This is a genomic window from Micromonospora sp. NPDC048868 (assembly GCF_043198195.1).
In the GTDB taxonomy this organism is placed as follows: domain Bacteria; phylum Actinomycetota; class Actinomycetes; order Mycobacteriales; family Micromonosporaceae; genus Micromonospora; species Micromonospora reichwaldensis.
Window position 1 is genome coordinate 54116 of the sequence record NZ_JBICUN010000007.1, and the last position, 57671, is coordinate 111786.

The following is a 57671-nucleotide window of genomic DNA, read 5'->3' on the forward strand; positions in this document are numbered from 1 at the left end:
CGGCCCAGCCAGCGCCGCCCACCGGCGTTGCGGTGGTAGGTGGCGGGGCGGCCCGCCGCGGTGAGCGCGTCGGCGAGCCGGTGCGCCTGGGTGGTCTTGCCCGAGCCGTCGATGCCGATCAGGGCGACGGCGCGCAATCGGGCCCTGCCGCGCCGCGCCCCCGGTGATCTGGACACTCTGCACAGGCTATCCGACCCGCGCTCGCGTACCCGGAGATTTGTGCCGTGTCCTCCCGGTTGACCCCGACCGTGCCACCTGCCAGGTGTGGCCCGCCGGGATGCCGGGTACCGGAGTTGGATCAGCCGCCCACCACCACCGACGGGAGACGCCAATGGCAGAGCGCGGGGACGAGAGCCTGGTGCACACGTTGAAGAAGGTCGCCGCCGTGCTCAAGCAGGAAGAGATTCCCTTCGCGCTCGGGGGCAGCTTCGCGGTGTACGCCCACGGCGGTCACTCCAGCGACCACGACGTCGACTTCCTGATCCGGGAGGTCGACGTGGAACGGTCCCTCGAGGCGCTGGTCGCGGCGGGCTTCACCGCCGAGCGGCCGCCCGAGGACTGGCTGGTCAAGGTGTTCGACGACGGTCGCATGGTGGACCTGATCCACCGGCCGATCGAGACGCCGGTGACGGAGGAGACGTTCGCCGACACGGTCGTGCGGCCGGTCGACGCGATCCACATGCCGGTGCTCTCGGCCAGCCAGCTCATGGTGCACAAGCTGCTGAGCTTCTCGCAGCACTACTGCGACTTCGCCCGGGGCCTGCCGCTGGCCCGTTCCCTGCGGGAGCAGATCGACTGGGAACGGGTACGCAAGGAGACGCAGCACTCCCCGTACGCGGAGGCGTTCCTGGTGCTGCTGGACCGGCTGGAAGTGGTGCCGCACTCCGGCACCGGCGAGGGAGAGGGGACACCGTGACCGAGCACCGCGACGTCGCCACCGGACCGCCCGACGAGTACGTCGAGGCGGAGATCCACCGGCTGCTCGCCGAGGACCCGGACGTGGCCGAGCAGGGGATCACCGTGGTCCGCCGGGAGCGCGGCCTCGTGCTCTACGGCGAGGTCGAGAGCCCGCACCGGCGCGAGGAGATCCTGCGCCGGGTGGCCGAACGCTTCCCCGACGTGCCGGTCACCAGCGACATCGGGGTGATCCGCGCGCAGGCGCCCACGGAGATCGAGCAACTGCCCTGAGGAGGTTCCATGGTGATCCGGATCGCCGCCGTGGGCGACGTGCATCTGGACGAGGACGTGGTCGGCCGGTTCCGGCCGGCACTGGACGAGCTGCCCGAGCACGCCGACGTGCTGTTGCTCGCCGGCGACCTGACGCGGCACGGGACGGAGTCGGAGGCCCGGTGCGTGGCCACCGAGTTCGGCGGGCTGGGCGTGCCGGTGGTGACCGTGCTGGGCAATCACGACCACCAGTGCGACCAGGTGCCGCAGGTGGTCAAGGTGCTCGAGGACGCCGGGATCACCGTGCTGGAGGGCAACGGCGTCGTGTTGGACTGCGCCGGTGGCCGACTGGGTGTGGCCGGGGTGAAGGGGTTCGGCGGGGGGTTCGCCGGCCGCTGCGCCAGCGACTTCGGCGAGCCGGAGATGAAGGCGTTCGTCCGGACCACCACCCAGAGCGCGGACGCCCTGTCCGCCGCGCTGCGGGGACTGGAGTGCGACGTGCTGGTGGCGCTGACCCACTACGCGCCGGTGCCCGACACGCTCGCCGGTGAGCCGCTGGAGATCTACCCGTTCCTGGGCTCGTACCAGCTCGGGCAGGCGATCGACTCGGCGCCGACCGCGCTGGCCCTGCACGGGCACGCGCACGCCGGCTCCGAGCGGGGCACCACGCCCGGCGGGGTACGCGTCCGCAACGTCGCCCACCCCGTGATCAAGCAGGCGTACAGCGTCTTCCACCTGGGCGACCACCTCGATCACGCGCAGGTTTCCGGCGTCGGTGGGTCGGGTATTCAGCAATCATGGAGCTGATTCTCTGGATTCTCGCAGTCGTACTCGTGGTCGCCGGCATCCTCGCGCTGTTCCGGCGGCAGATCCTGTGGGGCATCGTCCTCATCGTGGTCGGCCTGCTCGTCGGGCCGGGTGGTGTGAGCATCTTCAATTGACGAGGCGGCTACAGGCCGCCGTTCAGGACCCACCGGGGTCGTCGTGACCGGAACTCCGTCCTCCCGACAGGAGCATCCGGACACGACGACCCCGGTGTCATGTCTGCCGGAGGGTGACCGCGGGTTTACCGTGCACCCCCAGCGGACATATCCCCACCATGGAGATGTCGAGGAGCGCTGAACGGATCGGCGGCGCCCGGCAGTGGTGGGCGCTGCTCGGCTTCGGGGCGGCGGTGTTCGTCGCCGCGGCGATCGGCGGGCTGGGTGTGCAGGGCACCTCGGCCGAGTACGCGAGCCTCGAACAGCCCGCCTGGGCTCCCCCGTCCTGGCTCTTCGGACCGGTCTGGAGCCTTCTCTACGCGATGATCGCGGTGGCCGGCTGGCTGGTCTGGCGGCGGGTCGGCTTCGGCCCGGCCCTCTGGGCGTGGATCGCCCAGCTGGTGCTCAACGCCGTCTGGACGCCGCTCTTCTTCGGCGCCGGCCGCTACGGGCTGGCGTTCGCCGAGATCCTGCTGATGTGGGTGGCGATCGGCGTGACGGTCGCGCTCTTCCGCAGGGCGTCCCGCCCGGCGACTTTGCTGATGCTGCCCTACTGGGCGTGGGTCACCTTCGCCGCCGCCCTCAACTTCGCCATCTGGCGCCTGAACGGCTGAGCGCCATCTGGCGCCTGAACGGCTGAGCCGGGCGGCGGTGGGCACGACGACGGAACGGGGCCCCGGCGTGCAGCCGGGGCCCCGTCACCCGTTCAGCAGCGCGGTAGGCCGGGGATGTAGCCGTCGTAGCCCGTGTAGACGTACGCGTCGGCGATGAAGCGGCCGGAGCCGATCCGGTCCCAGATGGTGCTGGTGCCGTAGGTGCCGGTGACGCTGGTGCCGCTCGTCTGGCACTGGATGGTCACCCGGGTGCCGTCGGCGACGGTGCCCACCGCGGCGTAACCGGTGCCCGGGCCGGAGCGGACGGTCAGCGCAGTGCCGCTGGTGTTGACCGTGCCGGAGCCGGAGCTGCTGCTGCAGCCGTTGTCGCTGGAGTAGCTCTTGGTGCCCCAGTACAGGGCGAGCGCACCGTTGAACCGCACCTGGATGTCGGCGCCGTTGAGCCGCTGCTCGTAGTGCAGGTGCGGGCCGGTCGAGCCGCCGGTGCTGCCGACCCAGCCGATCACCTTGCCGTAGCCGACCGCCTGGCCCACGGAGACGTTGAAGCCGTTGAGGTGGGCGTAGTAGGTGTGGTAGCCGCCCGCGTGGCTGATCCGCACGTACTTTCCGTAACTGGTGCCGCCGAGGTCGGTGACCCGGTCGACGGTGCCCGGCGCGCTCGCCACCACCGGGTCGCCCAGGTCGTCGGTCCGGTTGAAGTCGATCGAGTACGCCGGGCTGTGGTTCGTCCGGGTCTGCCCGGACCAGGACTGCCCGCACGGGAACGGGACCTTGAACGTGGGGGCCGCCATCGCCGGGGCCGCCGGGACGACCAGCGCGCCCACAGCCAGCAGACCGGCCGCCAACAGGCCCAACCATCGCTTGCCCATCCAACACCTCCTATGTCGAAATCCTTCGATCACCGACCTCCAGAGTGTCAGAAAATGACATCGATGAAAAGGGGGCGGATTCCCGTGTGGGAGCGCGCCCAACAGGGGGTTTACGGGTTTCCGGATTGTTACTCGCTCGTGTCCGGATAGGGGTGGACCAGGCCAGATGCAAGCGCTTACATGTGGTGACGCCCATCGGACCGGCGCGGGTTCGATCCCTGACGCGCCGGCAAGGAAGGAGAACGGCATGGCGTTTGCCAGATCACGCCGGGCCATCGCGATCGCCGGCGCGCTGGGGCTGGCGCTGAGCGCCACCGCCTGCGGCACCGGCAGCGACAAGAAGAGTGACACCGCGGGCTCCGCGGAGTGTGCCGCATACGAGAAGTACGGCGACCTCGACGGCAAGAAGGTCAAGATCTACTCCTCCATCCGGGAGATCGAGGCCGACCGCCTCGCGGAGTCCTGGAAGCAGTTCGAGGACTGCACCGGCATCAAGATCGACCACGAGGGCAGCGGCGAGTTCGAGGCGCAGCTCAACGTCCTGGTCGACGGCGGCAACGCCCCCGACCTCGCGTTCATCCCGCAACCGGGTCTGCTCAAGCGGTTCGTCGACTCGGGCAAGCTCAAGCCGGTCGGCGCCGAGACGAAGAAGATGGCCGAGGAGAACTACCCGGCCGACTGGCTGAAGTACAGCACCGTCAACGGCCAGTTCTACGGCGCCCCGCTCGGCTCCAACGTGAAGTCCTTCGTGTGGTACTCGCCGAAGACCTTCAAGGAGAAGGGCTGGACGGTCCCGACCAGCTGGGACGAGCTGATCAAGCTCAGCGACCAGATCGCCGCCACCGGCACCAAGCCGTGGTGCGCCGGCATCGAGTCGGGTGAGGCCACCGGCTGGCCGGCCACCGACTGGATCGAGGACCTGATGCTGCGGACGCAGACCCCCGAGGTCTACGACCAGTGGGTCAGCCACGGCATCCCGTTCAACGACCCGAAGGTCGCCGAGGCCCTCGACAAGGCCGGCACCATCCTCAAGAACGAGAAGTACGTCAACGGCGGCTTCGGCGGCGTGAAGAGCATCGCCACCACCTCCTTCCAGGAGGCCGGCGTGCCGATCACCACGGGCAAGTGCGCGCTGCACCGCCAGGCGTCCTTCTACGCCAACAACTGGCCGGAGGGCACCAAGGTGGCCGAGGACGGCGACGTCTTCGCCTTCTACTTCCCGGCGATCGACGCCAGCAAGGGCAAGCCCGTGCTGGGCGGCGGCGAGTTCGTCGCGGCCTTCAACGACCGCCCCGAGGTCCAGGCCGTGCAGACCTACCTCGCCTCGGGTGAGTACACCAACAGCCGCGCCAAGATCGGCGACTGGGTGTCGGCCAACAACAAGCTCGACCTGGCCAACGTCCCCAACCCCGTCGACAAGCTCTCCGTGCAGATCCTCCAGGACAAGTCCAGCGTCTTCCGCTTCGACGGCTCGGACCTGATGCCGGCGGCCGTCGGCTCCGGGACGTTCTGGAAGGCCATGGTGCAGTGGATCAACGGCAAGGACACCGCGACCGTGCTCCGGGACGTGGAGAACGGCTGGAAGTGATCTGACCGGTGGGCCGGTCCGCGGGGACGCGGGCCGGCCCACCGGCCGGTCAAGGACCTGGGAGGGTCGATGGAGTTCGACTTCGCTGCGGAACAGCCGAAGTTCCTCATGCTGATGTACGGGCTGGTCGCCTTCGTCGCGGTGGTGGGCGGTCTGCTCCTGCTCCTCGACGTGGTGCCGGCCTGGTTCGCCCGCCGCCGGGAGGCGCAGCTCGTCGCTGCCGTCGCGAGCGGCGCCCCGATCCCCCGCCGGCGCAAGCCGCGCGAGGGTGTCTTCGCGATCTTCTTCCTGCTGCCCACGCTGCTGCTGCTCGCCATCGGGCTGGTGGTCCCGGCCGTCCGCACCGTGCTGCTGTCGTTCATGGACCAGGGCAGCGACAACTGGGTAGGGCTGCGCAACTACGGCTGGATGTTCTCCGAGGACTCCATCGTCCGGGTGTTGCTCAACACCCTGATCTGGGTGCTCCTCGTCCCGCTGGTGGCCACCACGTTCGGCCTGGTCTACGCCGTGCTGGTGGACAAGGCCCGGTTCGAGGCGGTCGCCAAGTCGCTGATCTTCCTGCCGATGGCGATCTCCTTCGTCGGCGCCAGCATCATCTGGAAGTTCGTCTACGCCTACCGGGGCGACGGGCAGGAGCAGATCGGTCTGCTCAACCAGATCGTGGTCAGCCTCGGTGGCGAGCCGAAGCAGTGGCTGCTCGACTCACCGCTGAACACGCTGCTGCTGATCGTGATCATGGTCTGGATCCAGGCCGGTTTCGCGATGGTGGTGCTCTCCGCCGCGATCAAGGCGATCCCCGCCGACATCGTGGAGGCCGCCCGGCTTGACGGGGTCACCCCGTGGCAGATGTTCTGGCAGATCACCATGCCGAGCATCCGGCCGGCGCTGATCGTGGTCGTGGTGACGCTGTCGATCGCCACCCTCAAGGTCTTCGACATCGTCCGGACGTCCACCAACGGCAACTACGACACCAGCGTGATCGCCAACGAGATGTACAACCAGGCGTTCCGCTACGGCGAGAACGGGCAGGGCTCGGCCCTGGCGGTCTTCCTGTTCGTCCTGGTGATCCCGATCGTGATCTACCAGATCCGCAACATCCGTCAGCAGCGGGAGGGCTGAGATGACCACCGCGACGCCCACCGTCGCCGCCGGCACCCAGAAGACCGGCGGCCGGGGCACCAGCACCGCCGGGCGGGTCCGCAGGCGGCTGAACAGCCGTACCGCGACCGTCGTCTCGATCGTCATCGCGGTGTTCTGGACCATCCCCACCTTCGGCCTGTTCGTCTCCTCGATCCGGCCGGAGGACGAGATCAAGAGCAGCGGATGGTGGAACTTCTTCACCAGCCCGTCGTTCACCCTCGAGAACTACCAGGAGGTGCTGTTCGGGCGCTCCTCGTCGTCCGGGCAGCTCGCCAGCTACTTCATCAACTCGCTGGCGATCACCATCCCGTCGGTGCTCTTCCCGATCGCCTTCGCGGCCCTGGCCGCGTACGCGCTCGCCTGGATCAACTTCCGGGGCCGGGACTGGCTCTACATCGCGATCTTCGCGCTGCAGATCGTGCCGCTGCAGATGGCCCTGGTGCCGCTGCTGAAGTTCTTCTCCACCGGGGTCACCGTCGGCGGGGTCACCGTCATGCCGGCCTGGGACCTGGTCGACGAACAGAAGTTCGCGCAGGTGTGGTTCGCGCACACCTGCTTCGCGCTGCCGTTCGCCGTCTTCCTGCTGCACAACTTCATGTCGCAGCTGCCCGGAGAGCTGATGGAGTCGGCCCGGGTCGACGGGGCCACCCACCCGAAGATCTTCCGTAGCATCGTGCTGCCGCTGATCACCCCGGCGCTGGCCGCGATCGGCATCTTCCAGTTCCTCTGGGTCTGGAACGACCTGCTGGTCGCGCTGATCTTCGCCGGTGGCGGCGACGAGACCGCCCCGCTCACCGTCCGGCTGGCCGAGATGGCCGGCACCCGGGGCAACGAGTGGCAGCGGCTCACCGCCGGCGCGTTCGTCTCGATCGTCGTACCGCTGATCGTCTTCCTGTCCCTCCAGCGCTACTTCGTGCGCGGCCTGCTCGCCGGCAGCGTCAAGGGCTGAGACGTCTCCGCCGCCGCCGGTGACCCGGCGGCGGCGGAGCTGCGCGGAGCGGGGGTAGCGTGACGAGGATCGATGATGTCGCACGCCTGGCCGGGGTCTCCACCGCCACCGTGTCCCGGGCGCTGCGAGGGCTGCCGACGGTCTCGGCCGCAACCCGGCGCCGGGTGCTCGCGGCGGCCGAGCAACTGGAGTACGCCGTCTCGCCGAGCGCCTCGCGGCTGGCCGGCGGGCGCACCGGCACGGTCGCCGTCGTGGTCCCCCGCATCACCCGGTGGTTCTTCGGCACCGTCGTCGAGGCGGTCGAGGACATCCTCCAGCAGGCGGGCTACGACCTGCTGCTCTACAACCTCGGCGGGCGGGAGCAGATCCGTCAGCGGGTGCTGCGCACCGCCAACCTGCACAAGCGCGTCGACGCGATCATGCTGGTCGCCACGCCGCTGCGACCCGCCGACCTGACCGCCCTGACGAAGCTGAAGCTGCCCGGGGTGACCATCAGCTCCGGCACGGTGGTGCCCGGCTGGCCCTGCGTACGCATCGACGACGTGGGCGTCGCGCGGACCGCCACCCGGCACCTGCTCGACCTGGGGCACCGGCGGATCGCCCACATCTCCGGCGACCCGGACGACGAACTGGCGTACACCACGCACCTCGACCGGCGGCGCGGCTACCGGGAGGCGCTGCGCGACGCCGGGATGGTCCCCGATCCCGGCCTCGACGTGGAGTCGCAGTTCACCATCAGCGGCGGCACGCGGGCCACCGAGGAACTGCTCCGACGCGGCGACCCGCCGACGGCCATCTTCGCCGCCTGCGACGAGATGGCGATGGGGGCGATGACCGCGCTGCGCGACGCCGGCCTGCGGGTGCCGCAGGACGTCAGCGTGATCGGCGTCGACGACCACGACCTGGCCAGCGTCCTCGGGCTGAGCACGATCGCCCAGCCGGCGGCGGAGCAGGGCCGGCTCGCCACGCGGATTCTGCTCGACCCGCTGCACGGCCGGGCCCTGCCGCCGGGGAGCACCCCCTATCTCGACACGCCGGGATCACCGGTGATCCTGCCCACTCGGCTGATCGTGCGTGAATCGACCGCACCACCCCGGGCACACTAACGGGAACCGGCGACGCCCGGCAGCATCCGACCGTCCGGCTCGACACACGGGAGAAGGCCCTGAACAGCAACCCGACGCACCAGGACACGCCCGCCGGCCCGGCCACCGGTTGGTGGACCAGGGCCACCATCTACCAGGTCTACCCGCGCTCCTTCGCAGACTCCGACGGCGACGGGATCGGCGACCTGCCCGGCATCACCGCCCGCCTGGACCACCTCGTGGAACTGGGCGTGGACGCGCTCTGGCTGTCGCCGTTCTACCCGTCGCCGCAGGCCGACGCCGGGTACGACGTGGCCGACTACCGGGACGTGGACCCGCTCTTCGGCACCCTCGCCGACGCCGACCGGCTGATCGCCGGGGCGCACTCGCGCGGGCTGCGCGTCATCGTCGACCTGGTGCCCAACCACACGTCGTCGGCGCACGAGTGGTTCGCCGCGGCGCTCGCCGCCGCCCCCGGCAGCCCGGAGCGCGACCGCTACGTCTTCCGCGACGGCCGGGGACCGGACGGCGCACAGCCCCCGAACGACTGGCAGAGCGTCTTCGGCGGGCCGGCCTGGACCCGCGTCACCGGGGCCGACGGCCGCCCCGGCCAGTGGTACCTGCACCTGTTCGACTCCGGTCAGCCCGACCTCAACTGGGACAACCCGGAGGTCCGGGAGGAGTTCCTGGAGGTGCTCCGGTTCTGGCTGGACCGCGGCGTCGACGGCTTCCGCGTCGACGTGGCGCACGGCCTGATCAAGCAGGCCGACCTGGCGGACTGGCAGGAGCCGCAGGAGATCCTCTCCGGTCAGGAGATCGACAAGCCGCGCCCGCCGATGTGGGACCAGGAGGGCGTGCACGAGATCTACCGGGAGTGGCGGCGCGTGCTGGACGGCTACCCGGACGAGCGGATCCTGGTCGCCGAGGCGTGGGTCGAGCCGGCCGAGCGACTGGCCCGCTACGTCCGCCCGGACGAGATGCACCAGGCGTTCAACTTCGAGTACCTGCTGGCCGCGTGGACCGCCCCGGCCCAGTACGCGGTGATCACCCGCTCGCTGGAGGCCACCGACGCCGTCGGCGCCCCGACCACCTGGGTGCTCTCCAACCACGACGTGGTCCGGCACGCCTCCCGGCTGGGGCTGCCGATCGGCGGCAAACGGCCCAACGGCATCGGCATCGGCGACCCGCAGCCGGACGCCGCGCTCGGCCTGCGCCGGGCCCGGGCGGCCACCCTGCTGATGCTCGCCCTGCCCGGCTCGGCCTACCTCTACCAGGGCGAGGAACTGGGCCTGCCGGAGCACACCACGATGCCCGACGAGGCCCGGCAGGACCCGACCTGGGCGCGCAGCGGGCACACCGAGCGGGGGCGCGACGGCTGCCGGGTGCCGATCCCGTGGGAGGCCGACGCCCCCTCGTACGGCTTCGGGCCGACCGACGCGAGCTGGCTGCCGCAGCCGTCGCTCTGGGCCGAGTACGCCCTGGACCGGCAGCGGGACACGCCCGGCTCGACGTACGAGCTGTACCGGACGGCCCTGCGGCTGCGCCGCGAGCACCGGCTCGGCGAGGGCCCGCTGGAGTGGCTCGCCTCCGGCGACGAGGTGCTCTCGTTCCGCAACGGGGGGCTGACCGTGCTGACCAACTTCGGCGACGCCGCCGTGCCGCTGCCCGCCGGGTCCGAGCTGGTGCACGCCAGCGCCCCCCTGGACGCCGACGGCGCCGTGCCCACCGACGTGACGGTCTGGGTCCGCCCGGCCTGACGTGTAAGGAAGGGCACCTTCCCAACGAATAGCGTTGGGAAGGTGCCCTTCCTTACAGCCGTTCGGCGCGGTCGTGCAGCAGGTCCCGGACGTCGTCGATGTCGCCCGGCGAGGTCCGCGAGGCCAGCCAGTACATGATGCCCGTCGGGATGAAGAAGAGCTGGAAGGCCGCCAGCCCGACGGCGTAGTTCAGCGGCGGCGGGAAGGCCGCACGCAGGCCGTGGAAGGCCACCCCCACCAGCCCGTTTCCGGCCGCCCGGCCGACGCCGTTGACCAGGTTGCCGAGGCTGTAGACGGTGCCCCGGTGCTCCGGCGGGTTGACGTCGGCGATCAGGGCGAACCAGTTCGGCGAGTTCGCCGAGGTGAGCGCCAGCGCCACGACGGCGGTGAGCAGGCTCAGCCCGACCGTCGGCTCCGTGAACACGCTGGTCAGCACCGCCCGCACCACCGCGCCCGCGCCGGCGCCGTCCGGCACGTCGATGCGTACCGGCACGAAGAAGAGGACCAGGTAGAACGGCAGCGCCGCGAGGATGCCGACCGCCGCGACCAGGGCCCGGCCCCGGGGCGTACGCCGTTGCAGCGCGTCGCCGACCAGCCCGCCCACGATGGAGAGCACCCCGCCGAGCTGGAACAGGGTGGCGAAGACGCTGCCCACGATCACGGCGGTGGCGGCGGAGTAGCCCTGGTCCTCGGCCCGCTGGGCGAAGAGCACCGGCAGCCACACCAGCGACCCGAAGGCCGCCTGCGCGGTGAGGCCCTGGAGGATCAGCCAGCGGTTCGTCCGCCGGCCGAGGATCCTCGGCAGGTCCGCCCGGCTGATCCGGTAGTCGTACTCGGCGCCGGTGGCGAGCGCGTCGGCCAACTCCGGCTCGCTCTGCCCGCGCCGGATGTCGTAGGTGAACAGGTAGGCGACGGTCGCCGCGACGCCGACCACTGTCAGCAGCAGGAAGGGGCGTCGCCAGTCGGCGGCCCCGAGCAGCCCGCCGACCAGCGTGCCGGCGAGCGTGCCGACGCCCTGCGACAGCCCCCAGAAGCTCATCACCAGCCCCCGGCGGCGGGGCGAGATCAGGTCGGTGACGACCGAGAAGCCGACCGATCCGACCGCGCCCAGCCCGACCGCCGCCAGGATCTGCGCCGCCAGGAAGGCGGGATAGTTCGCCGCGACCGCGCTGCCGCCCGTGCCCAGCGCCCAGATGAGGGTGCCGACCATCAGCAGCGGCTTGCGGTTCGCGCGGTCGCCCACGTACGCCCAGCCCACCGCGGCGACCGCGCTGGCCAGGAAGCTCACGGCGGTGACCAGGCCGAGCAGCCGCTGCGGCACGTCGAAGGCGGCGGAGATGGGCCCGTACAGCGGGGGCACCAGACCGATCGCCACGTTGTCCAGCGAGGCGAGCAGCACGAAGACCACGACGCTGTAGAACCGGTGCGCGGGCGTCCCGCCCCGGGCCCGCGCTGGCCCGCCCCTGGTCAAGGTCATGTGCGGCAGCCAACCAGGATCAGGTCACGAGCGGGTGACGACGCGCGGGCGCGCCGGGGCGCTCAGAGATAGCCGCCGATCGCGGGCGGGGCGGCGGGCGCGGCCGGCGTGCCAGCCCGCAGCGCGTACAGCTCGGCGAGGGTCGCGCCCTGGGGCGGCACCCCCGCCGCCGTGCCCAGCCACCCGGTCGCCTCCTCGTACGACAGCGGACCCACCTCGATGCGGGCCAGGCAGCGCCCCGGGCGGACCACCGCCGGGTGCAGCCGGGACAGGTCCTCGTTCGTGGTGATCGCGACGAGCACGTCGCGCCCTTGGCCGAGCAGCCCGTCGGTCAGGTTGAGCAGCCGGGACAGGGCCTGCCCGGCGGCCTGCTTCGCCTCGCCCCGGATCAGCTCGTCGCAGTCCTCCAGGATGAGCAGCCGCCACCGGCGGCCCGTCCCCTGCTCGCCGTCCTCGTCCCCGACCGCCACCTCGGACAGGTACGCCGTGTCCGCGAAGAGCACGTCCGGGTCGAGCACGGCGTCGACCTGGCACCAGTCGCGCCACTGGCGGGCGAGGGCGCGCAGCGCGGTGGTCTTTCCCGTCCCGGGCGCCCCGTGCAGCAGCACGAGCCGACCGGAGAGGCGCTCCGGGGTGGTCGCCATCAGCTCGTCGAGCGCGTCGCGTGCCGCGGCGGCGTAGTTCGGCCGGATCGCCGCCCACTCCGGCGCGGCGATGGAGCGTACGTCGCGCTGGCTGCCCCGGCGGGGGTTCTGGTGCCAGAAGCCGATCCGGCCGGCGCCCGGATCCTCCGGTTCGGCGGCACCGTCGACGATCCGGTCCAGGGCCGGCCGGCCCACCTCCTCGGAGACCGCCGTGACCGTCACCTCCGCGCCGCGCCCCTTCCAGGTGACCACCCGGGCCGTCCAGCCGTCGCCGGCCAGCAGGCGGGACAGCTGGCGGTTCTCCACGGCCGTGCGGAGCAGTCGCCCGTCCGGGGCGGTCAGCGGCGCGTCGGGACGCACCCGGGAGAGCCGGACGGTGTGCGACCACGGGTGGCGGCCGGTGACGAAGTCCGCCAGGACCAGCGCGTCGATGACGTCGCAGGGGGTGTCCGCGTCGTCGTACTGGAGCATCGAGGGAATGCCGGTGCCGGGCGCCTCGTCCGCTTCGGGGGTGGTTCGCATCCGTCGATGATCGCGAGCCGGGGCGCGCCCGTACAGTCGTTTACCGTTACCTTTCAGTGCGCTTTAGTGAGCACACGATCGATAGTCCTGCCTTGCGGTAGGACGGTCCCGGTCTGACCGACTGGCGTCGTGCCGGGTTCACGCTTCACGGCCATCTGCCCGCATGTGCGGGTCTTCTGATCGGCTCCACGTGCTGCCACCGGGCCACTCCCGGCGGTGTCGTACTCAGCCGCCAGGGCGGCCAGGTTCAGAGCGGCGTTGCGGTCCCGGTCGATAACCAGGCCGCATGCCTCGCAAGTGTATTTGCGCTCGTGCAGGGCGAGCTTGGTTCTCACCGCGCCGCAGCCCGAGCAGGTCTTGCTGGACGGATACCAGCGGTCGGCCAGCAGCAGCCGGCCGCCGTTCCATCCGGTCTTATACGCCAACTGGCGGCGGATCTCCGCGAATCCGGCGTCGGCGATGTGCCGGGCGAGCCGCCGATTGCGCAGCATCCCGGTCACGTTGAGATCTTCGACCATGATCGTGCCGTACGTCGTGGCGAGTTGGGTGGTGAGTTTGTGCAGGCCGTCACGGCGCAGGTTCGCCACCCGGGTATGCGCCCGGCCGAGTCGGGCCGCCGCTCGTTCCCACCGCTTCGACGGCCGCCGTCCGGTGCGCCGGTCCGGGCCAGTCTTGCGCGACAGGGATCGGCCCAGCGAGCGCATCCGCTGCTGCGCGTTTACCAGGTGGCGCGGATTCGGTACGAGTTCGCCGGTGGACAGCACCGCAAGGTGCGTGATCCCGACGTCCACGCCGACCACCGTGTTCGGCCGGGCCGGGATGCGTTTGGCACGTTCGATCTCGACGGTGAACGACACGTGCCACCGGCCGGCATCACGGCGCACTGTGGCGGACATGATCCGCGCGGTGCCGTTGTCCAAGCGGCGGGCCAGCTTACGGGCGGATTCGTGCAGCTTCAACCGCCCCAGCCGGGGCAGCACCACGTGCGTCCGGTCAGGCTCGACCCGAATCGCACCGGTGGTGAACCGCACCGACGGGGTGGTGCGGCGCCGAGACTTGAACCGGGGAAACCCGACCGGGCGTCCGGCCCGCGTGCCCTTGCGGGAGTCAGACCAGTTCTTCAGGCCGCGGGCAAGGGCATCGAGGCCGGTGTTGAACGCCTCCTTGGACACCTCGCCCCACCAGGGCGCGACGTCGGGCTTGGCCACGTTCCACGCCTTGCGCAGCCCAGCGAGGGACCACGACGGCGACGGGGTCAACTGCTCGTCCGACACGCCGTAGGAACGCTCGGCCACGCGCTGGTCCATGACCGCCTTCACCCGGGCCAGTGCCCAGTTGTGCGCGACCCGAGCGGCCCCGGCGTGCGCGAAGACGTCGCGCTCCTGACCGGGGGTGAGGTCGAGCGCGAACCGGTACGCCTGGACGGCCTTCACGCCGGGTCCTCAGTCACGGCCTCGACCGCGTGGCGGGCACGATTAGCCGCCGCGCGGCGACCGTAGAGGCGCGCGCACAACATGGTCAGGATCTCAGTCACATCGCGGACCAAGTCGTCATCGACCTCGGCCGGGTCGACCACGATCGTCGTCACCTGAGAGTGACGGAGCAGAGCGAGGAACTCCTTACGGTGCCCGTTCAACACGGAGCCGACCTCGGTCACCACGCAGTCCACGCTGAGCCTCTGACCGGTTGCCCAGGTGGCGACCCGGGCGACCTGGCGATCCAGGTCCGCTTCCTGGTCGGCTGACGACACCCGGGCGTACACCACCGTCTGCCCGACCTCGACCATCGCGCCGGTTAGCGGTTCCCCGACCATGATCAGGCGGCCCAGCCGGTACGAAGGAACAGGCAGCGTGCCGGACTCGTAGCGCCGACGCGCGGTCGCGTACGAGATACCCGGTGGCAGCCGCCCGCTCCTTCAGGTTCACACCGCCAACCATATTCAATTAGTGAGCATTAAAGACGACTGACGCGCCAGCAGTTGCTACCTCGCGTCGACCCGGTCGAGGAAGTGCTCGCGGGCGGCGGCGTACCGCTGCCGGATGGCGGGGACGGGGGCGGCGGCGTACTCCTCGGTGCCCTGGACGGACCACGTGGGGGGCGCCGCGCCGCCCAGGGCGACCCAGGCGGCCTGGCGGGCGGCGCCGTCGGCCACGTACTCGCCGGGCGGCGGGACGACCACCGGCACGCCGAGGACCTGCGGCGCGATGCGGCGCACCGCCGCCGAGCGGGCGCCCCCGCCGACCAGGATCACCCGGCGCACGGCGGCGCCCTGGGCGGTGAGCGCGTCGAGGCCGTCGGCGAGGGCGCAGAGCAGCCCCTCGACGGCGGCGCGCGCCAGGTGGGCGGCCGTCGAGGTGCGCAGGGTCAGCCCGTGCACGGCCCCGGACGCCAGCGGCCGGTCGGGCGTCCGCTCGCCCTCCAGGTAGGGCACCATGACCAGCCCGTCCGCGCCGGCGGGGGCGGAGAGCGCCAGCCGGGCCAGCTCGTCCAGGTCGACCCGGAGCATCGCCGCCGCGGCGTCGAGCACCCGCGCGGCGTTGAGCGTGCAGACCAGGGGCAGGAAGCGGCCGGTGGCGTCGGCGAAGCCGGCGACCGTGCCGCCCGGGTCGGCCGCCGGGGCGTCGGCGACGCTGAACACGGTGCCCGAGGTGCCGATCGAGACGACCACGTCGCCCGGGCCCGCGCCGACGCCGAGCGCGGCGGCGGCGTTATCCCCCGTGCCGGGGCCGAGCACCGCCCCGCCAGCGGGCAGGCCCGGCAGAGCGTCGGGGCGTACGGCGCCGGCCGGTTCCGCCGGGCCGAGCACGGTCGGCACGTGCGGCCGCCGGCCGAGCGCCCGTTCCAGCAGGTCGAGGCGGTAGTCGCCGGTGGCCGGGGACCAGTAGCCGGTGCCGCTGGCGTCGCCCCGGTCGGTGTGCAGCGCGGCCAGCCCCGGCGCGCCCGCCAGCCGCCAGGTCAGCCAGTCGTGCGGCAGGCAGACCGCCGCCACCCGGGCCGCGCGCTCCGGCTCGTGCCGGGCCAGCCAGCGCAGCTTGGTGACGGTGAAGCTGGCGACCGGCACGCTGCCCACCGCCTCGGCCCAGAAGCGGCGGCCGGCCTCCCCGCCGCCGGCCTCCCCGACCAGCTCGGCGGCGGCCCCGGCGGAACGGGTGTCGTTCCACAGCAGCGCCGGCCGGACCACGTCACCCGCCTCGTCGAGGCACACCATGCCGTGCTGCTGGCCGGCGACGGAGACCGCCGCCACGTCGGCCAGCCCGCCGGCGGCGTCGACCGCCGCGCCCAGCGCGGACCACCACGCCGCCGGGTCGACCTCGGTGCCGTCCGGGTGCGGCGCCCGGCCCTGCCGGAGCAGGGCGCCGGTCTCCGCGTCCCGGACGACGACCTTGCAGGACTGGGTCGAGGAGTCGACCCCCGCGACGATCGGCATCGCCGGCGGCCTCAGCGGGCGCCGAGCAGGTGCTCGACGGCGAGCTGGTTGAGCCGGACGAAGCCGAAGCCCTTCGCGGCGGCCCCGTCGACGTCGAACTCCTCGAACGCGGAACGGTCGGCGAGCAGGTCGGCGTAGCCCTCGCCCGGCGCCAGCGTCGGCGTGCCAAGGTCGGCGACCCGGCTCGCGGCCAGCGCCTCGGCGACCTCCGGGTCCGCCCGGAACGCCGCCGCCCGCTCCTTGAGCAGCAGGTAGGTGCGCATGTTCGCCTCCGCCGACGCCCAGACGCCTGTCATGTCCTCGGTGCGCGAGGGCTTGTAGTCGAAGTGCCGGGGGCCGTCGTAGGCGGGCCCGCCGCCGGGGCCGCCGTGCTCCAGCAGGTCGACAAGGGCGAACGCGTTCAGCAGGTCGCCGTGGCCGAAGACGAGGTCCTGGTCGTACTTGACGCCGCGCTGGCCGTTGAGGTCGATGTGGAACAGCTTGCCCTGCCAGAGCGCCTGGGCGATGCCGTGGGCGAAGTTCAGGCCGGCCATCTGCTCGTGCCCCACCTCCGGGTTGAGCCCGACCAGCTCGGGGCGGGCCAGGGTGGAGATGAAGGCCAGGGCGTGCCCGACGGTGGGCAGGAGGATGTCGCCGCGCGGCTCGTTCGGCTTGGGCTCGATGGCGAAGCGCAGGTCGTAGCCGGAGTCGACCACGTACTGGCAGAGCAGGTCGACGGCCTCCCGGTAGCGGTCCAGGGCGGCCCGGACGTCCTTGGCGAGGTCGTACTCGGCGCCCTCCCGGCCGCCCCACATCACGAAGGTGCGGGCGCCCAGCTCCGCGGCGAGGTCGACGTTGCGCAGCACCTTGCGCAACGCGTAGCGCCGGACGTCGCGGTCGTTGCTGGTGAAGCCGCCGTCCTTGAAGACCGGGTGGGTGAAGAGGTTGGTGGTCACCATCGGGACCACCAGGCCGGTCTCGTCGAGCGCCTTGCGGAAGCGGGCCACGTGCTGGTCGCGGGTGGCGGCGTCCGCGCCGAAGGGCACCAGGTCGTCGTCGTGGAACGTGATCCCGTACGCCCCGAGTTCGGCGAGCCGGTGCACCGCCTCGACCGGGTCCAGCTCGGGGCGGGTGGCGTCGCCGAACGGATCGCGGGCCTGCCAGCCCACCGTCCAGAGGCCGAAGGAGAACTTGTCGGCGGGGGTGGGACGGGGTGCCATGGCAGACCTCCGAGGTGTCGTCCGCTATTTGTTCAGTGGTTGAATTATTTGGCGGGCCTGTGGCACTGTCAAGGGGTGAGCCGACCCGACGCCCCGCCCGGGGCCGTACGCCAGGGCAGCCTGCGCGAGTGGAACCTCGCCGTGGTGCTCGGCCGGATCGCCGGTGCCGACCGCCCGCCGTCCCGGGCCGAGCTGGCTGCCGGCACCGGCCTCACCCGGGCCACCGTCTCGGCCGTGGTGGAGGACCTGCTCGCCGGCCGGTTGGTCGCCGAGTCGGAGCCGACGCCCCGGACCGGCGCGGGACGGCCCTCGCGGGGCCTGGTGCTCGCCACGGACGGCCCGGCCGGGCTCGGCCTGGAGGTCAACGTCGACTACCTGGCCGCCTGCGTGGTCGACCTCGCCGGCCGGGTCCGCCACCACACCGTGCACCGCGCCGACCTGCGGCCCCTCTCCCCCGCCGAGGCGCTCGCCCGGCTGGCCGACCTGGCCGCCCGGGCCCGCGCCGACGCCGCCCGAGAGGGGCTCACCCTGGCCGGCGCGGCCCTCGCGGTGCCCGGCCTGGTCGACGACGCCGGCCTGGTCCGCCTCGCCCCGAACCTCGGCTGGCGCGACGTGCCCGTCCCCGCGCTGCTCGCCGAGGGGCCGCCGCTGACCGCGCACGTCGACGGCGTACCGCCGCTGGTGGTCGACAACGAGGCCAACCTCGCCGCGCTGGGCGAGCTGCACGCCGGGCCGGCGGGCCGGGCCAGCTTCCTGCACATCTCCGGCGAGGTCGGCATCGGCGCCGGGATCGTGCTCGACGGATCCCTGTTCCGGGGCGCGCGCGGCTGGAGCGGGGAGATCGGTCACCTCCCGATCCGGCCCGACGGCCCGCCCTGCCGGTGCGGCGGGCGGGGCTGCCTGGAGACGTACACCGGTCAGGAGGCGATCCTCGCCGCGGCCGGCCTCGCCGGCGCGGACCTGCGGGCGGACACCGCGACGACCCGGCTGGCCGAGCTGGCCGGGGCCGGCGACCCGGGCGCGCTGCGGGCCCTGGCCGAGGCCGGGACCGCCCTGGGGGTCGCCGTCGCCGGCGTGGTGAACCTGCTGGACCTGGACACCGTGGTGCTCGGCGGCGGGTACGCCCCGCTGGCGCCGTGGCTGCGCCCGCCGGTGCTCGCCGAGATCTCCCGGCGGGTGCTCACCGCGGCCTGGTCGCCGGTCACCGTCCGCCCGGCGTCCCTCGGCGCCGCCGCCGCGGCCGTCGGCGGGGCCGGTTCGGTGGTACGCCGGATCCTGGCGCGCCCGGCCGGCTGGCTGGCCCGGGCGGCCTGAGCCGGATTCCCCCGACGGCGGCGTCGCCGCGCCTCGGTACGCTTGTCCCAAGGCAACGACCCCCATCCGAGGAGAGCACGACCAGCATGCGCACAGGTCGACAGACCGGGGCGCCCGGCGAGCGGCGGTGACCACCGTTCCCGGGGGCGGTGGCACGCGCCCGGCCGACGGCGGGCAGCCCGCCCGCCTACGCTCCGGCCTCTCCCCCGGCCCCGCGCGCCCGGTCGACTCCCGGCTGACCCGGGAGGTGCTCGACGGGCTCACCGAGGCGGTCGTGACGACCGACCGGGCGGGGCTGGTGACGCTGGTCAACGCGACGGCGACCGCCCTGCTTCCCGAGCTCGTACCCGGCACGGACCTGCGCACCTGTCCCATACCGGCGATGGCCCGGTCGGCGGGGGCCGGGGCGGACAGCTTCGACGCCGAACACGGCGGTCGCCGGCTGCGGGGCGTACGGCGCGACCTGGCCGACGGGCGGCACGCCTGGTACGTGCGGGACGTCACCGAGGAACACGCGCGCATCGAGGCGCTGAGCGTCGAGCGGTCCCGGACCACGTTCCTCGCCCAGGTCGGCAGCCGCCTCGGGCTGTCCCTCCAGCGCGAGCAGACGCTGCGGACCGCCACGACCCTGCCCGTCCCCTACCTGGCCGACCTGGCCATGGTGGTCCACCTGCCGCCCCCGCCCGCGGAGGGCCAGCCGCACTGGATCCGGTACGACGGGGTCGATCCCGCCCCGGCGACCGGGCTGGCGACCTGGTCGCTGACCGACTCGCTGCCCGGCCTGGCCGAGGCGCTGGCCGGGCACGCGGCCAACCCGTCCCCGTGGCCGGACCAGGAGACGGCCGTCCTGTCCACCGTGCTTCCGCCCGGCTTCGGCCGGCCCGGCACCGTGCTGGCCAGCCCCATGCGGGGCGCCGGCCGCACCACCGGCGCCCTGGTGCTGGTCCGTCGTGCCGGGCGGGCCGGCTTCGCCCGGCGCGACATCGAGCTGGCCCGGGAGTTCGCCGCCCGCGCGGGCGCGGCCCTCGGCGCCGCCGAACTCTACGGCGAACAGGTCCACCTGGCCCGGGTGTTGCAGAACAGCCTGCTCCCGCCCGACCTGCCGGCCGTGCCGGGCGCCACCCTCGCCGGCGGGTACCGGGCGGCCGGGGACCGGCTGCGCATCGGCGGCGACTTCTACGACGTCTTCCCCATCCCCCGGGGCGCGATCTTCGCCCTCGGGGACGTGGCCGGCAAGGGCGTCGGCGCGGCCGTCCTCACCGGGCGGGTCCGCCAGTCCCTGCGGACCCTGCGCCTGGTCGAGCAGCGGCCGCTGGAGTTGATGCGGCTGCTCAACCAGGCGCTCTTCGACTCCCCGGACTCGGCCCGCCGCAGCCAGTTCACCACCCTGCTGCTCGGCACCCTCCACGCCGCGCCCGGCGGCGGGTGCACCGTCCGGATCGCCGGCGGCGGCCACCCGTCCCCGCTGCTGGTCCGAGCCGACGGTGGGGTCGCCCCGGTCGCGGTCGGCGGGATGCCGGTAGGCGCGCTGGCCGCCGCCCGGTTCGCCGAGGCGGAGCTGTGCCTCGGCCCCGGCGAGCTGCTGCTCGCGTACACCGACGGGGTCGTGGAGGCGCGCGGCGGTCCCGGCGGCCAGGAGATGTTCGGCGAGGAACGGCTGCGCGCGGCGCTGGCCTCGGCCGCCGGGCTGGCCCCGGCCGCGCTGGTCGACCGGCTCCTCGATGCCGTCGACGAGTGGCTCGACGGGCAGAGCCAGGACGACATCGCGATGCTGGCCGTCGCGGCGGCAGCGCCCTGACCGAGCCGTCGCGGGGCCGCGCCCGATCCTTCGGCAGACCCCGTCGACGGAAACCCGGGCCCACTCCGGCCGGGTCAGGCCGTCCTGGCCACCCGCGGCTCGTTCCCCGGCCGCTCCTGCGCCGGTAGGCCGACCGGACGCTCCCGCGGCACCGCCGACCATGGGCCGGCCGCCTCGACGGACTGCACGGAGGCGTTCCGGTGCCGCGCCGCCTCGTCGAACTCCCGCATGCCCCGCAGCAGAGCCTGCCGTCCCTCGGCGGTCATGTCGGCGAGGATCGCCGCGAGCTGCTGGCGCCGGTCGTCCCGCAGCTCGGCGAGGAGCCGGCGGGACTCCGGGGTGAGATGCAGCGAGATCTCCCGCCGGTCGAACCGGCCGGGCTCCCGTTCCAGCATGCCCGCCGCCACCAGGCGGTCGCAGAGCCGGCTGGCGGAGGAGAGCAGCATGTCGAGCCCGGTGGCCAGGCGGCGGAGGTTGATCCCCTCGTGCTGCTCGACCAGCATGATCGCGCGTAACTGCGCGCCGGAGACCCGGCTGGTCGTCCGCTCCCGCGCGGCCTCCCAGACCGTCAGCAGGGCATCGGCCACCGCGTCGAGCTCGACCGCCATACTCGTCTCGGGTCCGCAAGGACCGTGCAGTTCCGCCATGGTGGGGCCGAGACTACTCCGAATCCCCAAGTCTGGGCTCGTGACGAAGGAGCGATGATGAGCGAACCGGTCAACCGGGCACGGCACGTCCTCAACGAGGCGCCCGCCGATCTCCTGCTGGACCGGATCGCCGACGTCCTGACCGCGGGCTACGGGACGACCCGGGTGGAGCTGCTCCAGGTCGACTACCGGCTGGCGGCCCTGCTGCCGCTGGTCGGCGACGAGCCCGTCACCGCACCGGGGCACCCCGCCTGGCGCTGCTTCGACCACCAGGCCCCGATCGTCGCCGACGACACCGGCTACCTCCCCGTGTCCATGCGCGGGGAACGCCGTGGCGTGCTGGTGGTGGCCCCCGTGCCGACGGGGCCGGGCGCGCTCGACGAGCTGACGGAGATCGCGACCGCGCTCGCCCACGAGATCGCCGCCGTCACCGAGGGCACGGACGTCTACCGGATGGCGAGCCGCAGCAGGCGGCTCACCCTCGCCGCCGAGATGCAGTGGGAGCTGCTCCCCGGCCGCAGCCGGACCCGCCCGTCGTTCAGCCTCGCCGGGCAGTTGGAACCGGCGTACGCGGTGCGCGGCGACAGCTTCGACTGGTCCGACGACGGCACCAGCGTCTGGTTGTCGACCATCAACGGCACGGGCGAGGGGGTGTCCGCCGCGATTCTCACCTCGCTCGCGACTCACGCGCTGCGCAACGCCCGCCGGTCCGGGCTCACCCTCGCCGACCAGGCGGCCCTCGCCGACCAGGCGGTCTACGACCTGCACCGGGGGGAGCAGCACCTCGCGGTGCTGCTGATGGAGCTGGACCTGCGTTCGGGGCGGCTCACCGTCGTCGATGCCGGGTCGCCCCGCCTGATGCTGCTGCGCGACGGGGACGTGAGTGAGCTGCCGCTTGAGGCGCAGTTCCCGCTCGGCATGTTCGAGGCCACCGACTACCACGAGCAGCACTTCGAGCTGTGCCGCGACGATCGGCTCTTCGTGGTCAGCGACGGCGTCATCGAGGCCACCGGGCAGAGCGTCCGGTACGGCGAGACCGCGCTCGACCGGTTCCTGCGCCGGACCGGACCGATGGAGCCGCTGGACGCCGTCCGCTCGCTGATCGGCGACCTGCGCGCGTTCGTCGCCGGCGACCTGATCGACGACGCGGTGGTGGTCTGCCTCGACTGGACGGGCCCGCAGGACTGAGCGTCCGGCCGCTCAGTACGCCCCGCGGCTGTTGACCACCGCGCCGAAGGTCTTCCAGAGGATCGTCAGATCGGCCGCGAGCGACCAGTTCTCCACGTAGTAGAGGTCGAGCCGGATGCCGTCCTCCCAGCTCAGGTCGGAGCGGCCGCTCACCTGCCAGAGGCCGGTCATGCCCGGCTTGACCAGCAGCCGGCGGGCCACGTCGCCGTCGTAGCGGGCCACCTCCGACGGCAGCGGCGGGCGGGGGCCGACCAGGCTCATGTGCCCGAGCAGGACGTTGACCAGCTGCGGCAGCTCGTCCAGCGACCACTTGCGCAGCAGCCGCCCGATGCGGGTCACCCGCGGGTCGTCGCGCATCTTGAACATCAGGCCGTCGGTCTCGTTGCGGGCGGCCAGCGCGGCCAGCAGGGCGTCGGCGTTGACCACCATGGTGCGGAACTTGTAGACGCCGAACTCCCGCCCGCCCTGCCCGACCCGGGTCTGCCGGAACAGCACCGGCCCCCGGCTGTCGACCTTGATCGCCAACGCGATGACGGCCAGCAGCGGCAGCAGCAGCGTCAGCGCCACCGACGAGACGGCCCGGTCGACGAAGCCCTTGACCAGCTTGCGGGCCCCGCGGAACTCGGGCGCCTCGACGTGGATCAGCGGCAGGCCGGCGACCGGCCGGGTGTGGATGCGCGGGCCGGCGACGTCGGTGAGCGCCGGGGCCACCACCAGGTCGATGCCGGTGCCCTCCAGCTGCCAGCCCAGCCGGCGCAGGCGGGTGGCGGTCAGCTCGCCGGAGGCGGTCACCGCGACGGTGTCCGCACCGATGGCGGTGGCCGCCTCGGGGATGCCCCGGAACGAGCCGACCACCGGCACGTCGCCCAGCCGCTGTGCGACCGGGGCGAGCAGCGCGTCCGGGATGCAGGCCCCGACCACCTGGTAGCCCGCGTACGGCTCGCGCCGCAGGGTGTGCACCAGCTCCAGCACGTGCGCGGTGTCACCGACCACCAGCACCTTGCGCGACCAGCCGGCGCCCTCGGAGCGCGCCCGGTGCAGGCGCTTGCGGGCGGCGAACCGGGCCAGCTCCAGGCCGAGCATGCCGACGGCGAACGAGATGCCGAGGAATCCCCGGGAGACGCCCACGTCGGCGATGTAGCCGGCGATCGCGATGCCACCGGCGAGGCGCAGGCTGGCGGTGCCGACCCGCCGGTACTCGTCGGCGCCGTAGCCGAGGACACGGTCGTCGTAGCAGCGCAGCACCCGCAGCGAGACCAGCCAGGCGAGGACCAGCCCGGGGGCGACCAGGACGTACGGGATCTTCGATCCGCCGGGGGCGTCGTCGCCGAACCGGGCGACGTAACCGACGAGCACGGCGACGGTCAGGACGGTGGTGTCCAGCACCACCAGGGAGCGGACGTAGGCACGCTCGCGGGTGCGGGCCGGCCCTGGCCGTGGTGCGTCCGGTCTCGACGACGTGCTGGCGGGGGTCAACAGCGTCGCTGAGGTCACCGGCCCTCCCCACTTCGGTCGCCGACGGCCCGTACGCCGGGCCCGGGTCGCGGGCCGGCCGTTGGGGCACCAGGACATCGTGCCCCGACAACCCCGCTCGCCGATTGCTTCGGACGCATTACCGTCACTACTTTCCCCGAGGAACCCCTTGCGGGGAAAGGGCCCACGGCACCGGATCCCGTGCGGCGGGTGCGCCCCGCGCTGCGTTGCGGCTCAGGCCGGGGCCTTGCGCAGCGCGATCGCCTTGAGGAAGATGTCGCCGATCTTGGTCGGGTCCTCGGTGACGAAGGCGCCTCCGCCGGTGACGTCGGTGATCGACTTCAGCTCGGCCTTGCTCACGTCGCTGCCGATACCGATGATCACGACCTGCACCGGCCGCTCCGGATCCTTGAGCTTGTTGAGCTCGGCCAGGAGCTTCTGCTGCGTGATGCCGTCGGAGTCCTCGTTCTTGCCGTCGGTGAACAGCACGATCGAGTTGACCCGGCCGGGCTCCCAGTTGTCCTGCACCTCCTGGTACGCCGCCAGCACGGTGTCGTAGAGGCCGGTGTCGCCGTTCGACGAGCGGATCGAGCCCAGGGACTGCTCCAGCTTGCCGCGCTGGCGGGACAGCGGCCCGATGGTGAGCAGCTCCCGATGGTCGCGGGCGCCCACCAGCTCCGTGGAGAACGTCCAGAGACCGATCGACCAGGAGTCGTCGAAGAGGTTCAGCCCGCGCCGGGCCGCCTCGACGGTGACCTGCTGCCGGGTCGCGTTGCCGGCGTTGGCCACCTTCTCCTTCATCGACCCGGAGACGTCGATGACGGCGAGCATCCGGCCGGACTGGGTGGCGATCGACCAACTGGAGACGGCCCGCTCCATGGCCTGCGGGTCGAGCCCGCCCGGAGCCGATCCGCCGCCGTTGGCCGGCGGGGCGGGTGCGCCGCCGGCCGGGCTGGGCGCGCCCTGCGGCGCGTCGAAGCCCGCGCCCCAGTTGCCGTCCGGCGCGCGCAGCGACCGGCTCGCCAACTGGTCACGGAAGTCGTCGGTGACGAGCACCTCGTAGAGCACCCTCGCCGCGGCCGCCTTGGCCGGCTCGATGCCGGGCAGCACCGCGTACGGGTAGTCCAGCGGCGCGGGCGCCGGCTCCAGGTAGAGCGCGGCCAGCGGCACCGGCGGCTTCTTGCTGTTGTACTGGATCACGTCCTCTTCCGAGAGCGCCGCCGCACCCAGGCTGCTCGCGATCGTCGTGGGATCCGAGGCGGTGGGGAACCGGGCGAGCAGGTCCGGCCGCAGCGCCGAGCGGTCGGTGGCGAGCGCCCGCAGCGCGGCCACCTTCTCCTTCTCCGCGTCGGGGCCGCCGGAGGCGCTGGCGGCGGCCGTCAGCGAGAGCAGGCCGGACAGGCCGGCGGCGTCGCGGGTCGGCTCGACGATCCCGGTGCGCAACGGCTTGTCGCTCTGCACCTGCTGCAGGAGCTGGGTCCAGCTGAACTTCTTCTGCGGCCAGCCGAGCCGGGTGGCGATCGGCACCGGCATCGCCACGACCACCGGGCTGCGGGCGATGGACGCCCCGTTGCCCGGCTCGAAGGCGGTGGCGCCACCGGTCTTGAGCCGCAGGAGCCACGTGGAGGAGTCGGGCACCCAGACGTCCGGGCTGACCGAGGTGCCGCTGGCCTGCCCCACGCCGGCCAGGGTGACGCCGTGCTTGGCGGCGACCGTCGCGGCCACGTCGACCGGATCGGCCGCCGTGACGTTCACCGCGATGCAGGTGCCACCCACCGCGGCACCGTCCTTCACCCAGCGCGCGGCGGCGGCGTCGACCGCCGGGGCGAGCTCGGCCGCGACCGCGACGGACAGCTCGGTCCGGCCCGAGCAGTTCGGTTGCGCCAGCTGCTGGTAGCCGAACCAGCCGCCGGCCGTGACGGCTAGGACGCCCACGGCAGCGGCGGCGGTGGCTGCGTGGAAATTCGTACGCATGCGATGGCGGCCTGCTGACACGGTGACCATCTTGCGGACCTGTCGGGACGACTGCCACGGGCCGTTCGGACGAAAGTTACGCAGAAGAAATAGTTGATCACCGAATTGCTACGGTGGGTGATCATGCCGCCTCATCGCGTCGATGTCGCGGACATGTTGGCTGGTCAGGGCAGTACGCAGGTGGGGGACGTCACAGCCACCGGCTCCCCGATTGGAGCCGGGACGCCGGTGCCCGCGTCCACCCGGAAGACCCGGATCATGTCGGCCCGCTCGTCGGCGACGTAGAGGTGCTCCCCGGCCAGGGCGAAGTGCCGCGGCCACTCCCCGCCCGTGTCCACCTCGGCGACCAGCTCCGGCAGCTCGCCGGCGACGGCGAAGACCGCGACGGTGCCCACTCCCCGGTTGGCGACGTAGAGGAAGCGTCCGTCCGGGCCGACCGCGATCTCCGACGGCTGGACGGGCCCGGTGCGGTCGCTGGCCTCGACGCGGCCCCGCTGGTGCAGCGCGCCGTCGCCGGTCAGCTCGTAGGCGGTGACCGAACCGTCCAGCTCCCCCGCCACCCAGCAGCGCCGCCCGTCCGGATGCCGGGCCAGGTGCCGGGGACCGACGCCGGCGGCCGTGCGCACCCGGGGTGCCCGGGGTACCAGTCGGCCGGAGGCCGCGTCCAGGTCGTAGCGGTAGATCGAGTCGGTGCCCAGGTCGACCGCGAGCAGCGGGCCCCGGCCCGGGTCGGGGTTCACCATGTGGGCGTGCGCGCGTTCCTGGCGCTCCCGGTCCGGCCCGTGCCCCTCGTGCCGCACCAGGTCGCTGCGCTCGCCGGGCACCCCGTCGGGGTCGAGCGGGAACACCGTCACGCTGCCGCCGCCGTAGTTGGCCACCACGAGGTGGCCGCCGTCCGGGACGACCGCCAGGTGGCAGGGCTCCGCGCCCCCGGTGGGCCGGGTGCCGAGCGGGGTCAGCTCGCCGCCGGTGCCGACGCGGAAGGCGCTGACCTGCCCGTCGGGCAGCTCGTTCACCGCGTAGAGCACGGGCAGCCGCGGGTGCCGGGCCAGGAACGAGGGCGAGGGGGTGACCGCGACGGTGCCGAGCGGGGTCAGCTCACCGGAGACGGGGTCCCGCCGCGCCGCGACGATGCCGGCGGCCCGGCCCCCGCTGTGCGCCGTGTAGCCGCCGATGTGGACGATCTCGCCCTGACCTGTCACCGCATCCGCCTTCCGCCGATTCCTCCGTCGATCCCACAAGCGTTCCCACTGAGCCGCCCGCTTAGCCCCGAAACCCCCACCGAATCGTGGCGGCCGCCGGACGAGGCCCGCCGGCTCAGGCCGCCGGCACGGGCTCGCCGCGCTGCCGGGCCACGTGCTCGACCAGCGCGATCAGCACCTCCTTGCCGGACTGCCGGTCCCGCGCGTCGCAGAGCACCAGCGGCACGTCGGGGTCGAGGTCCAGCGCCTGGCGTACGGACTCCAGGCTGAACCGGCGGGCGCCGTCGAAGCAGTTCACCCCCACCACGAACGGGACGCCCCGCTGCTCGAAGTAGTCGATCGACGGGAAGCAGTCGGCCAGCCGGCGGGTGTCGGCGAGCACCACGGCCCCGAGCGCGCCGAACGCCAGCTCGTCCCAGAGGAACCAGAACCGGTCCTGGCCCGGGGTGCCGAAGAGGTAGACCTGGAGGTCGTCGTTGATCGTGATCCGGCCGAAGTCCATCGCCACCGTGGTGGTCGACTTCGTCTCGACGCCGGAGAGGTCGTCGGTGCCGATGCCGGCACCGGTCAGCACCTCCTCGGTCTGCAACGGCCGGACCTCGCTGAGCGCGCTCACCAGCGTCGTCTTGCCGGCGCCGAACCCTCCGGCGATCAGGATCTTCAACGCGAGCGGGATCCGGGAGTCGGATCCGGTTCGGTCATAGCGCACGGAGTCCACTGACCACCGCCTTGAGGATGTCGTCGTCGGGCAGGTATGCGGCGGCCGTCGGCTGGTGCACCGCGACCAGCCCGCGCGACAGCAGGTCGCCGAGGAGCACGCGGACCACGCCCACCGCGAGGTCGAGGTCGACCGCGAGCTCCGCGACGGGGACCGGTCGGGCGGCCAGCTCCACCAGGCGCCGGTGCTCGGGGTGCAGCTCCGGGTGGACGGTCGGGTCGGCGGCCGCCTCGGCCAGCACGTACGCGACCAGGTCGAAGCCGACCGCGCCCGAGCGGACCCGACCGCCGGTGAGGGTGTAGGGCCGCACGACCGGGCCGGCGTCGTCGTCCAGCCACTCGTGCTGCGGCCCGGGCGACTCAGCCCGCATCGGCGGTCCCCGCCGTCGTCCGGGCCGGGGCGCTGAGGTACTCCCCGACCCGGGTGACGAGCATCGCCATCTCGTACGCCACGAGGCCGATGTCCGCATCCGCGTCGGCGACCACGGCCAGGCAGGCGCCCTGCCCGGCCGCGGTGACGAAGAGGTACGCGGACTCCATCTCCACCACGGTCTGCCGGACCGCCCCGCCGGCCACCTGCCGGCTCGCGCCCCGGGCCAGGCTGGAGAAGCCGGACGCCAGCGCGGACAGGTGCTCGGCGTCGGCACGGTCCATTCCGGCGGAGGAGCCCATCAGCAGCCCGTCCGCCGAGAGCACCACCGCCTGTCGGGCGGGCGGCACCCGTTCCACCAGCTCGTCGAGCAACCAGTCGAGATCGGCGCTCTGCCTTGTCGGATGCATCAGGCGTCCCTCTCAGTCGCGGTCCTGGGTTCGGTGTCCACCGGCTGCTCGGCCGGCGTCGGGTTCGGGTCCGCACGCGGCGGGTCGGCCGGCGTCGGGCTCGGGTCCGCACGAGGCGGGTCCGGCCGGTCGGCGGCGGCGGCGGGCGCGGCCTGTCGCGGGGTCGTCCCGGTGGCCGCCGCGCGGCCACGGGCGGTGCCGGCCTGCAGTGCGGACATGATCCGTCGTGCCTCCTCCGGGCTGCGCGGGGCGGGACTGGCGATCACCGGTTGCCGCAGCGTCGGGCCGTCCAGCGCGGACCGCCGCCCCGAGGCGTCCCCGGCCAACGAGTGCTCCCCGGTCGTGTCCGGGTGTCGGGGCCGGACCGCCGGCGGCCGCCGGCGCACCCGACGGGGCAGCCCGTCGATCTCCCCGACGGCCTCGACCGGGGCGGGACCGCCGGCGGCCGCCCCACCCGGGGCCGAACCGGAGGCCGCGCCGTCCGGGACCGGACCACCGGAGGCCGCGCCGCCCGGAGCCGGACCACCGGAGGCCGCGCCGTCCGGAGCGGAACCACCGGAGGCCACTCCGTCCGGGGCCGGGTCACCGGCAGCCGCGCCACTCGGGGCCGGACCATCGGGGGCCGCGCCGTCCCGCCGGCCCGCGGACGGTACGCCGGCCGGGGCCGGCCGCGCGGGGCCCGTGCCGGCGTGCGCGGGGCGGGAGGAGGCCGGAGCCCCGGCGGAGCGGGGCGTGGCGGGCCCGGTGGAGCGGGCCGGGCGGGGCAGCGTGCCCAGCCGGCCCGCCCGGGCGAGCCGCCGCTCCTCCGACGTCGAGGCGGGTCGGGGCGCCACCGGCGGGCCGCCCGTCGGGGGCAGGGCGGGCTCGTCGGTGACCAGGTCGGCGGGGATGAGCACCACGGCGGTCAGCCCGCCGCCGTCGGACGGGCGCAGCCGCACCCGGACCCCGTGCCGGGCGGCGAGGCGGGCCACCACGAAGTGTCCGAGGCGGGCGGTCTCGGACGGCTCGAAGTCGGGCGAGCGGGCCAGCCGCCGGTTCGTGTCCTCCAGCGCGGCGGCGGGCATGCCCAGGCCCCGGTCGGTGACCTCCACCGCGTAGCCGTTCGCCACGTGCTGGCCGGAGACCTCCACCCGGGTCTTCGGCGGCGAGAACGCGGTGGCGTTCTCGATCAGCTCGGCGAGCAGGTGGATCACGTCGCCGACGGCCCGCCCCAGCACGCCGGCGGGTGCCACGGTGGTGATGTCGACCCGGTCGTACGACTCGACCTCGGAGATCGCGCCCCGGACCAGGTCGACCGTCGCGACCGGGTTGCGCCAGCCCCGCCCGGGGGCCGCGCCGGCCAGGATGACCAGGTCCTCGGCGTGCCGCCGCAGCCGGGTGGCGAGGTGGTCGACGCGGAACAGCTCCGCCAGCTCGTCCGGGTCCTCGGTGTGCCGCTCCATCCGGTCGAGCAGCGCGAGCTGTCGGTGCACCAGCCCCTGGCTGCGCCGGGCGATGTTGAGGAACACCTCGTTGAGCCCCCGGCGCAGGGTCACCTCGTCGACGGCCGACTGCACGGCGGTGCGCTGCACGGCGGTGAACGCCCGCGCCACCTGGCCGATCTCGTCGCCGCCGTACTCCAGCGGGGGCGCCTCCCGGGCGACGTCGACCTGCTCGCCCCGGCGCAGCCGGGCCACCACGTCGGGCAGCCGGTGCTCGGCTGTCTCCAGCGCGGCCGTGCGTACGCCGGAGAGCCGGTGCGCGAGGTTGCGGCCGACCCGCAGCGACACGAGGACCGAGACCACGACGGCGGCCAGGCCCAGCAGCCCGGCGGCGCCGAGGCGGACCAGGATGCGCACGGCCGACGGCACCGACCGCTCGGCGAGCCCGTCGGCCTGCGCCAGCTCGAACTCCCGCAGCGCCTGCTGCACCGCCTGGTAGTTCTCCTGCCAGGCCCTCGGGTCCACCCTCGGCCGGGTGGCGGAGCCAGCGCCCACCAGCTCGTCCTGCATCGCCCGCAACCGGGCGAAGGCCGCCCCCTCGGTCAGCCGCTGGAACGCGGCGCGCTCGGCGTCCGGCAGGTCGGCGATCGCCGTCTCGGCGAGGAACCGCTGGTTGGCGACGGTCTGCACCAGCTGGAGGTGCTCGCCGTCGGCGAACCGGCCGGCGGTGAACGCCCCGGCGAGCAGGGCGTCGGTCTGCCCGAGCAGCTCCCGGGACCGGCCGAGCCCGGTGACGGCCAGGGCCTGCCGGTTGAGGTCCCGGTCGGGCAGGTTGGCCATCGCGGAGAACGCCTGGAAGGCCGAGTTGATCATTCCGCTGTAGAGCCCGACCGCGCCGGCCCGGTCCACGGCCCGCCGGTCGATGAAGCCCCGCCCGGCGGGCAGCGCGTCCAGCGCGGTGACCAGCTGGTCGAGCCGGGCGTCGAGGATGGCGTCGGCGGCGTCGCGCAACTCCTCCCCGCCGACCCGCCGGCGCAGCTCCGCGATCGCCCGGTCGGTCCGCTGCCGCTGCTCGGCGAGCCCCGGCGCGTCGCTGTCGCCCGCCAACTGCACCACCGAGAGCCGGCGTTCCCGTTGCAGCTCGGCCACCACCGTCTCGCCGGGACGGCCGAGGTCGTAGAGGAGCGTCCGGGCGGCGAGCAGGTCGAGGGCGGGCCCGAAGGTGAGTGTGGTGGCGAAGATCCAGAGTGCCAGCAGCGCGGTCACCGGCACGACGACCAATGCGGTCAGCTTCGAGCGGATCGGCCAGTCGCGGGTGTTCAATCAGACCTCGCCCGGAAGGTGTGGCTGCGGGGGCGCCGGCGCCGGCCGGGCAGCGTCGCGGTCGGACTGTTCCGGCCCGCGGTGCCGGGCAGGTCCGGCTGACGCCTTGGGCAGGATACGTAATCCTCGCCCGATGCACTACCGTCCGTCGCGCCGGGCCTACCGGACGAACGTCCATGATCGACGAACGCCCCGCCGGGGGCCGGCGGGACGTTCGTGGGCGGTACGGATCAGGCGTCGACGGAGATGCCGAGGCCCTCGGCGACCCGGCGGCCGTAGTCGGCGTCGCACTGGCTGAAGTGCCAGACCATCTTCTCCTGGATGTGCTTGTCGCACTGGGCCAGCAGGGTGGTGAGGTTGAGGATCAGGTCGTCCCGCTCCCAGTCGGCCATCTCGCGGTAGCGCCGGCCCGCCTGGGAGTAGTTGTTCTGCCGCTCGATCGGGGCCTTCATGACCTGGCCCGAGACGAACGGACGGTACTCCCGGTAGGACTCGTCGGCCTCCCGGAGACCGGCGACCGAGGACGGCTCGAAGTTGATGTGCGGGTTGGCGCCGCGGTCGTCCACCCCGTACGACATCTGGCCGCCGGTCTGGTTGGTGCTGACCCGCACGTCCTCGCGCGGCCGGTTGACCGGCAGCTGGAGGTAGTTCGGGCCGACCCGGTAACGCTGGGTGTCCGAGTAGGAGAACGTCCGGCCGATCAGCATCTTGTCGTCGGAGAAGTCGATGCCGTCGACCAGCACGCCGGTGCCGAAGGCGATCTGCTCGTTCTCGTTGTGGTGGTCGGTGATGTTGCGGTTGAGCGTCATCATGCCGACCGGCAGGTAGGGGAAGTCCTCCTCCGGCCAGATCTTGGTGTCGTCGAGCGGGTCGAAGTCCAGCTCCGGGTGCTCGTCGTCGCTCATCACCTGGACGTTGAGCTCCCACTTCGGGTGGTCGCCGCGCTCGATCGCCTCGTAGAGGTCCTTCGAGGCGTGACCCAGCTCGGTGGCCTGGATGGCGTCCGCCTCGGCCTGGGTGAGGTTGTGCTCGCCCTGCTGGGACAGCCAGTGGAACTTGACCAGCACGCCCTCGCCCTCGGCGTTGACGAGGCGGTAGGTGTTCACCCCGGAGCCGCGCATCGTCCGGTAGTTCTTCGGGATGCCGTACGGGGAGAAGAGCCAGGTCAGCATGTGCATCGACTCGGGCGTGTTCGACATGAAGTCGAAGATCCGGTTCGGTTCCTGGCGGAAGGTGACCGGGTCCGGCTTCAGCGCGTGGATCACGTCCGGGAACTTGATCGCGTCGCGGATGAAGAAGACCTGGAGGTTGTTGCCCACCATGTCCCAGTTGCCGTCCTCGGTGCGGAACTTCACGGCGAAGCCGCGCGGGTCGCGCGCCGCCTCGGAGGAGTCCCGGCCGCCGATGACGGTGGAGAAGCGGATGGTCACCGGGGTCTTATGGCCCCTGGTCTGGAACAGCTTGGCCCGGGTGTACGTCGACGCCGGCTGGTCGCCGATCGTCCCGTACGCCTCGAACTCGCCGTGCGCGACGAAGCCGCGGGCGTGCACCACCCGCTCCGGGATGCGCTCCCGGTCGAAGTGGCTGATCTTCTCCAGGAAGTGGTAGTTCTCCAGCGTCGCCGGGCCGCGCGAACCGACCGTCCGCTGCTGCTGGTTGTTGTGCACGGGGTGACCCTGACGGGTGGTGAGGATCGGCCTGTTGGCCTGCGGGTCGCTCATGGCTCTCCTCCTGATCGGTGTGGCGGCTGGCTCGTGGACTCACCCCACCCAAGCTCGCTTTTTGGAATGAGTCAAGTTTTGGGCGTCCTAGGCACCCTGTGTGACTCGTCATGGCGGGGCCCGCGCCGGCCGGTCGTCAGGAAAGTGCACCGGAACGGGATTGGCGGGCAGTGAGCGGAGGGAATACCACCTGACGAAGGAGGAGCCATGTCGCCCACGCAGATAGTCGTCATCGTTCTCGTCGTGCTGGTGATCGCGGCCGTAGCCGTGGCCGCCCGGTCGTACGCCCGCCGCCGCGCGCTGCGGTCGCGGTTCGGTCCCGAGTACGACCGTGCCGTCGCCGAGCAGGACAGCCGGACCGCCGCCGAGCGGGAGCTGCGGGAGCGGGAGCGCCGCCACGCGGAGCTCACGCTGACCCCCCTCGCCCCCGAGTCCCGGGCCCGGTACTCCGCCGCGTGGGAGGAGCTCCAGGTCCGCTTCGTCGACTCCCCCGCCGAGACCGTGGGCGAGGCGGACGAACTGGTCACCCGGCTCATCGCGGAACGTGGCTACCCCACCGGCGAGTTCTCCGACCAGATCGCCCACCTCTCCGTCGAGCACGCCCGCACGCTGGGCCACTACCGCGACGCCCACGACATCCACCTGCGCAACTCCCGGGGCGAGGCGAGCACCGAGGAACTCCGCCAGGCCGTCGTCCACTACCGCGCCCTCTTCGCAGACCTGCTCGGCGAGGAGCCGGTCGGAGCCCGACCGTCCGAGCAGCACGACCCGGACAGCCAGCACGACGTCACGAGCCGCTAGGAGGATGACCATGCGCCAGGAAGAGCAGCGGGTGGGCAACGAGCACCCCGAGGCCGTCCGCTCCGAGCCGGTGCCGGTGCCGCCTCCGGGCGACCGGTCCGGCCGGGCCGACGTACCCGAGGACGTCCTCGACGACCGGGGCACCTTCGACGATCCGGCGGTCGCCGACCGCGACCGGGCCGGCCACGACGACGAGCCGTCGCGCGACCGGGACGCCCGCCGGGCCCGGCCGGACGACCGGGACACCGACCGCGAGGGCGGGTTCCACGAGCCGGGGCCGGTGCCGACCGCCTTCGGGGCCACCAGCGTCGGCGGCGCGGTCGCCGCGTCCGCCCTGGCCAGCCCCCTGCCGGAGGACGAGCCCGACCCGCGTACGGAGTCGACCGCGCGGCCGGGCGACGGTGCCGTGGGCGGCCCCCGGGAGGGCCGCCGGGCGGACCCGACCGCCGAGTTCCACCGTTCCGTCGGGCTTGGCGACGACCGTTCCGACGACCGGCAGGCCCGCCGGGACGGCGCCGAGGTGCTGCCGCCGGACGCCGCCGACGGCCGTCCCGAGCGTCGGGCCGACGTCACCGGGTGGGCTGGGGACCCGGAGGGCGGCGCGGCCGGGGCGGCCGGGTACGGCAGCGCCACGCCCGCGATGGTCGACCCGGACGCCGAGCACGCGCCGGCCGGACGCGCGGCCACCGGGGAACTGGGGGCCGCCGGCACCGACCGGCCGGCGGGCTCGACCGTGGCCGCCGAACCGGCCAGCCTCTTCGACCCGGCGACGGCGCAGGGCTTCCGGGACCGCTGGCGCAACGTCCAGCTGCGCTTCGTGGACGATCCCCGCGCGGCGGCCGGGGAGGCCCAGTCGCTTGTCGACGAGGCCATCCAGGCGCTCTCCTCGGCGCTGTCCGCGCAGAAGAACAAGCTGGGCGGCTGGCAGGACGCCGGCTCCGCCGACACCGAACAGCTCCGGATGGCCGTCCGCCACTACCGCGACTTCCTGGACCGGGTGCTCGGGCGCTGACCCCGGTTCCCCTCAGGCGCCCCCGGCCGACCGGCCGGGGGCGCCGCCGCGTCCGGACTCCGCTGTCGATGGCCGCCCTCCGACGCCTCCGGTGCGGGCCGCCCCGTCCGTGCCCACCCGGGCCGGGAAAACGGGGTGCGGGCGGGTTTGGCCGCCGCAGGCGTGAAACTGCGCGTTCGGGGTAATTGCCCGCGCGCACACGCACCGGACACGGATGGTCGACGAAGGGTTACCGGGATGGACGGCGATGGCCTGCGGCTGAACATGAACGTCCTGGACTACGGCATCCTGGCGCTCTACTTCGTCACGGTGCTCGGTGTCGGTTTCGCCGCCCGGCGGGCCATCCGGACCAGCGTCGACTTCTTCCTCTCCGGCCGCTCGCTGCCCGCCTGGGTGACCGGCCTGGCCTTCGTCTCGGCCAACCTCGGGGCGTTGGAGATCATCGGCATGGCCGCCAACGGCGCCCAGTACGGCGCGATGACGCTGCACTACTACTGGATCGGCGCCGTGCCGGCGATGGTCTTCCTCGGCATCGTGATGATGCCGTTCTACTACGGCTCCAAGGTCCGCAGCGTGCCCGAGTACCTACGGCTGCGCTTCAACCGCCCCACCCACCTGCTGAACGCGCTCAGCTTCGCCGTCGCCCAGGTGCTCATCGCCGGCGTGAACCTCTACGCCCTGGCACTGATCATGCAGGCGCTGCTCGGCTGGCCGCTCTGGGTCGCCATCGTCATCGGCGCGCTGATCGTGCTGGCGTACATCACCGTGGGTGGGCTCTCCGGGGCGATCTACAACGAGGTGCTCCAGTTCTTCGTGATCATCGCGGGCCTGCTGCCGATCACGATCCTGGGACTGGTCAAGGTGGGCGGGGTGTCCGGCCTCATGGACGCGGTGCGCGAGTCCAAGCTGGGCGAGGCGGGGCTACACACCTGGCAGGACACCGGCGGCACCGACAACCCGCTCGGCGCGCACTGGATCGGCATCGTCTTCGGGCTCGGCTTCGTGCTCTCCTTCGGCTACTGGACGACCAACTTCGCCGAGGTGCAGCGCGCGCTGTCGGCCAAGAACATGAGCGCCGCCCGGCGAACGCCGATCATCGCCGCGTACCCGAAGCTGCTCATCCCGGTGGTCACGGTGATCCCCGGCCTGGTCGCCCTGGTGACGGTGCAGGGGCTCGGCGCGGAGAGCGGCGACCTGGTCTACAACAACGCGATCCCGCTGCTGATGCGTGACCTGCTGCCCAACGGCGTGCTCGGGATCGCGGTGACCGGCCTGGTCGCGTCGTTCATGGCCGGCATGGCGGCGAACGTGAGCGGCTTCAACACCGTGTTCACCTACGACATCTGGCAGCAGTACGTGCGCCGGGACCGCCCCGACGACTACTACATCCGCATCGGCCGGTGGGCGACGGTCGGCGGCGTGCTGGTGGGCATCGGCACGGCGTTCATCGCCGCCGGCTTCAGCAACATCATGAACTACATCCAGGCGCTGTTCTCGCTGTTCAACGCGCCGCTGTTCGCCACCTTCATCATCGGCATGTTCTGGCGGCGGATGAGCGCGGCGGCCGGCTTCCTCTCCCTGCTGCTGGGCACCCTGGCGGCGCTGGCCACCTACCTGCTCTACAAGGCCGGGGTGGTGCACTTCAACTCCGACCTGGAAGAGAGCTTCTGGGGCGCCGGCATCGCGTTCGTCACGGCGGCCGTCGTCGCCGCCGTCGTCACCCCGTTCACCGCGAGGAAACAGGACGACGACCTGCGCGGGCTGGTCTACGGCATGGGCGCCGTCGACGTGAAGGGCGACCTGCTGACCGGGGACGCCGTCTGGTGGCGCTCGCCGGTGCTCCTCGGCCTGATCGCGGTGGCGCTGTCCCTCCTCCTCTACGTGCCGTTCTTCTAGGAAGGGGTGCTCGGCCATGAGCATGGAAAACCTCAACCCGCACGGGCACGACCGGTCGGTCGAGGCCACCGAGGAGGCCCGCCGCCGTTCGGCCGCCGCCCGGCTGTTCGACATCCGCCGGGTGATCGGTGGCCTCTTCACCGCGTACGGGGCGATCGTCACCCTGATCGGCGTCTTCGACGGCGATTCCGCCGTGCAGAAGGCGCAGGGGGTCCGGATCAACCTCTGGGCGGGTCTCGGCATGCTCGCCTTCGGCGTGCTGATGCTGCTCTGGCAGTGGCGCAATCCGGTCGAACCGCCGGAGACCTCCGACGAGGAGCGCTGAGCCGCCCCGCCGGCACCCGGCATGGGCACCGCCCCGCCGGGTACGCGAGCAGGATCAGGAGACCACCTGGCGACAGGAGGGCAGCGACATGACGGATCGTGACCGTGACCGACCGCTGGAGGAGAGCCCGGAGGTGGCCGCGGCGGTCGAGGACGACACCGGCATCCCGCAGCTGAGGACCGGCGGCGGCGCCGACCGCGACACTCCGTCGTTCACCGGGGACCGGTCGGGCGGCGACGAGCTGATCGGCGACCCGTACGCCGCCGGCACCGGCGCGACCGGCACCGGCACGGGCGCGGCCCCGGACGACATCCGCACCGGGGCGGAGCAGCCCTGGGAGCCGGAGGACCTGGTCGCGGCCCGGGGGCAGGACATCACGCCGGAGAACGTCGAGCGGGCCCGCCGGGACCTGGCCGAGCTGGGCCGCGCGGCGATCGAGAAGACGGTGCCCTGACCGGCGTACGCGAGGGGCCCCCGGCCCGACCGTCGGACGGTCGGACCGGGGGCCCGGGGAACCTGCCGCTGGAGCGCCTCACCTACTGCCAGCGGCGGGTGGGCTCCAGTCTCAGAGCGCCGGGTACGCGTTCTGCATGAGCTGCGTGAACTGCGCCGGGAACCAGGCGCCCGAGATCGGGGCGTCCGGCAGGGCGCCGCTCATGCTGTTGCCGTTGCGGGCGTTGCCGGTGTAGGTCGGGTCGCACATCCGGTCGAAGCCCTTGCCCTCGTTGTTCGGGATCTCCTTGCTGGAGCCGTCCGACTCGCCCGGGGGCTTCACCCAGACGTAGGCGTCGATGCCCGGCTCCGGCGCGGCCTTCGGCCGCTCGCCCAGGCCAGCCCCGGCCTGGTTGCACCAGTTGCCGGTGTGGAACCGACGGTCCACCCGACCGCCGTTGACGTACGTGTCCACGTTGGTCGTCGCGCCCGGGCCGGTGGGCCGGGCGGTGCCGCCCCAGCCGTTGCGGGACGTGTCGATCAGCATGCCGATCTTCGAGTCGAAGCCCTTGGCGACGAGCTCGTTGCGGAACGCCTGGGCGAACGAGAGCTCGTCCACGTAGAAGTTCCAGTCGACCCACTTCGACTGCCGCACGGTGGTGCCGTTGACGTTGTCGGTCACCTTGAAGTGCGGCTCACGCAGCGCCGAGTAGTTGGCGGTGTTGACGATGAAGCCGTGCACGTTGTTCACCGTGCTGCCGGAGGCGACGGCGGCGTCCTTCAGGATCTGCGCGGTCGGGCTGAAGTTGCTGTCCCAGCCGATCCAGCCGTGGTGCGCGGCGTCGATGTAGTTGTAGACGTTGCCGATCGCGCCCAGCTTCGACAGGGCGTAGCCGACCCCGTTGACGTAGGCGCCGTTGGCCTTCACCGTGTCGCACATGACCGTGCCGCCGGGGTTGCCGGAGGTGTTGGTCACCAGGTTCGGCAGCGAGTCGATCTCGATGATGTTGACGATCCGCAGGCTGGCGTACTTCGGGTCGCCCTGGATCGCAGCGATCGGGTCGATGTACTCGGCCTTGTAGCGCGGCAGCTCGTGAGCCTGGAGCTCACCGTTCGAGGCCAGCGCCGAGCAGTCGCGGCCGGGCAGGTTGTAGATGACGAACTGGATGTAGTTCGCCCCCTGCTCGAGCGCCTTGTTCAGGTGGTCGCGGACGCCCATCGCGCCGTTGGAGCTGCTGTCCGGGGTGCCGTTGATGGCGGCGATCCGGTCGATCCAGACGGCGGTCGGGTTGTTCGACACCCGGCTGCCACCGGCCACGGACTCGGCCTTGGCCTTCCACTCCGGGTTCACGTACCCCTTGGCGTTGAGGTACGGGTTGTCCACCCGCTGACCGGGGGGCGGGGTGGTGGGCGGCGGCGTGGTGGGCGGCGGGGTGGTCGGCGGCGGCGTCGAGGGCGGCGGCGTGCTGGGCGGCGGGGTGGTGGGGTTGGTGCCGCCGTTGCAGGTCACGCCGTTGAGCGTGAACGACGTCGGCTTCGGGTTGCTGCCGCTCCAGGCGCCGTTGAAGCCGAGGCTCACCGTGGCGCCGCTGGCCACCACGCCGTTGTAGGACTCGTTCTGCGCGGTGACGTTCTGGCCGCTCTGCGACCAGCGGGCCGACCAGCCCTGCTGCACCCGCTGGCTGCCGTCGGGGAAGGTGAAGCCCAGCGTCCAGCCGTTCAGGGCGTCGCCGGTGTTCTTGATGTTGACGGAGGCGGTGAACCCGCCCTGCCAGTCGCTTGTCGTGTACGACACGTCACACTGGGTGGCGGCATGCGCCACGGTGACCGGCAGGGTCACCAGTCCGCCCGCGACCAGAGCGCCCGCGCCACCGAGCGCGAGGGCCCGGCGGGGGCCGGACAGCCTTCTCCACACATTCATGCTACTGATCTCCTTGGGCGAGACCGGATCCGTTGACGGCCCGGCGATACGGCCCGATGGGCGTCCTGCGCGGACGTCCGCCGGCACCACGGGTTCTTCGGGGGTGCCCGACCCGGACGGGCGTTTGGTGGTGGTCCGACCGGCGACGATGGGCCGGTCGGGAGGCGGGAGGTCGTCCGGCGGACCGGTGCCCTCGACTCCTACCTGCGCGGTGTGGCTCCCCGAACCGCGTGCAGCGATTCTTGCATGGGAGCGCTTCCATGGCAATGCCTCGATGCGGCAGGGAGTGGCCGGAGGGGACGGCCGGTGCCGGCGGGGCGGACGGGACGGGACGCGCCCACCGGCGCGGGCACGCGCCGCGCGACCGGGCCCTCCGGGTGCCGTGAGGGCGGGAACCACCCGAGCCAGCCGGACACGTCACCAAAGCGGCGTAGCTCCCCTACCGCCCTTAGCCTCCGCAAATACCAAAACACGAATCTTTCCCTGCATAGCTCGTGAATCGGTCTAACGTCGTCCGTAGCTCGGTTGTCACCGGGCTCTAGGACAACAGGGATGGAGTGACGCAGGTCATGGCAAACAAGATGCTCGGGAAGGTCGTTGCTGGCGCGGCCCTCGGTGGCGCCTCCTTGCTCGTGTTCACGCCGGGGATCGCGTTCGCGGACGGCCACCACGACGACGAGGGCAAGGTCTACGCCAAGCCGCACGTCGTCAGGGCGGGCGAGACGGTCAAGCTGCTCGAGGTCTGCCCCGACCGGCAGGAGCACGCCTTCGTGTGGTCGAAGGTCACCGGCAAGGTCAAGCTCAAGCCGGCCGAGGGCCGCAACGACTGGCGTGGCGGGGAGGAGGACTCCCGCGACCACGACAAGGGCCGCGACCAGGAGGACAAGGGCCGCGACCACGACAAGGGCAAGGACCACGAGGACAAGGGCCGCGACCACGACAAGGGCCGCGACCACGGCAAGGACGACAACGGCAAGGACGAGACGCCCAAGCCGCAGCCGACCGCCACCGCCACCGCCACCGGGCAGCCGAAGCCGCCGACCAACGGCCAGGGTGGCGGCGCCGCCGACGCCGGCGCCGAGGGCGAGCGCGACTGGAAGGGCTACGAGCACGGCCAGGACGCCGAGGGCGACCGCGAAGGCCGCGACAAGGGCCACGACAAGAGCGACCGCGAGGGCCGCGAGGACAAGTACGGCTCGGGCAGCAACGGCTCGGACGAGTACGACCGCGAGGACCGCAAGGACCACGACGGGTACGGCTCGGACGAGTACGACCGGAAGGGCCACGACAGCGGCTGGTCGGACGAGGAGTCCGAGGGCAACGGCAAGGACGAGGACCGCTGGGAGCACAAGCGGGACTTCATCTACTACGGCGAGGCCGAGGTCTCCGAGGACGCCAAGCCGGGCCGCTACGAGCTCAAGGGCTCCTGCGGCGAGGGCGAACTGGTCGTGCTGCCGCGCGGTGGGGTCGACGGTGGTGACGGTGGCGTCGCCGCCGGCACCGACCGGGGCCTGGCCGCCGGTGGGGCGAGCCTGATCGGCGCGGCGGCCCTGGGCGGCCTCGTGCTGATGCGCCGGCGTCGGACCGATGAGTCCTTCGTCTGACATGACGGCGACACCGGCCGGCGGCCGTCACGGGACACCGTGGCGCGCCGCCGGCGCGGCCGTCGTCGTCGTGGTCGCCATGGTCGGCGCCGGTCTGATCGGCGCCTCGGTCAAGACCGCGCCCGCTCCCCGCCCCCCGCAGCCCCTGGCCGCACCCGCCAGCACCGGGCCGGCGGACGCCGATGTGCCGAACCCCGACGCGGACCCGGACGTCGCCGGCACGGGCCTGGCGCGCTCCGCCCCCACCACGATCGCCATCCCCCGGATCGGGGTCGACGCCTCGATCATGTCGCTCGGCACCAACCCGGACGGCACCGTCCAGGTGCCCCCGCTGGAGCAGGCGCAGCTGGCCGGCTGGTACGAGCCGGGGCCGAGCCCGGGTGAGATCGGCAACGCGGTCATCGTCGGGCACGTCGACTCCGCGGAGATCGGGCCGGCGGTCTTCTTCTCCCTCGGTGCCCTGCAACCGGGCGACACCATCACCGTCACCCGGGAGGACGGGCAGCGGGCCACCTTCACGGTCGAGTCGGTCAAGGCGTACCCGAAGACGGAGTTCCCGACCGAGCAGGTCTACGGTCCCAGCGACCGGCCCGGCCTGCGCGTGGTCACCTGCGGCGGGACCTTCGACCAGGCTGCCGGTAGCTACCCCGACAACGTGGTCGTCTTCGCCTCCATGCCGGCGTGAGCCGGCATCCACGCGGCAGCCTCCACCGGGGGACACGACGCGGCCCGGCCGGTCGGGAGACCGGCCGGGCCGCGTGCCGTACGCGTCAGGCGGCGGCGGAGGTCCGCACCAGGGTGCGGATCTGGCGCAGCAGCACCGACAGGGCGGCGAGGTCCGCCCGGGACTCGTCGAACTCCCCCATCGCCCGCTCGGCGCGGTGGATCGACGTGGCGTTCGACTGCTCCCACTGGAGCACCCGCTCCTGCGGCGACAGGCTGCCGGCGGTGGAGTCGAGCACCTCCGCGGTCAGCGCGGCCAGCGCGGCGTACAGGTCGTAGCGCAGCGCCATCCGGGCCAGCGTCTGCCAGCGGTCCTCACGCGGCAGCAGGGAGATCTTCGACAGCAGCGAGTCGACCCGGAACCGGTCGGAGAGCACGAAGTAGACCGACGCCACCTCGCCGACGTCCCGCCCGCTGCTCGCCGCGGTCTCCACCACGTCGAGCAGGCCGAAGCTGTACATCAGCCGGGTCGCCTGCTCGGCCAGGTCGCGCGGCAGCCCCCGCTCGGTGAGCGAGTCGATGTGCGCCGCGAGGGAGTCCCGCTCGCTGCCGTAGAAGCGCTCCTCCAGATCGGGCAGGAGCTGGGCCACCCCGTCGCGCAGCCGGGCGATCTCCGCCGGCACGTCGATCGGCGACCGGCGGTTGGTCACCAACCACCGCACCGCCCGGTCGACCAACCGCCGGGTGTCCAGGTACACGCTGGTCTGCAACTCGGGGTCGACCTTGTTGTCCAGGTCCTCCACCGCGTCCCAGAGCGCGCCCAGCCCGAACACCTCGCGGACCACCACGTACGCCCGGATGACGTCCGCCGCCGGGGCGGCCGTCTCCTCGACCACCCGGAAGACGAACGAGATGCCGCCCCGGTTGATCGCCTCGTTGACCAGGACCGTCGTCACGATGTCCCGGCGCAACCGGTGCTGGCCCATCCGGTCGGCGAACCGCTCACGCATGGGCGTCGGGAAGTAGTTGACCAGGACCTCGGTCGTCCACTCCTCGTCCGCGAGCCCCTCGGCCAGGATCTCCGTCTCAAGGACGATCTTGACATACGCGAGCAGCACCGCGAACTCCGGCGCGGTCAGCCCGGACTCCGTCCGCACCGCCATCTCGTCGTCCGGCGGCAGCGCCTCCAGGGACCGGTCCAGCGCCCCCGAACGCTCCAGATCGGTGATCATCCGCCGGTGCACGGGCAGCAGCGAGGCGGCCTGCGCCTGCGCGTTGTTGATCGCCCGGGCCTGGTCGTAGTTGTCCCGCAGCACCAGCTCGGCGACCTCGTCGGTCATCGCGGCGAGCAGCTCGTCCCGCTCGGGGACGGTCAACGCGCCGTCGGCGACCGCCGTGTTCAGCAGGATCTTGATGTTCACCTCGTGGTCGGAGCAGTCCACCCCGGCCGCGTTGTCGATGAAGTCCGTGTAGATCCGGCCGCCGGTCTGGGCGTACTCGATGCGGCCGAGCTGGGTCCAGCCCAGGTTGCCGCCCTCGCCGGCCACCCGGCACCGCAGGTTCCTGCCGTCCACCCGGATCGCGTCGTTGGACTTGTCGCCCACCTCCGCGTTGGTCTGGCTGGAGGCCTTCACGTACGTGCCGATGCCGCCGTTCCAGAACAGGTCGACCGGCGCCGTCAGGATCGCCTTCATCAGCTCCTGCGGCGACATCTGCGTGACGTCGTCGCCCAGGCCCAGCACCGCGCGGACCTGCGGCGAGACCGGCACCGACTTGGCGGTACGCGGGTACACCCCGCCGCCGGCCGAGATCAGTCCCCGGTCGTAGTCCTCCCACGACGAGCGGGGCAGGTCGAACAGCCGCTTCCGCTCGGCGTACGAGGCGGCGGCCTCCGGGTCGGGGTCGAGGAAGATGTGCCGGTGGTCGAACGCGGCCACCAGCCGGATGTGCTCCGACAGCAGCATCCCGTTGCCGAACACGTCGCCGGACATGTCGCCGACACCGACCACGGTGAAGTCCTGGGTCTGGGTGTCGTGACCCATCTCGCGGAAGTGCCGCTTCACCGACTCCCAGGCGCCCCGGGCGGTGATGCCCATCTTCTTGTGGTCGTAGCCGGCCGAGCCGCCAGAGGCGAACGCGTCGCCGAGCCAGAACTGGTGCGCCGTGGAGATCTCGTTGGCGATGTCCGAGAACGTCGCCGTGCCCTTGTCCGCCGCGACCACCATGTACGGGTCGTCGCCGTCGTGCCGGACCACGTCCTCCGGCGGCACGATCTCGCCGCTGACGATGTTGTCCGTGACGTCGAGCAGGGCGGAGATGAACTCCTTGTAGCAGATCACCGCCTCGTCGCGGTCCCCCGGCTTCTGCTTGAGCACGAAGCCGCCCTTGGCGCCCACCGGCACGATGACGGCGTTCTTCACCATCTGCGCCTTGACCAGGCCGAGCACCTCGGTGCGGAAGTCCTCCCGGCGGTCGGACCAGCGCAGCCCGCCCCGGGCCACCGGCCCGAACCGCAGGTGCACGCCCTCGAAGCGCGGCGAGTACACGAAGATCTCGAACTTCGGCCGCGGCGCCGGCAGGTCCGGGATCGCCTGCGGGTCCAGCTTGAGCGCCACGTACGACTTCGGCCGCCCGTCGGTGCGCTTCTGGTAGAAGCTGGTGCGCAGGGTGGCCTGGATCATCGTCAGGTAGGCGCGCAGGATCCGGTCCTGGTCGAGGCTGGCGACGTCGTCCAGCGCGGCCCGGATGTCGCCCACCAGCTCGGCGCTGCGCTGCTGCCGCTGCTCGTGGCCGTCCTCACCGGGCGCGAACCGCACCTCGAACAGCTCCACCAGCAGGGCGGCGATCCTCGGGTACGCGATGAAGGTCTGCTCCATGTACTCCTGGGAGAAGACCGTGCCGGCCTGGCGCAGGTACTTCGCGTACGCGCGCAGCACCACGACCTGCCGCCAGGTGAGGCCGGCGCGCAGCACCAGCTCGTTGAAGCCGTCCACCTCGGCCTCGCCCCGCCACGCCGCCGCGAAGGCGTTCTCCACGTGCGGGCGCACCTCGGACAGCTCCTGGTGGCCCTCCGGCAGCCGCAGCCCGAAGTCGTAGAGGTAGACCCGACCGTCGATCCGGTCCACCTCGTGCGGGTGCTCGTCGACCACCTTGACGCCGAGCGAGTGCAGCACCGGCAGCACGGCGGAGAGCATCATCGGCTCGCCGTAGCGGTAGACCTTGAAGCGGACGTCCATCGCCTCGTCGACGTCCGGCCCCCGCCCACCGGCCCGCGGCGCGAGCTGCTTGCGGAACAGGTGCATCTCCAGCTGGCCGGGCTCCTCCAGCAGCTCCAGCTTCGCCAGGTCCTTCATGGCCTCGTACGGCGTGTGGCCGTCCTTGTAGCCCTCCGGGAAGGCGTCGGCGTAGCGGGTGAACAGGTGCTTGGCCTGCTCGTCGCCGAGCTTGCGCTCCAGCACCAGCCGGTAGTCGTCGTCCCAGAGCCGGGTCGCGTCGGCCAGCTCCTCGGCGAGCAGGTCGGCGTCGATGTCGCCCGGAGTCCGGCTCGGGTCGGTCCGGACGATGAAGTGCACCCGGGCGAGCATCGACTCGGTGACCCGGGTCGTGTAGTCGACCCCGACGCCGTTCAGCTCGCGCAGCAGGATGTCCTGCATCCGCAGGCGGTTCTGGGTGGTGAACCGGTCCCGGGGCAGGTAGATCAGGCAGGAGATGAACCGCCCGTACGCGTCCCGGCGCAGGAACACCCGCAGCTGCCGGCGGCCGGCCATCCGCAGCACCCCGATGACCGCGTGGTAGAGGTCCTCGGTCTTGATCTGGAACAGCTCGTCGCGCGGGTAGGTCTCCAGGATCTGGAGCAGGTCCTTGCCGGAGTGGCTGCGCTGGCTCAGGCCGGAGCGGTCCAGCACCTCGGCCACCTTGCGGCGGACCACCGGCAGCTCCTGCACACTGGTCCGGTACGCGGCCGTCGAGAACAGCCCCAGGAAACGCCGCTCGCCGATCACCTCGCCGGCCTCGTTGAAGATCTTGAAGCCGATGTAGTCGAGGTAGGCGGAGCGGTGCACGGTGGCCCGCGAGTTCGCCTTCGTGATGATCAGCAGCCGCTTCTCGGTGACCTTGTCGTGCGCCTCGGGCGTCATCGACGACAGCGGCCGGGCCTCCGGGGAGTCCTGGCGCAGGATGCCCAGACCGGTGCCGAGCACCGCCTCCAGGGCCTGGCCGCTGCCCCGCTCCCCGTCCCCGGCACCCGACTCGCCGGTGTCGACCAGCCGGTACTCCCGGTAGCCCAGGAACGTGAAATGGTCGTGGGCGAGCCAGCGGAGCAGCTCCACCGAGTCGGTGATGTCCTTCTCCGGCACCGGCGGCCGGTTGTCCGACGTCCGCGCGGCGGCCAGCTCGTCGGCGAGGGCGAGGGCGCGCTGGCGCATCTTCGGCCAGTCCTCCACCGCCTCCCGCACGTCGGTGAGCACCCGCTGGAGCTCCCGGCGCAGCCGGTCCCGCTCGGCGGCGTCGCGCACCGGGTCGATCTCGATGTGCATCCAGCTCTCGACCAGGTCGCCGGCGATGGCGTCGTCGGGCTCGACGTCGGCGGAGACCTCGACCAGCTGGCCCAGCGGCTCGCGCCGGACCACCACCAGCGGGTGGACCAGCAGGTGCACGTCCAGGTGGTGCGAGTTGAGCAGGGCGGTCACCGAGTCGACCAGGAACGGCATGTCGTCGGTGACGATCTCGATGACGGAGTGGTGCTGCTCGGCGTCGGGCTCGTGGATGCGCAGCTTCAACTCGCCCGGTACGCGCTGCTGGGCGAGGTCGCGGTGCGCGCGAGCCGCCTCCAGCATCTCCTCGGCGGTGAAGCCGATCAGTTCCTCGTCCGGCGCGAACCGCCAGAAGCGGCTGACCAGGGTCGCCGCGTCGTGGTCGTCGCCGGCAAGCGCGACCGCCTGGGCGACCAGGCGCTCCACGTTGGGAACAGGCTCGTCGAGCTCGTTGTCCTCCACGTCGTCGGCCAGCGCGTCGACGGGCAGGCCCAGATCGTAGAGGGTGTCGATACTCGAACCGGTCATCCCGGTCACTCCTGTGTCGAGCCGGCCGAAGCCGTCCCCGTCGGTCGCCGAATCGAAGCTGTCGTCCCGGCCGGTGTCATCCTGCCGGAGGTCGGGTCCCGGTTTGATCGCCGGACGCCGGTCCATCGGTGCCACTCCCCTCGACCCACCGCATTGTGGGTCACTCTGCCGCCCAGCCTAGGCCCTGCCGTTCCGCCCCTTGCTCGGCGGACCACAGTGCGGACGTCCGGTTCCGGACTTCGTCCTTTCACCCGTTGCGGGTACGAGGTTGGCCGGTTCGGGAGTACCCCGCCACCAGTCGTTCATCACCCGGGCAGCGGCTCTCTTTCCGCACGTCCCGGTGCGGGGGGACGGTGCGGACCGCGCCGCCGTACTAGCGTGCAGGGCAGTTCCGAGATCGGAGATCCGCTTCCATGCACCTGTCGTACCCCCGCCGCCCCCGCCGCAACCGGCTCCGCCCGCCGCTGGCGCTGCTCGCCGCGACCGCGCTCGCAGCCGGCGCCCTCACCGCGTGCTCGGGCGGTGACGGACCGGAGCGCAGCGTCGACGCGTTCCTGGCCGGCTGGCGCTCGGGCGACCTCCAGGCCGTCGGCTTCGTCGACCCGACCGGCGCCAAGGTGCCGGCAGCCGACGTCGCCCGCGAGCTCAAGGAGCTCTCCGGCGAGCTGGCGGCCACGCCACCGACGCTGACCCGCCGGGGCGAGGCGAAGGTGACCAAGGACGTCGCGACCTCGGTGGTCAAGGTCGACTGGGCCCTCCCGGGCGGGACCCGTTGGGCGTACGAGCGTCCGGTGCGGCTCACCCGCGGCGGCGACGAGTGGCGGGTGATCTGGGAGCCGCAGGTGGTGCAGGAGCAGCTCACCCGGGGCGAGCGGCTCGGGCTGCGCCGCGACACCGCCACCCGGGCCGCGGTGCTCGACGCCGCCGGCCAGCCGATCGTGGCGCCCCGACCCGTGGTGCGGGTCGGGCTCCAACCGGGCGAGGTCACCGACCTCCCTGGCCTGACCCGGAGGCTGGACTCGGCCTTCCGGGCGATCCGACCGGCGATCACCCCGCCGGTGGACCTCTCCGGGCTGCGCAAGCGGCTCGACGACGCGGATCCGGGCGCGTTCGTCGAGGTGGTGACCCTGCGCGAGGAGGCGTACCGGCAGATCAAACAACGCATCTACGACCTGCCGGGCACCAAGTTCCGCAGCGACAAGCTCGACCTGGCCCCCACCCGCGAGTTCGCCCGGGCGGTGCTCGGCTCCGTCGACCCGGCCCAGGCCGACGACCTCGCCCAGCACCCCGACCGCTACGAGGCCGGCGACCTGGTCGGCCACGGGGGCCTCCAGGGCCGCCACGACGAGCGGCTACGCGGCGCGGCCGGGCTGACCGTGATCACCGAGCGCCCCGGCCCGGACGGCACGCTGGTGCCCACCGGCACCGAGGTGTTCCGCAGCGAGCCGAAGCCGGGGCAGTCGGTCAAGACCACGCTCGACGTCGCCACCCAGAACGCGGCCGACACCGCCCTGCGCAGCGAGAAGCGCCGGGCGGCGCTGGTGGCGGTGCGGATCAGCGACGGCGCGGTGCTCGCCGCGGCCAACGGTCCCGGCGCGGCCGGGGAGAACCTGGCCTTCACCGCCCAGGTCCCGCCGGGCTCCACCTTCAAGATGGTCAGCGCGCTCGGCCTGCTCGACCGGGGCGCGGTCACGCCGGCCGCGACGGTGGACTGCCCGAAGACGTTCACCGTCGACGGCAAGCCGTTCAAGAACTCCGAGAACTTCGTGCTGGGGCCGGTGCCCTTCCGCACCGACTTCGCCAAGTCCTGCAACACCGCGTTCGCCGCGCTGGCGCCGAAGCTCGGCCCCGACGGACTGGCCGTGACCGGTCGTTCCCTCGGGCTGGAGGGGCAGTGGGACGTCGGCCTCGACGCCTTCACCGGCAAGGTCTCGGCGAACGGCGGGGCGACCGAGCAGGCCGCCGCCGCCATCGGCCAGGGCACCACGCTGGTCAGCCCGCTGGCCATGGCGTCGGCCACCGCAGCGGTCGCCCGGGGTCGGTTCGAGCAGCCGAAACTGGTCCTCGACCCCGCCCCGGCCCAGCCCGCCGCCCCCGGCCCGCAGCTCAAGCCGGAGTCGGTCGAGGGGGTCCGGGCGATGATGCGGGAGGTGGTCACGGCCGGCTCCGGCAGCGCGCTGCGGGACGTGCCGGGCGCGCCGGTGCACGGCAAGACGGGCACCGCCGAATACGACGACAACCCGGCGCACACGCACGCCTGGTTCGTCGGCTGGCAGGGCGACGTCGCGTTCGCGGTCTTCGTCGAGAAGGGCGGAGCCAGCACCGCCACCGCTGTCCCCGCCGCCGAACGCTTCCTCCGCGCCCTCTCCCGCTGACCAACCTCACCGACACCGACACCGACACCGACACCGGTACCGGCCTCGACGGTGCCGGCAGCGTCGGTGCCGGTGCCGGTGTCGTCGGTGCCGGTGTCGTCGGTGCCGGCAGCGTCGGTGCCGGCAGCGTCGGGCACCCGTGGGCACCGCTGCTTCGCGGTTCACGCGACCACGTCCGGGTCGGCGTCGTCCGTCACGTGTCGGCGACGGCGACGTGTAGTTGCGGCAGCCTCGGCGGCCCAAGCGACGGTGCACTGCGCGGCTTCGTCGATGATCACCAGGTCGAACAGCGCGCAAAGGGCCGGTCGCCGCACCGGGAGCCCCACCTGCCTGCCGCCAGAAGCGAGCATTGGTGATCAGGACGCCATGGACGTTACCGGGCGGTTTTAACGTCCATGGCGTCCTGATCACCACTGGTTGGCGGGCGTTCCCGCGCAACCGGAGCGACGCTGTGGAGCTGCCCCTACCGACGGGGCAGGCGCCGACGCCCGCCGGGCGCACATCCGGCAATCCACCGGTGGAACACCATGGGTGTCAAAAACCTTTGGTGACACCCATGGTGTTCCACCCGTCACCTCGCGTCCCACCAGCCTCCGCGACCGGACCCGCAGGCGCACCGGCCTAGCTCAATCGGCCCTGCCTCGACCGCGCCCGTCTCGACCGTCTCGGGCACGTGCCACCAGCCGCCCGGCCGTGACCTGTCCTAGACACGTGCCACCAGCCGCCCCGCCGTGACCTGAACCGGGCACGTGCGGTTAGCCGTCCCGCCTTGCCCTGCCCTGGGCACGTGCGATCAGCCGCCCCGCCTTGCCCTGAACCGGGGACGTGCGATCAGCCGCCCACCTCGCCCTGCCCTGGGCACGTGCCACCAGCCGCCCCGCCTCGCCCTGCCCTGGGCACGTGCCATCAGCCGTCCCGGCGCGACCGGGCCCGGCAGGTGGGCGCACAGATGGGGCAGCTCGACAGGGGGTCAGGCGATACCGGCGGCGGATGGCGAGGTGCCGTCCTCGGGCGCGGGCAGCGGGTCGCCCGGGTCGAGGCCCGCGAGCGGTGCCCGGCGCAGCAGGCCCGGGCCTGCGGAGGCGGGCGGGCCGACGGGTTCCGGCACGGCGAGACCGTCGGAGGCGGCGGCAACCGGGGCCACCGGCCCGAGCGGCCGAAGCGGGGCTGGCGGAACGTCATCGGCACGCTCCTCGGCGCCGCCCGGGTACCGGTCGTCTCCGTCAACGCGTGGAACGGGGGCGGAAACGAGCGCCGGGGCGGAGGCCGACGGAGGCATGATCGGCACCTCGGGACGACCGTTGCTCCGCCGAGCCGAGGGCACGACCGAGCCGGCAGACGCCGACGGCCCGGCCGAATCCGCAGACGCCGACGGCCCAACCGAGCCAGCAGACGCCGAGCGCGTGGCAGGGGCGGCAAGCGCAGACGGCCCAGCCGACGCGGCAGACGGCCCAGCCGACGCGGCAGACGGCCCGGACGGCACCGCAGACGGCCCAGCCGACACCGCAGGCGGCCCGGACGAGACGGCAGACGGCCCGGACGAGACGGCAGACGGCCCGGACGAGACGGCAGACGGCCCGGACGAGACGGCAGAGGTAGACGGCACGCCGGGGTCGGCAGACGACGACGGCACGCTCGACGCGGCGGAGGCAGAGGGCGTGGTGGGGGCAGTGGGGGCGGAGGGCCTGGTGGGGGCGGCAGAGCGTGACGGCGCGGGCGGGGCGGCGGACGCCGACGGGCCCGGCAGCAGTCGGGGCGGCGAAGCCGTCGGCGCCGAGACCGGGCGCAGCCCGGCCACCACGGTGTTGACGATCTCGGCCGCGTACGCGCCGTCCAAGTCGTAGTCGGGGTCGAAGACGGTCAGCTCGACGCCGAGGCAGTGCGGGGTGTCGACGAGGCCGGCGAGCAGGATCTCCAGCTCGGCGAAGGCGATCCCGCCCGGGTCGGGGGCGTCGACCGCCGGCATCACGGCCGGGTCCAGCACGTCCACGTCGATGTGCACCCAGTAGCCGGCGCAGTCGGCGAGCTGCTCGTGCGCCCACTGTGCCGTACGCGCGGCGCCCTCGGCGCGCAGCGCCGGCACCGGCCGGGTGGTGATCCCGGCGGCCTGGAGGTCGAGGCGGTACTCGTCCTGTGCCCGGATGCCGAGCACCACCACGTCGATGTCGCGGAAGTACGGCCGACGCCCCTCGATGGCGGCCAGGTCGGCCTGCCCCCGCCCGGTGACCAGCGCGAGGTCCTCGCCCGCCGCCGCTCCCACGTAGGAGGCGTTGCCGGGATGCCGGAAGTCGGAGTGGCCGTCGACGAAGACCAGCCCGATGCGCCCGCCGACCGCCTCGCCGAGCCGGTGCATGGCCAGTGCCGAACCGAGCAGGATGGAGCAGTCGCCGCCGAGCACCAGCGGGAACTCGCTGCGGTCGATGATGGCGCCGATGCGCTCCGCGAGCGCCACCGAGTAGTCGGCGATCTCGCGGGCGTGGCAGACCCCGTCACCCGGTCGCCAGTCGCCGGGGTCGTAGCGGGGCGCGGTGAGGCAGCCCGCGTCGCGGGCCCGCAGCCGGGCGAGCAGCCCCTGGTCGCGCAGCGCGCCCGGGGCCTTGCCGCAGCCGGGGACCGAGGTGGACGTGGGTGGGCGCAGGCCGAGGTTGCTGGGCGCGTCGAGGACGGCGATCCGGCGCATCATGGGCTCCCGTCCTCGAGGTGTCGGGCGGGCCGGCCGGAACGCCGGCCCGCGCTGGCGTGCTACGTACTCACAAGCAGGGCGTGGTGCTCAGAACAGGGCGCTGGCCAGGGACCGGCGCGCCGAGGCGACCGCGGGATCCTCCGGCCCGGCGACCGTGAAGAGGCTGACCAGGTGCTGGCGTACCTTCTCCCGCTCCTCACCGGCGGTGCGGCGGACCAGGCCCACCAGGCGGGCGTACGCCGCCTCGGCCTGACCGCTGAGCACCTCGATGTCGGCGGCCAGGAGCTGGGCCTCGACGTCGTCGGGGTTCGCCTGGGCGGCGGCGACCGCCGCGCCCGGGTCGGCCCCGGCCACCCGGCGGGCGAGCCCGACCTGGGCGAGGCCCGCCTCCGCCGCGGCGTCCGCGGGCGACTCCGCGAGGATCTTGCGGTACGCCTGCTCGGCCGCGTCGAGGTCGCCGCTCATCAGGGCGTCGTCGGCCTCGTCGAGGCGCGGGTCCTCCGGCTCGGCGACACTCACGCCACCGGCCTTGAGCACCGCCTGGATCCACTGCCGCAGCTGCGCCTCGGGCACCACGCCGGAGAAGGCGTCGATCGGCTGGCCGCCGACCACCGCGTAGACCATCGGGATGCCCTGCACCCGGAACATCTGGGCGATCCGGGGGTTGGCGTCCACGTCGACCTTGGCGAGCACCCAGGCGCCGCCGCCCTCGGCGGCCAGCCGCTCCAGCACGGGGCTCAGCTGCTTGCACGGCTCGCACCACTCGGCCCAGAAGTCCACGATCACCGGTGTGGTGAGCGAGCGCTCGAGAACCTCGGACTGGAATGTCGCCTCGCTCACGTCGATGACGGCGACGCCGCCACCGGCGGCGCCGGGGAAATCGGCGGAGGGGGCGGACTGGGCCGGGGTGGCGGGGCGGGCAGGGGCCGGTGCGGGGGTGCGCAGCGCGCTGAGGTCGACCGCGCCGCGGGTGAAGATCGACGAGGTGATCCGTGGGTCGCTCATGGTTACCTAGTCTCGCACGCGACCCACGGAACTCAGATCAACCGCGACGGCGACAGTTGCGACTGTCACGGCTGCTCCCGCCCTTCCCCGCCCCGTCCCCGCGCCGCTGCCCGGTCTCCCGCCCGACACCCCGCGATCCCGCACCTCCGGTCCTCGGTACGAGGCCTGCCCGGCGGCTGCCGGGACACGGGGTGCGGGATCGCGGTGGAGCGGGATCGCGGTGTCGAGGGGGACGGGGTCAGAAGCGGGCGGGTTCGCGGTAGACGCCCCACTCGGCGCGCAGGGCGTCGCAGATCTCGCCGAGGGTGGCCTCCGCGCGGACGGCGTCCAGCATGGCCGGGATCATGTTGCCGTCGGTCCGGCCGACGGCGACCATCCGCTCGATGGCGGCCTTGACGGCGGCCTCGTCGCGGCCGGCCTTCCGCTCGGCCAGCACCCGGCGCTGCTCCAGCTCCACCTCGTGCGAGATGCGCAGGATCTCCAGGTCCTTGGCGACCGTGCCGGTGTGGCAGTTGACCCCGACGATCCGCTTGTCGCCCTTCTCCAGCGCCTGCTGGTAGACGAACGCGGACTCGGCGATGTGGCCGGTGAACCAGCCGTCCTCGATGCCGCGCAGGATGCCGGAGGTCATCGGGCCGATCTGGTGCGGACCCTCCCCGCCGAGCTGCCGGATCCGGGCGAAGATCTCCTCCGCCTCGGCCTCGATCTTGTCGGTGAGCGCCTCGACGTACCAGGACCCGCCCAGCGGGTCCGCCACGTTGGTCACCCCGGTCTCCTCCATCAGCACCTGCTGGGTACGCAGGGCGATCTCGGCGGACTCGTCGGTGGGCAGCGCCAGGGTCTCGTCCAGGGCGTTGGTGTGCAGCGAGTTGGTGCCGCCGAGCACCGCCGCGAGCGCCTCCACGGCGGTACGCACCACGTTGTTGACCGGCTGCTGGGCGGTCAGCGACACCCCGGCGGTCTGCGTGTGGAACCGCAGCCAGAGCGCCTTCTCACTGGTCGCGCCGTAGACGTCGCGCAGCCAGCGGGCCCAGATGCGGCGGGCGGCCCGGAACTTGGCGATCTCCTCGAAGAAGTCGACGTGCGAGTCGAAGAAGAAGCTCAGGCCGGGCGCGAAGACGTTGACGTCGAGCCCCCGGGAGAGCCCCAGCTCGACGTAGCCGAACCCGTCGGCGAGCGTGTACGCCAGCTCCTGCGCGGCGGTCGAGCCGGCCTCGCGGATGTGGTAGCCGGAGACCGAGAGCGGCTTGTAGCGCGGGATCTCCCGGGCGCAGTACTCCATCAGGTCGCCGATCAGGCGCAGGTGCGGCTCCGGGTCGAAGAGCCACTCCTTCTGCGCGATGTACTCCTTGAAGATGTCCGTCTGCAACGTGCCGTCCAGCGTGGACAGGTCGGCGCCCTGCCGCTCGGCGGCCACCAGGTACATGCAGAACACCGGCACGGCCGGCCCGGAGATGGTCATCGACGTGGTGACCCCGGCCAGGTCGATGCCGTCGAAGAGGGCCTCCATGTCGGCGGCGGTGTCGATGGCGACGCCGCAGTGGCCCACCTCGCCGAGCGCCTGCGGGTCGTCGGAGTCCCGGCCCATCAGCGTGGGCATGTCGAAGGCAACGGAGAGACCGCCGCCGCCGGCGCCCAGGATCATCTTGTAGCGCTCGTTGGTCTGCTGGGCGTTGCCGAACCCGGCGAACTGCCGGATCGTCCAGGTCCGCCCGCGGTAGCCGGTCGGATAGAGACCCCGGGTGTACGGGTACTCGCCCGGCCAGCCGATGCGCTCGAAGCCCGGGTAGGGCACGCCCTCCGGCGGCCCGTAGACCGGGTCGACGGGCATCCCGGAGAGCGTGGTGAAGTCGGCGTCCCGCTTGCGCGCGGCGTCGTAGCGGGCCTGCCAGCGCGCCCGTCCGGCGGCGATCTCGTCGGCGTTCATCGGCGGGGCTCCTCCTCGAGTCCTCGACTGCACTGCGAGTGTAGAGCCCAGACCTGAACGATCGCTAAGTAAGTTCGTACCGGCAGGTAACCTGAGCCGTTGGACGCGTCACGCGACGGGCGCGGCGGGACCGCCCAGGGCCACGTCGTCGACCCTGATGTTGACCTCGTCGACCCGCAGCCCGTACGCCTCGACCGCCCCGGCGACCTGCGCCCGGACCTCGGCGGTCACCTGCGGCACCGGGCGGCCGGCCTCGATCACGATGACCAGGTTGACCACCGCCGCGCCGTTCGTGACGTGGGCCGAGCAGCCGCGCCGGGCGTCGCCGACCTGGTCGAGCCCGACCTTGTCGAGCACCGCGTTGAAGAACCGGGCCACGTCCCCGCCCAGCTCGACCACCCCGGGCACGGACCGCGCGGCGGCCACCGCGATCTTCTCCACCACCTCGTCGGAGACGAGCGTCGTCCCGCCCGGCACCGCGTCCGGTGTCACCGACAGCTCCTGCGTCGCCTCGTCGCCCATCGTCTCCCCACTCCGCCGCGCACCGCCCCACGCCGACCGTGGAGCGGTGCGAGCGTACTAGCTCGACGGGCCCCTCAGGAGCCGAGCTGGGAGAGCAGTTCGTCGGCCGCCGCGTACGGGTCGAGGGCGCCCTCGGCCACCTTCGCGGCGAGCGCCGGCAGCTCCGTACCGTCGCGCAGGGAACCGATCCGGGCGCGGAGCACGCCCAGCGCGATCGCCTCGACCTCGGCGGCGGCCCGCGCCTCCTGGCGGCGACGCAGCTCGCCGTGCTCGACCAGCCAGGCACGGTGCTTGTCGATGGCGGCGGCGATGTCGTCGATCCCCTCGCCCCGGGAGGCGATCGCGCGCACCACCTGCGGCCGCCAGTCGCCCGGGCCGCGCTCACCCAGGGCGATCATGCCCTGGATGTCGCGGTAGGTGGCGTCGGCGCCGTCCCGGTCGGCCTTGTTGACCACGAAGACGTCGGCGATCTCCAGGATGCCGGCCTTGACCGCCTGGATCGCGTCGCCCATGCCCGGGGCGAGCAGCACCAGCGTGGTGTCGGCCAGCGAGGCGACCTCCACCTCGGCCTGCCCGACGCCCACGGTCTCCACCAGCACGACGTCGCAGCCGGCGCCCTCCAGCACCCGCACCGCCTGCGGCGTGGCGGCCGACAGCCCGCCCAGGTGGCCCCGGCTCGACATCGACCGGATGTAGACGCCCGGGTCGGTGGCGTGGTCCTGCATCCGGACCCGGTCGCCGAGGATCGCCCCGCCCGTGAACGGGCTGGACGGGTCGATGGCCAGCACGCCCACCCGGTGGCCGCGGGCGCGCAGCGCCCGGACCAGCTCGTTGGTGGTGGTCGACTTGCCCACCCCCGGTGAGCCGGTCAGCCCGACCACCTGGGCCTGGCCGGCGTACGGCGCGAGGGCCGCCGCGATCCGCGGCAGCGTCTCGTCGCCGGACTCGACCAGGGTGATCAGTCGGGCCACCGCGCGCGGATCGCCCGCGCGGGCCCGCTCGACCAGCATCGGCACGTCCCGGCTGCGGCGCACCGGGGGTGCGCCGGCCGCCGGGACGCCGTCGACGATCTCGCTCACTGTGCTGCCTCTACGGGATCGGCCGGCCGGCGGTCAGTGACCGCTCTCGCCGGGGGCCGGGACGTGGATGATCAGAGCGTCGCCCTGGCCGCCGCCGCCGCAGAGCGCCGCGGCGCCCGTGCCGCCGCCCCGGCGCTTGAGCTCCAGCGCGAGGGTGAGCACCAGCCGGGCGCCGGACATGCCGATCGGGTGGCCCAGCGCGATCGCCCCGCCGTTGACGTTGACCTTGTCCGGGCTGATCCCGAGGTCACGGGTGGACTGGATGCCCACCTGGGCGAACGCCTCGTTGATCTCGATGAGGTCCAGGTCCTCGATGCCGAGCCCACCCTTCTTGAGGGCGTGCTGGATCGCGTTGGACGGCTGCGAGTGCAGGGAGTTGTCCGGGCCGGCGACGTTGCCGTGCGCGCCGATCTCGGCCAGCCAGGTCAGCCCCAGCTCCTTGGCCTTGGCCTTGCTCATGACGACCACCGCGGCGGCGCCGTCGGAGATCGGCGAGGCGCTGCCGGCGGTGATGGTGCCGTCCTTGGCGAACGCCGGGCGCAGCTTCGCCAGCGACTCGACGGTGGTGTCCGGGCGGATCCCCTCGTCCTCGCTGATCACCAGCGGGTCGCCCTTGCGCTGCGGGATGACCACCGGGGTGATCTCGTCGGCGAAGTGGCCGTTCTTCTGCGCGGCGGCGGCCCGCTGGTGGCTGGTCGCGGCGAACGCGTCCTGCTCCTCGCGGGAGATGCCGTGCCGCCCGTTGTGCCGCTCGGTGGACTCGCCCATCGCGCAGTTGTCCCAGGCGTCGGTGAGCCCGTCGAGCGCCATGTGGTCCTTGACCACCACGTCGCCGTACTTGTAGCCGCCGCGCTGGCCGAGCAGCAGGTGCGGGGCGTTGGTCATCGACTCCATGCCGCCGGCGACGACGATGTCGAACTCGCCGGCGCGGATCAGCTGGTCGGCCAGGGCGATCGCGTCCAGGCCGGAGAGGCAGACCTTGTTGACGGTCAGCGCCGGCACGGACATCGGGATGCCGGCCTCGACCGCCGCCTGGCGGGCCGGGATCTGTCCGGCGCCGGCCTGGAGCACCTGCCCCATGATCACGTACTGGACCTGCTCGGGGGCGACGCCGGCCCGCTCGAGCGCCGCCTTGATCGCGACGCCACCGAGCCTGGTCGCGGGGAGGTCCTTGAGGTTGCCCAGCAGGCGCCCCATCGGGGTCCGCGCGCCGCTGACGATCACCGAAGCCATGCCTGCCTCCGAGGGGGTGCCGACCTGTACGCCTTAACGATTGTTCGGTCAGACTAGCGCCATGGCTGAGAACTCCCCCGTCGAGACCGCTGCCGACTATGTCACAGACATCGGCCTGCGCCGCATCGACCACGTCGGGGTCGCCGTCGCCGACCTG

General features: G+C 72.8%; 46 protein-coding genes and 1 pseudogene (2 of these 47 running past the window's edge). 22 read left to right on the plus strand and 25 right to left on the minus strand.

Features of this window, described 5'->3' with window-relative positions:
* Positions 1–185, minus strand: the 5' end (the start) of a protein-coding gene (locus ACGFNF_RS13435; RefSeq protein ID WP_393168165.1) for a dTMP kinase. It extends 592 nt beyond the left edge of the window; only the first 185 of its 777 coding nucleotides appear in the window; the start codon lies at positions 183–185; its stop codon lies beyond the left edge, outside the window.
* 92 nt (positions 186–277) lie between these two features.
* Between ACGFNF_RS13435 and ACGFNF_RS13440 the strand changes: the two genes are divergently transcribed.
* The 5 genes from ACGFNF_RS13440 to ACGFNF_RS13460 all read left to right on the plus strand — a co-directional run bounded on the left by ACGFNF_RS13440 (position 278) and on the right by ACGFNF_RS13460 (position 2761).
* Positions 278–916: a nucleotidyltransferase family protein gene (locus ACGFNF_RS13440; RefSeq protein ID WP_132239419.1), complete on the plus strand. Its 639-nt coding sequence runs from the start codon at positions 278–280 to the stop codon at positions 914–916.
* On the plus strand, positions 913–1188 hold the full coding sequence (locus ACGFNF_RS13445; protein WP_132239421.1) for a hypothetical protein: 276 nt from the start codon (positions 913–915) through the stop codon (positions 1186–1188). The genes ACGFNF_RS13440 and ACGFNF_RS13445 overlap by 4 nt, the downstream gene beginning before the upstream one ends.
* Before the next feature lie 9 nt (positions 1189–1197).
* Positions 1198–1974, plus strand: coding sequence for a metallophosphoesterase (locus tag ACGFNF_RS13450; RefSeq protein WP_357578814.1), 777 nt, complete (start codon positions 1198–1200; stop codon positions 1972–1974).
* The gene (locus ACGFNF_RS13455) at positions 1965–2108 is read left to right on the plus strand and encodes a GPGG-motif small membrane protein (protein WP_007464364.1); all 144 of its coding nucleotides are present in this window, start codon (positions 1965–1967) and stop codon (positions 2106–2108) included. Before ACGFNF_RS13450 ends, ACGFNF_RS13455 begins: the two co-directional genes overlap by 10 nt.
* 158 nt (positions 2109–2266) lie before the next feature.
* Positions 2267–2761 (plus strand): TspO/MBR family protein, encoded by a 495-nt coding sequence (locus tag ACGFNF_RS13460; protein ID WP_393167890.1) that lies wholly within the window; start codon positions 2267–2269, stop codon positions 2759–2761.
* Positions 2762–2853: 92 nt separating this feature from the next.
* Here the strand turns inward: ACGFNF_RS13460 and ACGFNF_RS13465 are convergent, their stop codons facing one another.
* Complete coding sequence (locus tag ACGFNF_RS13465) at positions 2854–3630, minus strand: peptidoglycan DD-metalloendopeptidase family protein (RefSeq protein ID WP_393167892.1); 777 nt, start codon at positions 3628–3630, stop codon at positions 2854–2856.
* Between the two features lie 247 nt (positions 3631–3877).
* Between ACGFNF_RS13465 and ACGFNF_RS13470 the strand changes: the two genes are divergently transcribed.
* The 5 genes from ACGFNF_RS13470 to ACGFNF_RS13490 all read left to right on the plus strand — a co-directional run bounded on the left by ACGFNF_RS13470 (position 3878) and on the right by ACGFNF_RS13490 (position 10149).
* Positions 3878–5218, plus strand: coding sequence for an ABC transporter substrate-binding protein (locus ACGFNF_RS13470; protein WP_393167894.1), 1341 nt, complete (start codon positions 3878–3880; stop codon positions 5216–5218).
* Between the two features lie 69 nt (positions 5219–5287).
* Positions 5288–6337 carry a carbohydrate ABC transporter permease gene (locus ACGFNF_RS13475; protein WP_393167896.1) on the plus strand — a complete coding sequence of 350 codons (1050 nt, stop codon included), beginning with the start codon at positions 5288–5290 and terminating at the stop codon, positions 6335–6337.
* 1 nt (position 6338) lies between these two features.
* A complete protein-coding gene (locus tag ACGFNF_RS13480) occupies positions 6339–7307 on the plus strand; it encodes a carbohydrate ABC transporter permease (protein WP_393167898.1) in 969 nt (322 codons plus the stop codon).
* A 59-nt stretch (positions 7308–7366) separates the two neighbouring features.
* Complete coding sequence (locus ACGFNF_RS13485) at positions 7367–8413, plus strand: LacI family DNA-binding transcriptional regulator (protein ID WP_357578809.1); 1047 nt, start codon at positions 7367–7369, stop codon at positions 8411–8413.
* Positions 8414–8472: 59 nt separating this feature from the next.
* Entirely contained in the window at positions 8473–10149 is a 1677-nt protein-coding gene (locus tag ACGFNF_RS13490) for a glycoside hydrolase family 13 protein (RefSeq protein WP_393168167.1), read from the plus strand.
* Between the two features lie 52 nt (positions 10150–10201).
* On the opposite strand, the gene ACGFNF_RS13495 is transcribed toward ACGFNF_RS13490, so the two are convergent.
* From ACGFNF_RS13495 to xylA, 6 genes are all read right to left on the minus strand, one after another.
* A complete protein-coding gene (locus tag ACGFNF_RS13495; RefSeq protein ID WP_357578808.1) occupies positions 10202–11626 on the minus strand; it encodes an MFS transporter in 1425 nt (474 codons plus the stop codon).
* Positions 11627–11688: 62 nt separating this feature from the next.
* Positions 11689–12792 carry a DUF5925 domain-containing protein gene (locus tag ACGFNF_RS13500; RefSeq protein WP_393167901.1) on the minus strand — a complete coding sequence of 368 codons (1104 nt, stop codon included), beginning with the start codon at positions 12790–12792 and terminating at the stop codon, positions 11689–11691.
* A 53-nt stretch (positions 12793–12845) separates the two neighbouring features.
* Positions 12846–14225, minus strand: coding sequence for an IS607 family element RNA-guided endonuclease TnpB (tnpB, locus tag ACGFNF_RS13505; protein ID WP_393167903.1), 1380 nt, complete (start codon positions 14223–14225; stop codon positions 12846–12848).
* Entirely contained in the window at positions 14222–14695 is a 474-nt protein-coding gene (locus ACGFNF_RS13510; protein ID WP_393168169.1) for a recombinase family protein, read from the minus strand. The genes tnpB and ACGFNF_RS13510 overlap by 4 nt, the downstream gene beginning before the upstream one ends.
* A 78-nt stretch (positions 14696–14773) precedes the next feature.
* The gene (gene xylB / locus ACGFNF_RS13515; RefSeq protein ID WP_393167905.1) at positions 14774–16219 is read right to left on the minus strand and encodes a xylulokinase; all 1446 of its coding nucleotides are present in this window, start codon (positions 16217–16219) and stop codon (positions 14774–14776) included.
* A gap of 11 nt (positions 16220–16230) precedes the next feature.
* Positions 16231–17418, minus strand: a complete 1188-nt coding sequence (xylA, locus tag ACGFNF_RS13520; protein ID WP_357578805.1) for a xylose isomerase — start codon at positions 17416–17418, stop codon at positions 16231–16233.
* Between the two features lie 75 nt (positions 17419–17493).
* Here xylA and ACGFNF_RS13525 point away from each other — a divergent pair, with 75 nt between their 5' ends.
* Both ACGFNF_RS13525 and ACGFNF_RS13530 read left to right on the plus strand, forming a co-directional pair.
* Positions 17494–18732, plus strand: a complete 1239-nt coding sequence (locus ACGFNF_RS13525) for an ROK family protein (protein WP_357578804.1) — start codon at positions 17494–17496, stop codon at positions 18730–18732.
* Positions 18733–18859: 127 nt separating this feature from the next.
* Positions 18860–20530 carry a PP2C family protein-serine/threonine phosphatase gene (locus tag ACGFNF_RS13530; protein WP_393167908.1) on the plus strand — a complete coding sequence of 557 codons (1671 nt, stop codon included), beginning with the start codon at positions 18860–18862 and terminating at the stop codon, positions 20528–20530.
* A gap of 74 nt (positions 20531–20604) precedes the next feature.
* Here ACGFNF_RS13530 and ACGFNF_RS13535 read toward each other — a convergent pair whose 3' ends face one another.
* Positions 20605–21138 (minus strand): MarR family transcriptional regulator, encoded by a 534-nt coding sequence (locus tag ACGFNF_RS13535; protein WP_132239497.1) that lies wholly within the window; start codon positions 21136–21138, stop codon positions 20605–20607.
* Positions 21139–21234: 96 nt separating this feature from the next.
* Between ACGFNF_RS13535 and ACGFNF_RS13540 the strand changes: the two genes are divergently transcribed.
* Positions 21235–22365, plus strand: a complete 1131-nt coding sequence (locus tag ACGFNF_RS13540) for a PP2C family protein-serine/threonine phosphatase (RefSeq protein WP_393167911.1) — start codon at positions 21235–21237, stop codon at positions 22363–22365.
* Between the two features lie 12 nt (positions 22366–22377).
* On the opposite strand, the gene ACGFNF_RS13545 is transcribed toward ACGFNF_RS13540, so the two are convergent.
* From ACGFNF_RS13545 to ACGFNF_RS13580, 8 genes are all read right to left on the minus strand, one after another.
* Complete coding sequence (locus tag ACGFNF_RS13545; RefSeq protein WP_357578801.1) at positions 22378–23859, minus strand: sugar transferase; 1482 nt, start codon at positions 23857–23859, stop codon at positions 22378–22380.
* Positions 23860–24072: 213 nt separating this feature from the next.
* Positions 24073–25833 (minus strand): substrate-binding domain-containing protein, encoded by a 1761-nt coding sequence (locus tag ACGFNF_RS13550; RefSeq protein ID WP_393167913.1) that lies wholly within the window; start codon positions 25831–25833, stop codon positions 24073–24075.
* A gap of 143 nt (positions 25834–25976) precedes the next feature.
* The gene (locus tag ACGFNF_RS13555) at positions 25977–27014 is read right to left on the minus strand and encodes a lactonase family protein (protein ID WP_393167915.1); all 1038 of its coding nucleotides are present in this window, start codon (positions 27012–27014) and stop codon (positions 25977–25979) included.
* Positions 27015–27129: 115 nt separating this feature from the next.
* A complete protein-coding gene (locus tag ACGFNF_RS13560; RefSeq protein WP_357578798.1) occupies positions 27130–27732 on the minus strand; it encodes an ATP/GTP-binding protein in 603 nt (200 codons plus the stop codon).
* On the minus strand, positions 27713–28102 hold the full coding sequence (locus ACGFNF_RS13565; protein ID WP_357578797.1) for a DUF742 domain-containing protein: 390 nt from the start codon (positions 28100–28102) through the stop codon (positions 27713–27715). Before ACGFNF_RS13565 ends, ACGFNF_RS13560 begins: the two co-directional genes overlap by 20 nt.
* The gene (locus ACGFNF_RS13570) at positions 28092–28511 is read right to left on the minus strand and encodes a roadblock/LC7 domain-containing protein (protein WP_311412012.1); all 420 of its coding nucleotides are present in this window, start codon (positions 28509–28511) and stop codon (positions 28092–28094) included. The genes ACGFNF_RS13565 and ACGFNF_RS13570 overlap by 11 nt, the downstream gene beginning before the upstream one ends.
* Positions 28511–31255, minus strand: coding sequence for a nitrate- and nitrite sensing domain-containing protein (locus ACGFNF_RS13575; RefSeq protein ID WP_393167918.1), 2745 nt, complete (start codon positions 31253–31255; stop codon positions 28511–28513). The genes ACGFNF_RS13570 and ACGFNF_RS13575 overlap by 1 nt, the downstream gene beginning before the upstream one ends.
* A gap of 230 nt (positions 31256–31485) precedes the next feature.
* Positions 31486–32976 carry a catalase gene (locus ACGFNF_RS13580; protein ID WP_393167920.1) on the minus strand — a complete coding sequence of 497 codons (1491 nt, stop codon included), beginning with the start codon at positions 32974–32976 and terminating at the stop codon, positions 31486–31488.
* Between the two features lie 207 nt (positions 32977–33183).
* Here ACGFNF_RS13580 and ACGFNF_RS13585 point away from each other — a divergent pair, with 207 nt between their 5' ends.
* The 5 genes from ACGFNF_RS13585 to ACGFNF_RS13605 all read left to right on the plus strand — a co-directional run bounded on the left by ACGFNF_RS13585 (position 33184) and on the right by ACGFNF_RS13605 (position 37464).
* On the plus strand, positions 33184–33777 hold the full coding sequence (locus tag ACGFNF_RS13585; RefSeq protein ID WP_151453310.1) for a hypothetical protein: 594 nt from the start codon (positions 33184–33186) through the stop codon (positions 33775–33777).
* Between the two features lie 10 nt (positions 33778–33787).
* Entirely contained in the window at positions 33788–34789 is a 1002-nt protein-coding gene (locus ACGFNF_RS13590; RefSeq protein ID WP_393167923.1) for a hypothetical protein, read from the plus strand.
* A gap of 237 nt (positions 34790–35026) precedes the next feature.
* On the plus strand, positions 35027–36685 hold the full coding sequence (locus ACGFNF_RS13595) for a sodium:solute symporter family protein (RefSeq protein ID WP_357578794.1): 1659 nt from the start codon (positions 35027–35029) through the stop codon (positions 36683–36685).
* 16 nt (positions 36686–36701) lie between these two features.
* Positions 36702–37010: a hypothetical protein gene (locus ACGFNF_RS13600; RefSeq protein WP_357578793.1), complete on the plus strand. Its 309-nt coding sequence runs from the start codon at positions 36702–36704 to the stop codon at positions 37008–37010.
* An 88-nt stretch (positions 37011–37098) separates the two neighbouring features.
* The gene (locus ACGFNF_RS13605) at positions 37099–37464 is read left to right on the plus strand and encodes a hypothetical protein (RefSeq protein WP_327029414.1); all 366 of its coding nucleotides are present in this window, start codon (positions 37099–37101) and stop codon (positions 37462–37464) included.
* 111 nt (positions 37465–37575) lie between these two features.
* On the opposite strand, the gene ACGFNF_RS13610 is transcribed toward ACGFNF_RS13605, so the two are convergent.
* Positions 37576–39363: a glycoside hydrolase family 6 protein gene (locus ACGFNF_RS13610; RefSeq protein WP_357578792.1), complete on the minus strand. Its 1788-nt coding sequence runs from the start codon at positions 39361–39363 to the stop codon at positions 37576–37578.
* A 569-nt stretch (positions 39364–39932) separates the two neighbouring features.
* Between ACGFNF_RS13610 and ACGFNF_RS13615 the strand changes: the two genes are divergently transcribed.
* On the plus strand, positions 39933–40967 hold the full coding sequence (locus tag ACGFNF_RS13615; RefSeq protein ID WP_393167926.1) for a hypothetical protein: 1035 nt from the start codon (positions 39933–39935) through the stop codon (positions 40965–40967).
* Between the two features lies 1 nt (position 40968).
* Complete coding sequence (locus ACGFNF_RS13620; RefSeq protein ID WP_357578790.1) at positions 40969–41652, plus strand: class F sortase; 684 nt, start codon at positions 40969–40971, stop codon at positions 41650–41652.
* 85 nt (positions 41653–41737) lie between these two features.
* Here ACGFNF_RS13620 and ACGFNF_RS13625 read toward each other — a convergent pair whose 3' ends face one another.
* Complete coding sequence (locus tag ACGFNF_RS13625) at positions 41738–46816, minus strand: NAD-glutamate dehydrogenase (RefSeq protein WP_357577183.1); 5079 nt, start codon at positions 46814–46816, stop codon at positions 41738–41740.
* A gap of 287 nt (positions 46817–47103) precedes the next feature.
* Between ACGFNF_RS13625 and ACGFNF_RS13630 the strand changes: the two genes are divergently transcribed.
* Positions 47104–49065, plus strand: coding sequence for a penicillin-binding transpeptidase domain-containing protein (locus ACGFNF_RS13630; RefSeq protein WP_393167928.1), 1962 nt, complete (start codon positions 47104–47106; stop codon positions 49063–49065).
* 1701 nt (positions 49066–50766) lie between these two features.
* On the opposite strand, the pseudogene ACGFNF_RS13635 reads toward ACGFNF_RS13630, so the two are convergent.
* The 6 genes and pseudogenes from ACGFNF_RS13635 to ACGFNF_RS13660 all read right to left on the minus strand — a co-directional run.
* Positions 50767–51748 (minus strand): annotated as a pseudogene (locus ACGFNF_RS13635) (arginase family protein); the annotation flags it as partial.
* A gap of 87 nt (positions 51749–51835) precedes the next feature.
* The gene (locus tag ACGFNF_RS13640) at positions 51836–52753 is read right to left on the minus strand and encodes a tetratricopeptide repeat protein (RefSeq protein WP_393167930.1); all 918 of its coding nucleotides are present in this window, start codon (positions 52751–52753) and stop codon (positions 51836–51838) included.
* Between the two features lie 238 nt (positions 52754–52991).
* The gene (locus ACGFNF_RS13645; RefSeq protein ID WP_311412025.1) at positions 52992–54680 is read right to left on the minus strand and encodes a methylmalonyl-CoA mutase family protein; all 1689 of its coding nucleotides are present in this window, start codon (positions 54678–54680) and stop codon (positions 52992–52994) included.
* Between the two features lie 108 nt (positions 54681–54788).
* Positions 54789–55202 (minus strand): Asp23/Gls24 family envelope stress response protein, encoded by a 414-nt coding sequence (locus ACGFNF_RS13650; RefSeq protein WP_357577185.1) that lies wholly within the window; start codon positions 55200–55202, stop codon positions 54789–54791.
* A 74-nt stretch (positions 55203–55276) separates the two neighbouring features.
* Positions 55277–56212, minus strand: coding sequence for a methylmalonyl Co-A mutase-associated GTPase MeaB (gene meaB, locus ACGFNF_RS13655; RefSeq protein WP_393168171.1), 936 nt, complete (start codon positions 56210–56212; stop codon positions 55277–55279).
* A 102-nt stretch (positions 56213–56314) separates the two neighbouring features.
* Complete coding sequence (locus ACGFNF_RS13660) at positions 56315–57514, minus strand: acetyl-CoA C-acetyltransferase (RefSeq protein ID WP_393167933.1); 1200 nt, start codon at positions 57512–57514, stop codon at positions 56315–56317.
* A gap of 61 nt (positions 57515–57575) precedes the next feature.
* Between ACGFNF_RS13660 and mce the strand changes: the two genes are divergently transcribed.
* A protein-coding gene (gene mce / locus ACGFNF_RS13665) for a methylmalonyl-CoA epimerase (protein ID WP_121399562.1) crosses the window boundary here: on the plus strand, positions 57576–57671 show its start. The gene runs 378 nt beyond the window's last position; only the first 96 of its 474 coding nucleotides appear in the window; it begins with the start codon at positions 57576–57578; its stop codon lies off the right edge, out of view.

What these genes read in the sequence shown, in the direction of transcription:
- ACGFNF_RS13440 (WP_132239419.1), top strand. Translation starts at nt 278, where the DNA reads ATGCCGGGTACCGGAGTTGGATCAGCCGCCCACCACCACCGACGGGAG.
- ACGFNF_RS13450 (WP_357578814.1), top strand. Translation starts at nt 1,198, where the DNA reads ATGGTGATCCGGATCGCCGCCGTGGGCGACGTGCATCTGGACGAGGAC.
- ACGFNF_RS13455 (WP_007464364.1), top strand. Translation starts at nt 1,965, where the DNA reads ATGGAGCTGATTCTCTGGATTCTCGCAGTCGTACTCGTGGTCGCCGGC.
- ACGFNF_RS13460 (WP_393167890.1), top strand. Translation starts at nt 2,267, where the DNA reads ATGGAGATGTCGAGGAGCGCTGAACGGATCGGCGGCGCCCGGCAGTGG.
- ACGFNF_RS13465 (WP_393167892.1), bottom strand. Translation starts at nt 3,630, where the DNA reads ATGGGCAAGCGATGGTTGGGCCTGTTGGCGGCCGGTCTGCTGGCTGTG.
- ACGFNF_RS13470 (WP_393167894.1), top strand. Translation starts at nt 3,878, where the DNA reads ATGGCGTTTGCCAGATCACGCCGGGCCATCGCGATCGCCGGCGCGCTG.
- ACGFNF_RS13475 (WP_393167896.1), top strand. Translation starts at nt 5,288, where the DNA reads ATGGAGTTCGACTTCGCTGCGGAACAGCCGAAGTTCCTCATGCTGATG.
- ACGFNF_RS13480 (WP_393167898.1), top strand. Translation starts at nt 6,339, where the DNA reads ATGACCACCGCGACGCCCACCGTCGCCGCCGGCACCCAGAAGACCGGC.
- ACGFNF_RS13495 (WP_357578808.1), bottom strand. Translation starts at nt 11,626, where the DNA reads ATGACCTTGACCAGGGGCGGGCCAGCGCGGGCCCGGGGCGGGACGCCC.
- ACGFNF_RS13500 (WP_393167901.1), bottom strand. Translation starts at nt 12,792, where the DNA reads ATGCGAACCACCCCCGAAGCGGACGAGGCGCCCGGCACCGGCATTCCC.
- xylB (WP_393167905.1), bottom strand. Translation starts at nt 16,219, where the DNA reads ATGCCGATCGTCGCGGGGGTCGACTCCTCGACCCAGTCCTGCAAGGTC.
- xylA (WP_357578805.1), bottom strand. Translation starts at nt 17,418, where the DNA reads ATGGCACCCCGTCCCACCCCCGCCGACAAGTTCTCCTTCGGCCTCTGG.
- ACGFNF_RS13535 (WP_132239497.1), bottom strand. Translation starts at nt 21,138, where the DNA reads ATGGCGGTCGAGCTCGACGCGGTGGCCGATGCCCTGCTGACGGTCTGG.
- ACGFNF_RS13540 (WP_393167911.1), top strand. Translation starts at nt 21,235, where the DNA reads ATGAGCGAACCGGTCAACCGGGCACGGCACGTCCTCAACGAGGCGCCC.
- ACGFNF_RS13565 (WP_357578797.1), bottom strand. Translation starts at nt 28,102, where the DNA reads ATGCGGGCTGAGTCGCCCGGGCCGCAGCACGAGTGGCTGGACGACGAC.
- ACGFNF_RS13570 (WP_311412012.1), bottom strand. Translation starts at nt 28,511, where the DNA reads ATGCATCCGACAAGGCAGAGCGCCGATCTCGACTGGTTGCTCGACGAG.
- ACGFNF_RS13580 (WP_393167920.1), bottom strand. Translation starts at nt 32,976, where the DNA reads ATGAGCGACCCGCAGGCCAACAGGCCGATCCTCACCACCCGTCAGGGT.
- ACGFNF_RS13585 (WP_151453310.1), top strand. Translation starts at nt 33,184, where the DNA reads ATGTCGCCCACGCAGATAGTCGTCATCGTTCTCGTCGTGCTGGTGATC.
- ACGFNF_RS13590 (WP_393167923.1), top strand. Translation starts at nt 33,788, where the DNA reads ATGCGCCAGGAAGAGCAGCGGGTGGGCAACGAGCACCCCGAGGCCGTC.
- ACGFNF_RS13595 (WP_357578794.1), top strand. Translation starts at nt 35,027, where the DNA reads ATGGACGGCGATGGCCTGCGGCTGAACATGAACGTCCTGGACTACGGC.
- ACGFNF_RS13600 (WP_357578793.1), top strand. Translation starts at nt 36,702, where the DNA reads ATGAGCATGGAAAACCTCAACCCGCACGGGCACGACCGGTCGGTCGAG.
- ACGFNF_RS13605 (WP_327029414.1), top strand. Translation starts at nt 37,099, where the DNA reads ATGACGGATCGTGACCGTGACCGACCGCTGGAGGAGAGCCCGGAGGTG.
- ACGFNF_RS13610 (WP_357578792.1), bottom strand. Translation starts at nt 39,363, where the DNA reads ATGAATGTGTGGAGAAGGCTGTCCGGCCCCCGCCGGGCCCTCGCGCTC.
- ACGFNF_RS13615 (WP_393167926.1), top strand. Translation starts at nt 39,933, where the DNA reads ATGGCAAACAAGATGCTCGGGAAGGTCGTTGCTGGCGCGGCCCTCGGT.
- ACGFNF_RS13620 (WP_357578790.1), top strand. Translation starts at nt 40,969, where the DNA reads ATGACGGCGACACCGGCCGGCGGCCGTCACGGGACACCGTGGCGCGCC.
- ACGFNF_RS13625 (WP_357577183.1), bottom strand. Translation starts at nt 46,816, where the DNA reads ATGGACCGGCGTCCGGCGATCAAACCGGGACCCGACCTCCGGCAGGAT.
- ACGFNF_RS13630 (WP_393167928.1), top strand. Translation starts at nt 47,104, where the DNA reads ATGCACCTGTCGTACCCCCGCCGCCCCCGCCGCAACCGGCTCCGCCCG.
- ACGFNF_RS13640 (WP_393167930.1), bottom strand. Translation starts at nt 52,753, where the DNA reads ATGAGCGACCCACGGATCACCTCGTCGATCTTCACCCGCGGCGCGGTC.
- ACGFNF_RS13645 (WP_311412025.1), bottom strand. Translation starts at nt 54,680, where the DNA reads ATGAACGCCGACGAGATCGCCGCCGGACGGGCGCGCTGGCAGGCCCGC.
- ACGFNF_RS13650 (WP_357577185.1), bottom strand. Translation starts at nt 55,202, where the DNA reads ATGGGCGACGAGGCGACGCAGGAGCTGTCGGTGACACCGGACGCGGTG.
- meaB (WP_393168171.1), bottom strand. Translation starts at nt 56,212, where the DNA reads ATGCTGGTCGAGCGGGCCCGCGCGGGCGATCCGCGCGCGGTGGCCCGA.
- ACGFNF_RS13660 (WP_393167933.1), bottom strand. Translation starts at nt 57,514, where the DNA reads ATGGCTTCGGTGATCGTCAGCGGCGCGCGGACCCCGATGGGGCGCCTG.